36 protein-coding genes and 4 tRNA genes (1 of these 40 cut by a window edge) are annotated in these 46,845 nt (G+C 46.8%); 17 read left to right on the top strand and 23 right to left on the bottom strand.

Annotation, left to right across the window (positions count from 1 at the left end; all coding sequences use genetic code 11):
- Positions 1-140 precede the first annotated feature (140 nt).
- The 10 genes from R6242_RS05115 to R6242_RS05070 form a co-directional block, all read right to left on the bottom strand.
- Positions 141-635: an NUDIX hydrolase gene (locus R6242_RS05115; RefSeq protein ID WP_318424571.1), complete on the bottom strand. Its 495-nt coding sequence runs from the start codon at positions 633-635 to the stop codon at positions 141-143.
- Positions 636-1,130: 495 nt separating this feature from the next.
- Complete coding sequence (locus tag R6242_RS05110; RefSeq protein ID WP_318424569.1) at positions 1,131-1,571, bottom strand: GNAT family N-acetyltransferase; 441 nt, start codon at positions 1,569-1,571, stop codon at positions 1,131-1,133.
- A gap of 187 nt (positions 1,572-1,758) precedes the next feature.
- Positions 1,759-2,175: a cytidine deaminase gene (locus tag R6242_RS05105; protein ID WP_318424566.1), complete on the bottom strand. Its 417-nt coding sequence runs from the start codon at positions 2,173-2,175 to the stop codon at positions 1,759-1,761.
- Between the two features lie 67 nt (positions 2,176-2,242).
- Positions 2,243-2,488, bottom strand: coding sequence for a GlsB/YeaQ/YmgE family stress response membrane protein (locus tag R6242_RS05100; protein WP_293935538.1), 246 nt, complete (start codon positions 2,486-2,488; stop codon positions 2,243-2,245).
- 728 nt (positions 2,489-3,216) lie between these two features.
- Positions 3,217-4,599 carry a sensor histidine kinase gene (locus tag R6242_RS05095; RefSeq protein WP_318424559.1) on the bottom strand — a complete coding sequence of 461 codons (1,383 nt, stop codon included), beginning with the start codon at positions 4,597-4,599 and terminating at the stop codon, positions 3,217-3,219.
- Entirely contained in the window at positions 4,586-5,284 is a 699-nt protein-coding gene (locus R6242_RS05090; protein WP_130107717.1) for a response regulator transcription factor, read from the bottom strand. Before R6242_RS05090 ends, R6242_RS05095 begins: the two co-directional genes overlap by 14 nt.
- A gap of 67 nt (positions 5,285-5,351) precedes the next feature.
- A complete protein-coding gene (gene hemH / locus R6242_RS05085) occupies positions 5,352-6,452 on the bottom strand; it encodes a ferrochelatase (protein ID WP_318424553.1) in 1,101 nt (366 codons plus the stop codon).
- 407 nt (positions 6,453-6,859) lie between these two features.
- On the bottom strand, positions 6,860-8,776 hold the full coding sequence (locus R6242_RS05080) for a DUF3488 and transglutaminase-like domain-containing protein (protein ID WP_318424551.1): 1,917 nt from the start codon (positions 8,774-8,776) through the stop codon (positions 6,860-6,862).
- A complete protein-coding gene (locus R6242_RS05075; protein WP_318424548.1) occupies positions 8,773-9,729 on the bottom strand; it encodes a DUF58 domain-containing protein in 957 nt (318 codons plus the stop codon). The genes R6242_RS05080 and R6242_RS05075 overlap by 4 nt, the downstream gene beginning before the upstream one ends.
- 380 nt (positions 9,730-10,109) lie before the next feature.
- Positions 10,110-11,021, bottom strand: coding sequence for a MoxR family ATPase (locus tag R6242_RS05070; RefSeq protein ID WP_318424546.1), 912 nt, complete (start codon positions 11,019-11,021; stop codon positions 10,110-10,112).
- Positions 11,022-11,359: 338 nt separating this feature from the next.
- On the opposite strand from R6242_RS05070, the gene R6242_RS05065 reads away from it, so the two are divergent.
- Together R6242_RS05065 and R6242_RS05060 are read left to right on the top strand one after the other, a co-directional pair.
- A complete protein-coding gene (locus tag R6242_RS05065) occupies positions 11,360-12,292 on the top strand; it encodes a histone deacetylase family protein (protein ID WP_318424543.1) in 933 nt (310 codons plus the stop codon).
- A gap of 137 nt (positions 12,293-12,429) precedes the next feature.
- A complete protein-coding gene (locus R6242_RS05060) occupies positions 12,430-14,460 on the top strand; it encodes a hypothetical protein (RefSeq protein ID WP_318424541.1) in 2,031 nt (676 codons plus the stop codon).
- A gap of 158 nt (positions 14,461-14,618) precedes the next feature.
- Here the strand turns inward: R6242_RS05060 and R6242_RS05055 are convergent, their stop codons facing one another.
- On the bottom strand, positions 14,619-16,085 hold the full coding sequence (locus tag R6242_RS05055) for an inorganic phosphate transporter (protein WP_293934623.1): 1,467 nt from the start codon (positions 16,083-16,085) through the stop codon (positions 14,619-14,621).
- Positions 16,086-16,193: 108 nt separating this feature from the next.
- Positions 16,194-17,642 carry a protein adenylyltransferase SelO gene (locus R6242_RS05050; protein ID WP_318424537.1) on the bottom strand — a complete coding sequence of 483 codons (1,449 nt, stop codon included), beginning with the start codon at positions 17,640-17,642 and terminating at the stop codon, positions 16,194-16,196.
- Positions 17,643-17,715: 73 nt separating this feature from the next.
- On the opposite strand from R6242_RS05050, the gene ybaK reads away from it, so the two are divergent.
- Complete coding sequence (gene ybaK, locus R6242_RS05045; protein WP_318424535.1) at positions 17,716-18,204, top strand: Cys-tRNA(Pro) deacylase; 489 nt, start codon at positions 17,716-17,718, stop codon at positions 18,202-18,204.
- Positions 18,205-18,237: 33 nt separating this feature from the next.
- Here the strand turns inward: ybaK and R6242_RS05040 are convergent, their stop codons facing one another.
- The 7 genes from R6242_RS05040 to R6242_RS05010 form a co-directional block, all read right to left on the bottom strand.
- Positions 18,238-19,845, bottom strand: coding sequence for a methyl-accepting chemotaxis protein (locus R6242_RS05040; RefSeq protein ID WP_318424532.1), 1,608 nt, complete (start codon positions 19,843-19,845; stop codon positions 18,238-18,240).
- Between the two features lie 849 nt (positions 19,846-20,694).
- The gene (locus R6242_RS05035; RefSeq protein ID WP_318424529.1) at positions 20,695-21,825 is read right to left on the bottom strand and encodes a hypothetical protein; all 1,131 of its coding nucleotides are present in this window, start codon (positions 21,823-21,825) and stop codon (positions 20,695-20,697) included.
- Between the two features lie 78 nt (positions 21,826-21,903).
- Entirely contained in the window at positions 21,904-23,565 is a 1,662-nt protein-coding gene (locus R6242_RS05030) for a response regulator (RefSeq protein WP_318424526.1), read from the bottom strand.
- A 251-nt stretch (positions 23,566-23,816) separates the two neighbouring features.
- Positions 23,817-23,901, bottom strand: a tRNA-Leu gene (locus R6242_RS05025).
- Positions 23,902-23,954: 53 nt separating this feature from the next.
- Positions 23,955-24,039, bottom strand: a tRNA-Leu gene (locus R6242_RS05020).
- 334 nt (positions 24,040-24,373) lie between these two features.
- Positions 24,374-24,458: transfer RNA gene (locus tag R6242_RS05015), tRNA-Leu, on the bottom strand.
- Between the two features lie 84 nt (positions 24,459-24,542).
- A tRNA-Leu gene (locus R6242_RS05010) sits at positions 24,543-24,627 on the bottom strand.
- Positions 24,628-24,763: 136 nt separating this feature from the next.
- On the opposite strand from R6242_RS05010, the gene rnr reads away from it, so the two are divergent.
- Positions 24,764-27,508 carry a ribonuclease R gene (rnr, locus tag R6242_RS05005; RefSeq protein WP_318424524.1) on the top strand — a complete coding sequence of 915 codons (2,745 nt, stop codon included), beginning with the start codon at positions 24,764-24,766 and terminating at the stop codon, positions 27,506-27,508.
- 201 nt (positions 27,509-27,709) lie between these two features.
- Here rnr and R6242_RS05000 read toward each other — a convergent pair whose 3' ends face one another.
- Positions 27,710-28,051, bottom strand: a complete 342-nt coding sequence (locus R6242_RS05000; RefSeq protein ID WP_293934635.1) for a hypothetical protein — start codon at positions 28,049-28,051, stop codon at positions 27,710-27,712.
- Positions 28,052-28,173: 122 nt separating this feature from the next.
- Between R6242_RS05000 and R6242_RS04995 the strand changes: the two genes are divergently transcribed.
- From R6242_RS04995 to R6242_RS04985, 3 genes are all read left to right on the top strand, one after another.
- Positions 28,174-28,533 (top strand): hypothetical protein, encoded by a 360-nt coding sequence (locus R6242_RS04995; RefSeq protein ID WP_293934637.1) that lies wholly within the window; start codon positions 28,174-28,176, stop codon positions 28,531-28,533.
- A gap of 138 nt (positions 28,534-28,671) precedes the next feature.
- Entirely contained in the window at positions 28,672-29,379 is a 708-nt protein-coding gene (locus R6242_RS04990) for an SIMPL domain-containing protein (protein ID WP_318424520.1), read from the top strand.
- Positions 29,376-29,798: a protein YgfX gene (locus tag R6242_RS04985; RefSeq protein WP_318424518.1), complete on the top strand. Its 423-nt coding sequence runs from the start codon at positions 29,376-29,378 to the stop codon at positions 29,796-29,798. Before R6242_RS04990 ends, R6242_RS04985 begins: the two co-directional genes overlap by 4 nt.
- A 16-nt stretch (positions 29,799-29,814) precedes the next feature.
- Here R6242_RS04985 and R6242_RS04980 read toward each other — a convergent pair whose 3' ends face one another.
- Positions 29,815-30,924 (bottom strand): agmatine deiminase family protein, encoded by a 1,110-nt coding sequence (locus R6242_RS04980; RefSeq protein WP_318424515.1) that lies wholly within the window; start codon positions 30,922-30,924, stop codon positions 29,815-29,817.
- 366 nt (positions 30,925-31,290) lie between these two features.
- Here R6242_RS04980 and R6242_RS04975 point away from each other — a divergent pair, with 366 nt between their 5' ends.
- The 3 genes from R6242_RS04975 to R6242_RS04965 all read left to right on the top strand — a co-directional run bounded on the left by R6242_RS04975 (position 31,291) and on the right by R6242_RS04965 (position 35,615).
- Positions 31,291-33,336, top strand: coding sequence for a TonB-dependent receptor plug domain-containing protein (locus R6242_RS04975; protein WP_318424513.1), 2,046 nt, complete (start codon positions 31,291-31,293; stop codon positions 33,334-33,336).
- A gap of 16 nt (positions 33,337-33,352) precedes the next feature.
- Complete coding sequence (locus R6242_RS04970) at positions 33,353-34,597, top strand: HmuY family protein (protein ID WP_318424510.1); 1,245 nt, start codon at positions 33,353-33,355, stop codon at positions 34,595-34,597.
- A gap of 367 nt (positions 34,598-34,964) precedes the next feature.
- Complete coding sequence (locus R6242_RS04965; protein ID WP_293934648.1) at positions 34,965-35,615, top strand: response regulator transcription factor; 651 nt, start codon at positions 34,965-34,967, stop codon at positions 35,613-35,615.
- Between the two features lie 67 nt (positions 35,616-35,682).
- Here R6242_RS04965 and R6242_RS04960 read toward each other — a convergent pair whose 3' ends face one another.
- A complete protein-coding gene (locus R6242_RS04960) occupies positions 35,683-36,357 on the bottom strand; it encodes a hypothetical protein (protein WP_318424509.1) in 675 nt (224 codons plus the stop codon).
- Between the two features lie 260 nt (positions 36,358-36,617).
- Between R6242_RS04960 and R6242_RS04955 the strand changes: the two genes are divergently transcribed.
- The 7 genes from R6242_RS04955 (at position 36,618) to R6242_RS04925 (ending at position 46,577) form a co-directional block, all read left to right on the top strand.
- Entirely contained in the window at positions 36,618-37,250 is a 633-nt protein-coding gene (locus R6242_RS04955) for a common pilus major fimbrillin subunit EcpA (RefSeq protein WP_318424505.1), read from the top strand.
- A 207-nt stretch (positions 37,251-37,457) separates the two neighbouring features.
- Positions 37,458-38,087 (top strand): common pilus major fimbrillin subunit EcpA, encoded by a 630-nt coding sequence (locus R6242_RS04950; protein WP_318424503.1) that lies wholly within the window; start codon positions 37,458-37,460, stop codon positions 38,085-38,087.
- A gap of 61 nt (positions 38,088-38,148) precedes the next feature.
- A complete protein-coding gene (locus R6242_RS04945) occupies positions 38,149-38,826 on the top strand; it encodes a hypothetical protein (protein WP_318424500.1) in 678 nt (225 codons plus the stop codon).
- Between the two features lie 51 nt (positions 38,827-38,877).
- The gene (locus tag R6242_RS04940) at positions 38,878-41,523 is read left to right on the top strand and encodes a TcfC E-set like domain-containing protein (RefSeq protein ID WP_318424497.1); all 2,646 of its coding nucleotides are present in this window, start codon (positions 38,878-38,880) and stop codon (positions 41,521-41,523) included.
- 50 nt (positions 41,524-41,573) lie between these two features.
- On the top strand, positions 41,574-43,139 hold the full coding sequence (locus R6242_RS04935) for a hypothetical protein (RefSeq protein WP_318424496.1): 1,566 nt from the start codon (positions 41,574-41,576) through the stop codon (positions 43,137-43,139).
- A 330-nt stretch (positions 43,140-43,469) separates the two neighbouring features.
- Entirely contained in the window at positions 43,470-44,045 is a 576-nt protein-coding gene (locus tag R6242_RS04930; RefSeq protein ID WP_318424494.1) for a hypothetical protein, read from the top strand.
- A 192-nt stretch (positions 44,046-44,237) separates the two neighbouring features.
- Positions 44,238-46,577 (top strand): ATP-binding protein, encoded by a 2,340-nt coding sequence (locus R6242_RS04925; RefSeq protein ID WP_318424492.1) that lies wholly within the window; start codon positions 44,238-44,240, stop codon positions 46,575-46,577.
- A 34-nt stretch (positions 46,578-46,611) separates the two neighbouring features.
- On the opposite strand, the gene nadB is transcribed toward R6242_RS04925, so the two are convergent.
- Positions 46,612-46,845: the final stretch of an L-aspartate oxidase gene (gene nadB / locus R6242_RS04920; protein WP_318424489.1), read on the bottom strand. Its footprint extends 1,350 nt past the window's final position; the window shows 234 of its 1,584 coding nt (coding positions 1,351-1,584); its start codon lies off the right edge, out of view — the gene reads right to left on this strand; the stop codon is at positions 46,612-46,614.

Below are 46,845 nucleotides of genomic sequence, written 5' to 3'. Positions count from 1 at the left end.
TTGTTCGAGTACTAATTTAACGGCTTCTGCACGAAATGCAGCGGTATAACGACTTGCCATGACTTACCTCCAGAGATGATTTTATCTCAATTGAAGGTGTCCATATTTAGCAGCCTACATCATACAAAGGCGGTGCTCAATTACTTAACGCCTGTATTGACTGCTGGACTGGCCGTCTCTATGGCATTTTTGATACAGAACTCAACAGACCCCAGGCACGCAGCATTTTGCCCAAAGGTAAGCAGCGCTTTTGCCTTTTCATATATCAGCCACTGATACGCTTTGTGTTCTGAAGAGAGTCGTAAATTGACGTGTTCAGAAACATAGCAGTAAAAAACGCGCTCCTGAACCACCGTTGGCTCCAGTCCATATTGGGCTCGCCATTCCGGCTTAATGGGGTAGGTTTGCTTATAGCCGCTTGGCATAACTGCGCTAGCTACAATTCCAGTTTCTTCAAAAATCTCCCGAATAGCAGCTTGCTCATGAGATTCACCTGCTTCCAATGCACCTGATATACCCTGCCAGAAATCCGGCAGTGCAAGTTCTGGCCGAGCATTACGCTGAAGGAGTAAATACTTTCTACCATTCATATTGTTTGAAACGAGGAAAACTTGAATTGAAAACGGTAGTCTCATTGAGTTAGCCTGATACTAGTGAAAAGAGAATGGCTTGGGGTTGGGGAGTGTATAAGTTTAGTGTATTAAATATGCGGCAGGTATTTATTGATAATATTTGGATGTATTGCTGAAGTTAGTCAATGATTTAATTTGTATATTACAATTGCCGTGCCATACGGGAAATCTTAGTGGGTGATGTTACGCAGCAAAATATAAAAACGCAGTCCACGGAAAACATATAAAGCACGAACAGGTGACGCGTTGTCATCATCCAGTGCGTCATTCATAGGATAAGTAATTAAAATAAATTGCTTAGAACCAAGGCAAAGATGGCGTTAGTTAGCGGTGGTGCACTCAAAACCTCTAGATTTCCAATAAAAGCATTCGGGGGAGGCGTGTTCAGTGGAAAAGTGTGCGGTTTTATACACCCGCAGATGAATCAATATTTGCAATCAATGACGCGTGGTGCCTTTGATTGCTCCGTTTGCTGGGCATGACCTCTCGATGGAAAGGCTAGGCGGTGTGTGCTGCACCGCGCAGGCTCTTTTTCATAAAGTAGCGTGAGTATCCAGTTGGGTAATTTGGAAGCTCGGCAAAGCAGGTGTAGCCCATACGCTCGTAGAAGCCTTTGGCTTGAAACTCGTAAGTATCTAGCCATGCGCTAGTGCAACTTCTGGAAATGGCCTCTTCCTCTGCCATACCAAGGAGCTTAGAGCCGATGCCTTCTCCTCGGTGAGATGCGGGGACAAGCAGAAGTTGCGTAAATAGCCATTCGTAACCCGTATAGCCCCAAAGGCCGCCAACGATCTTGCCATCCTCGTCAGCTATTGTGATAACGAGTGGGCGGCCATTTCCAGGGCCAGCTTGGCTGGTGTTGTATTCAACCAGCGGGCCAAGAATGGCTTTGCGAACTTGCTCGTCCGCTACATCGGTAAGGGATAGTTTGTAGTTCATAGGATCTCGGTAAGGGTATATGTGGTTTTGAGGTCTCTAACGTTAAAAGTAAGGGGCTGAACTCTGGGATGGTGCAAAACAAGGCCCTGTGGCCAGTGCCGTTTGACTGGCGTGCTAGGCCTTTGTTGTTACGAGATTAACTAAGGCTGATGGGCTTAGCTTCAGGATGAGCAACGGTGTGAGTCGTTTATTCTCCAGCATCGGTGACAGCGTTGCGCCAGTAGTGCGGTTGCAACTCAGATAGCCTCTTGGGCTGCCATTCTCCTGGCTGTCCGGGGACGGCAACGGCCACCTCAACATCGGGGCCCCAAAGAGCAAGTCGCTCTTGGCAGATGCCACATGGCGCCAGAATAAGGAATGGCCTGCCAGCTTGGCTGCGAGAGACGCATACAGAGGCCACTACTCTGGCCCCAATCCGATTTGCCTCGCAATAGGCCCCTGTTTCGTGGCATAGGCTTGCCCCAGAGTTGGGCGTGTCAAAGCAAACGCTGGTAAACGTTTGGCCAGAATCGGTTCGAATCGCCGCTGCACCAGCGTAGCCCGTTGGGAACCGTGAGAGTGCCTGCTGTATTGCGAGCTCTACAAGTGACTGATCTAGTGCCATGTGGTGCCTATGGCGGGAGTAAAGCGGGCTGCCAAATGCAGCCCGCTTGAACGATTGCTTAGGCTGATTACGCTCGCTTTATAAGGCGCACTATAAACAGCAATACAACGGCTCCGATAGTGGCGACGATAATGCTGCTCATCAGACCGCCGCCAACCGAGATGCCTAGCGCGGGGAGCAGGGCACCGCCGACAAATGCGCCGATTACGCCAACGACAAGATCCCCTAAGAGGCCAAAGCCGCCGCCTTTTACCAATAGTCCAGCCAGCCAGCCAGCAATTACGCCGACAATAAGAAACCAAAGAAGATTCATTTTTTAATCCAAAGTTGGAGAACGGTGGGGGTGGGAATTAGGCCGCTAGAATACATTTTAAAAGCGGCCTAACGTAAAAGTAAGGGGTTTGCCACTGAAATGGTTCAAAAGCATAGTCCGATATAATTCAGGGAACTTAGAAACCCCCATCTGATCTCATAATACTGCGTTGCACATTAAAAAATCTCCTTACATATTCAAGCATATGCAGTGTCGATTTTTTAATACGCGCCTTGTCTTATTTAGTAGATAGGTTTTTCGAGATTCCCTATCGTGAAAGCGATAAGGACGACCCGTTGTCGCGGCACTTTAGCATTCGCATTGAGCAAGTTTATGCACTACTTTATCTAATTTCATCGCTTACGTCATCTAAAAGAAATGGCGACGGATGACATCGTGCTTTTCTTTATCCATCTTTCGGTTGCAAAGAGTGTGTAGGCTTTAGTGCTAAATAAGGCGTAGTTTGCTTTGCTGTTTCTTTTTTTAGCAGGTATTAAAGCTGGATTTTCCTTAGATAAGCGGGGTGGCAGAGGCTAAAGCGCCTAAGCGTTTGTCGGTGGGTTTTGATGCATCTTAGGAGGGGCAAGTTATGTATTTATCTGCATTGCTCGCGGGTTTCACCCGCCCTACCGTGGTGTGATGCTTAGGGGGGGGTAAGGATAGATAAATCAGAGAGGATCTGTGCTTTTGGTGCGTGTTCGCAGCCTAAAGCGGCGATGAGGTTAGGCCTAATGCCTAGGCAACATCACTCGCACGATCAGGCCGTGGGGGTCTGCATCGCGTAGCTCAATGCTGCCTTTATGGCGTTCGGTGATTTCTTTGACGATGGCCATGCCTAGGCCGCAGCCATTGCCGGTTTGTTCACGGCGGTAGAAGCGCTCGAACACGCGTTCTTTATCTGAATCTGGGATGCCTGCGCCATCGTCTTCTACTTCCACTACATAGTATTCGCCTTCAATGTTGAGGCGGGCGGTGATGTTGCAGCCGCGTGGTATGTATTTGATAGCGTTTTCGATCAGGTTGGTAAATAGCTCGCGCAGCAAGGCGGAGTTGCCGTTCATGGGGGCTTCGGATAAGTGGGTGTCACAGCCTAAATCCATGCCTGCAGCTAGGGCGCGGGGTACGCATTCTGCGGTAAGCTCACGGATGACTTTGGCTAAATCTAGCGCAACGCGTGGCATGCCTTTGGCGCTGTCTGGCTCTGATCTGGCCAGTGTCAGTAGCTGATTTACTAGGTGAATGCTGCGGTTGGCGCTGGTATGCACCATGGTGAGCCGGTTGCTTAGGCCTTCTGGCGTGGTTTCACGCATGGCCAGCTCGGTTTGCGATTTTAGCCCTGCCAAGGGGGTGCGTAATTGGTGGGCAGCATCGGCAATAAAGCGGCGTTGTCTGGCTACGCTTTCATTGGTGCTGCTGAGTAAATGGTTGAGCGCAGAGGTAAGCGCGCCGACTTCTTCTGGCTCGTCATCTAATAATAGTGGTGATGGATCTTGGCCAGAGTGTTCTTCTACGCGGCGTTGTAGGCGGGCCAGCGGGCGTAGCCCACGGTTGATTCCCCACCAAACCAATAGACTCATAATAAAAATCAGTATGGCCAGCGGTGCGGCGATGGCGATTAAAATCTCTCTAGAGAGTTTATTGCGTATTTGGGTGCTTTTGCCGAGCTGTACGTGTAGCCATTGCTGTTTATTAGCAATCTCCATGGGGAAATACAGCGAGACAATGCGCATTGCTTCGCTTTGGACATTGGTATCGTAAAAAACCGCTTTATTGTCGGGTTTTTTATGATTGAGCGAAGGGGGTAGTTGGCTATTACCAAGGATGACGCCGCCAGAGCTGAGCGTCACCATATAATAAAGGTGTTCGTCGGAATCGTCTTCAAGCAATAGCTGTGAAGCGCGAGGAAAATCAATAATCAGGCCGTTATCTTGCGGCTTGATTTGGCGGGCAATGGCGCGCGCGGTTTGGAGCAGACTATTGTCGATTACCGTATTGGTGTAGTACTTGGCTACGTTGTAGCTCAAGAACGCACCGGCAAGCCAAAGCACCCCCTGCGGTATAAGTAACCACAGGAGGAGCTGTCGCTTGATAGAGAACTTACCCCTCAACATCCTGCGCTTGAGGAGGTTGCTTCTCGAGTAAATAGCCAAGACCACGGATGGTACGGATCACAACGCCACAAGGATCTAGCTTCTTGCGTAAGCGGTGAACGTAAACTTCAATGGCGTTAAGGCCCACTTCAGCATTTTCGGAACCTAGCTCGCCAACGATCTGCTCTTTGGTCACCACACGATCAATATTAGACATCAATATTTCGAGTACGGTGAGTTCGCGGGCAGAAAGATCTAGCGGCGTGTCATTGCACCAAGCACGTTGACCAGCGCGATCTAAACGCAAGTTACCGAGCTGTTGCACGGATTGCGGTAAGATTTTGCTGCGGCGAAGCAGGGCACGCAAACGCGCTTCAAGTTCAGAGAACTCAAATGGCTTGGCAAGGTAATCATCGGCACCTGCATCTAAACCGGCTACGCGATCTTCCAAGCCATCCAGAGCCGTCAGGATCAGGATAGGTAGGGAAGGTTTGTGCTGACGAACGTTTTTTAAAACTTGCAAGCCATCCATATTTGGCAAGCCAACGTCCAACACCACAACTTCGTAGTCGTTGTGCAGTAAAATTTGTAAGGCAAGAGCGCCGTCATTAACGCAATCAACCTGAAACTCAGCCTGAGACAGGCTAGTTTTCAGAGCATCAGCGAGAATTAGGTCGTCTTCAGCGAGAAAGAGCTTTGTGCTCATGGTCTGAACCTCGTTTTGTAAGAATAAGCTTACCGTCAGTTTAACTGTAATTTCATCAATACCCAAGTTAATTTTGCACACCTAAAGCTTGGGCTCTGCTTAATGTGCATTGTTGTGTATTGTCTATAGCAGTGTTGTCAGTAAGTAGCCAGCCAGAAAGCTCTTTTTTTGTCAGCGCTGCTAAAGAATCTATCCAAAGAGGGGAATCATTCAGGCAGGGGATGTAGTGGTACTCCTTACCACCGGCCTGTAAATAGTCCTGTTTTCCTTCAATTGCGATTTCTTCAAGTGTTTCTAAGCAGTCAGCTACAAACCCAGGGCAGATTACATCTAGCCTACCGGTGTTGGCCTTGCCCAGCTTATGCAAGGTGGCGGTTACATAAGGTTGCAACCATTCTGCACGGCCAAATCTAGATTGAAACGCCACGGTATATTCTGATTCGGCAAGGTCGAGTTCTTCGGCTAATAAACGCCCCGTTTTGCGGCAATAGCAGTGGTACGGATCGCCCTTATCCAAGGTGTAGCGCGGCACGCCGTGAAAGCTGATGAGTAAATGGTTGCCTCGCCCCTTTGCTTGCCAATAGCTGCGTACTTGCTCGGCAAGGGCTTTGATATAGCCTGCGTCATCATGAAAACCACGCAGGGTACGGATAGCGGGCTGGTTGCGATATTGGGCCAGCACGCGGCCTACTTCATCAACTACGGTGGCGCTGGTGCTGGCTGAATATTGTGGATAGAGCGGCAAAATCAGTAATTTATCGCAGCCAGCGGCTTTCAGCTTAGCCATCTGCGCTGCAATCGAGGGCTGGCCATAGCGCATGGCATAGTCTACTAAAACCTCTTTGTGGCCTTGCTCGCCTAGCCAGCCTTTTAAAAGTTTACTCTGCCTTTGTGTCCAGACTTTTAAAGGGGAACCTTCGCTCATCCATACACTTGCATATTTGGCAGCGGTTTTTTTAGGCCTAAAAGGCAGGATAAAGGCGTTAAGAATCACCCACCACACCGCTCTTGGTATTTCTACCACGCGTGGGTCAGATAAAAACTGCCGTAAATAGGGACGAATCGCTGCTGGGGTGGGGGCTTCTGGTGTACCTAGGTTAACTAAAAGCACACCAATGTGGCTTTGCTGATCGTGGCGAAAGGATGGCTCGGGTAAGTAAGAGGACATAATTTAGGCTCGGTTTAGCTGCTGTGTGCTGGCCCACGCGGATATTTGTTGGCGTGGGGTGTGGTTTGTTGGGGGTTGGTCAGGTATGAAAGCCACTGCTTATATAGCAGTGTGTTTTTATCTGGCGGGTTTAATCCATGTGCGCTTAGTAAATATTGGGTCATATGCAGGATTGAGTTAAATTTTAAACCCTCGATCCCACAGGCATCCACAGCGGTTTACAGAGAAAATGGGGGTACCCCAATCCTATCAACTTAAGGGTACTGTTGATCGTTAAACCTTAAGCGATCAACTTAGATCTATCTATTGCAAGCGTTGAAATATCGTAGGGCGGGTCATACGGTATGGCTAGCTTGATCCACGTCACAATACCTGCCGCTTATCATAACAGCCCAGCTTGCAGTAGGTCATGAGTGAAAATGACGTACTGCTTGCTGCAACTTAAGTAGTGCCTCGGCATCCCCTCCGTATCTTGTGGCGATATATTGTTGGGCAATGTAATTTATGGCGTTATTGTACTCAGGCCATAGCAAGCTGGCACGTAGGCTAAATGTAAGAGGCCCTTCATTGGGGGCGCGAATACAGCCCCGCTTGGCTAATTTGCGGCAAAACTGCTGCCAGAGCTGGCTTGCTCCATCTTGCTTAGGCTTGGCGCTGCGGGTGGCAATTAAAAATAAAGTAATAAGTACCACGCTTATCGCTAACAGCATACGTAGGATAAATTCACTGGATAACACTTCATCAATGCCTAGTTTTTTAAATAGCTGCATTTGCTTGCGCATATCGTAGCCAATGACCCATTGATTCCAGTTGTTAACTAGGCTGTCCCAGTGCAGCCGTAAATCTTGCAGCCATGCAGGGGGCGCACCGCCCATAAAGGGCAAGGCATCTGCATTATTGAAACCATTCATTAAGCCTTCGTTGATCCGGGCGGGGGCTACCATCGCCGTAGGGTCTACGCGCTGCCAGCCATTGCCTGCTAGCCATACTTCGGTCCATGCGTGGGCATTGGCTTGGCGCACAATAAGATATTGGCCGTTTTGATTCCATTGGCCGCCCTGATAGCCACCCACTACGCGGCTGGGAACGCCAGCGGCGCGCATCAAAAAAGTAAATGCCCCTGCGTAATGCTCGCAAAAGCCTTGTTTATACTTAAATAAAAACGAATCGATGCTATTAGTGCCATTCATCAGCGGCGGGCTAACTGTGTAGCTGTAGCCACCATTGCGTATCCATTGCAGGCCACGATTGACGCGCTCTATGGGTGGAAGCGTACTCCAGCTGGCGGCAAGCTTTCTGGCCTCTGGATTGCCCGCCTTGGGGAGTTGTAATGCGGCAGGCAGCGTGTCATCGCTGGTGGTTTTCCATGCGCTATGGCTTTCAATGCGATAGCGTTGGCGTTCGGTAATGGGGCTGCTATTCACTGCTTGCATGCGGTTGCTGAGCATGGCGGTATCGGGTAGCGATTCAGGAATATCGAGTGCCAATAGCCAATTGCGATTGTGTGGCTCCATTGTCATGGTGTAGGCCAGTAGTGGGCCACGAGTTTCAATGCTAGGGCCTCCGGTTTGATCCATGCTGGGCTGCTGCCAGCCTTCACCATCAAAAAAATCAAACACGGGGCCACGCCAATAGCGTGCGGCAGGCTTGGGAATGGCGCCTTCAAATTCCACCCGAAACGCCACGCTTTGATCTTTGGCTAGCTGGCTAAAATTGCCGGGGCGCATTTCATCTGATAGGCCGGTGCGCGCGCTTAGTTGCTCATCCGGCATGCTCCATAGCGGGGTCAGCCGGGGAAAAAAGAAAAATAATAAAATGGCGATAGGTAGGGCTTCTAACAGCATCAGCAGCAGTTGCTTGCTGAGCGCCCACCATGCTTGTGTGCTTTGCCATTGCATAAGCTGCCCAGTAATGGCCAGCATGGCCAAAATAGCCCAAAGTAAAATCCATTGCGATTGGGCAATTAAAAATCCCGCACCTACTAAGAAATAAGCCAAGAGGCTGACAAGTTTAATATCGCGCTGGCTGCGGGTTTCAAACAGCTTAACGGTGGCAAGGCTGGCTAAGGCCGCCACACCGCCTTGGCGGCCGATCAGGCTTTGATATTCCAGCCAAATCAGAGCAAATAAGCCAAGGGCTAATAAAAAGCGCACAGCGGTAGAGGGCAGAGTATGGCCGCGATAGCTGATCCAAGCGCGCCACAGCAGCAAGCCACCCAATGCCAGTGTGAGCCAAGGGCTAAATTGCAAGCCATGCGGCAGTAGCACCAGTGCAAAAGTGGCGATCAAATATTGCAAGGGTCGGCGTTCAAGTGAGGTATTCATTCAAACAGCGCCAAGGCGTTTAAGCAGCTGATTTGATGCGCAGCGCCTTTTGCCGCATCAATCTGCATATGCGGTAGGGCCAAGCCATAGGGTACGCCCATTTGCTCGGCGGCTAATATCCATGCCACCAGTCTTGATAGCCTTGCCTCGCTATCTAATTCATTAAGCTGATCCCAATTAAACACTTGTGGCGATAGCCCTTCTGCATCAAAAAACTTAACGGGTAAGGTTTCGCTGTGTGCGGCTTGCTTCCATGCAATTCTGCGCAAGGAATCGCTTGGGGTGTAGGGGCGCAGCCCAGCAAAGTCTTCTTCACCCATGCCTATTTGCGCCGTATGCCCGCCACCTAATGAGGGGGCCCAAGGCGGTGGGTCAATCTCTGGATGAGGCCAAACTAAGCAGCGGGCGGTGCTATTGAGATAGCTCCAAGCATGGCAAAGGCCCATTGGATAATGGCTAGAAAGATGCAAGGTGGGCGCAAGCAGCCAGCCACGGCGCTGGCTAAGCAGGGGAATGCTGAGATGCGCATCGCGCTCAATGACACCACACTCTAAAGCTAGTGGTTTAATTTTTTGCTTAAAGTAAAAGTAAATAGCGCGCTTAGCTAGCCGATTAGGATTGTTAAGTTGTAAAGGAAAATAAGCTGTTTCACCTGCAAAAACAGCGGGAGCATCAAAAAGCTGCAAACGCAGTTTTAATAAATTTCTAAATGTGCGTAGCAAGATGGCGTGGCCTAGCCCCAATAAGGTAAAGGCAAATAAATAAGCCAAGCTAAGCTGGTAATTAATCGCCCCAATTAAAACCAGTAAGGCGGTAAAGGTAAACGCATAGCCAAAGCCACTGGGCAAAATATAGATGCGATCATACTTTAGCGTTTGGGCGCTATTTTGTGAGGGATGCCGCCGACTAAACCATTGCTCGCGGCGTTGAGACAACCATTTTAGTTTGGGCATAGATAAACTTCTAAAGGAAGCAAAGTGGTGTGGGAGATTGCCGGTTTGGTAAAAAAACTTCCCTGTGTAATGGCCTCACGGCCTACCGATTGATTTAAGTTAATGGCATAAAGGATCCTGACTATGCCTCTTGCTTAACCTCCTTACCAATATCGGGGGCCTCGAAAAACCTATCTACTAAATAAGACAAGGCGCGCATTAAAAAAAATCGACGCTGCATATGTTTGATATGTAAGGAGATTTTTTAATGCGCAACGCAGTATTATGAGATCAGGTGGGTTTTTTGAGGTTCCCTATCGTAGGGCGGGTGAAACCCGCGTTTTTTAGCATGGCTCGCGGGTTTCACCCGCCCTACTAAAATGATCTGCTTTGGCAAGTCCTTAGGGAATCGTCGTTTCATCCATCAAAGTTTTTACCATTTCTAGCGCGGCCTTGCCGCTGCCTGCCATCACTAATCTATGCTGGGTGACGGGCACAAATACGGCTTGGATATCCTCGGGTAAAACTAAATCTCGGCCATCTAGCCAAGCCCAAGCGCGGGCAGCTTGAATCAAGCCAAGCGCCGCACGCGGTGATAATCCACACATAAATCGCCCTGGTTGGCGCGATGCAGCAATCAGCGCTTGCACATAATCGAGCAGGGCGGGGGCGACATGCACATCGCGCACGGCGTTTTGGCTGCTTTGCAAATCATTGCTGCTGATGGTTTCAGGGAGTGTTTCAATCAAATGGCGGCGATCTGATCCGGCCAGCATGGCGCGCTCTGCCGTGGAATCGGGGTAGCCTAATTCAATACGCATTAAGAATCGGTCGAGCTGAGATTCGGGCAGTAGAAATGTACCTATTTGATGCGATGGGTTTTGGGTGGCAATCACAAAAAAAGGCTCGGGCAGGGGCCAAGTGGTGCCATCGGCGGTGACTTGCCGCTCTTCCATCGCCTCTAATAGTGCCGATTGGGTCTTGGGTGAGGCACGGTTGATTTCATCGGCTAGCAATAATTGGGTAAAAAGTGGCCCGTGGTGAAACTGAAAGCGTTGGTTTTCTCTATCGTAAATCGATACCCCGGTAAGATCGGCAGGGAGTAAATCGCTGGTGAATTGTACCCGCTGAAACTTAAGCCCTAGCGTGCGGGCTAGGGCGTGGGCGAGTGTGGTTTTGCCAACGCCAGGTAGATCTTCAATCAATAAATGCCCTTGGGCCAAAAGGCAAGATAGCGCTTGGCGAATTTGGATGGGCTTACCCAAAATGATTGCTTCAAGTTGCTTAAGCACCGCAGGTAAGCGAGGGGTCATGATGGGCTTTCCATAGGGTTGTTGGCTCGGCATGGCCGCTGATAAATCGTTTTAAGTGGCTTTGTGTCACTGGCCCTTAGAGGGCTAAATATTATTTTTATTTTAGTGCTCAGTGAATGTTTATGAAAGGCAAGCTGTCTACCTGCTTTCATTGCCACGCTGTTTGCCTGTGGCGTAAACTAATCGTCATGCTTGATGCCTGCTTTTTATGAGTAGACTGTCAGCTTAAATTTGCCTGCTACCTACTATATAGACAGCAAAACCATCCCTTGCTCAGTATGCGGAATCTGCGAGCAACCGGCTTAAATGGCCTGATTGGAGAAAAAATGGAGCTTCACATGAGTAGCGGCCCTAGCGCTTACATCACTCACCCCGCTTGTATCATGCATAGCATGGGCAAAGGCCACCCCGAGTGTGCAGAGCGCCTAGAGGCGATTAAAGATCGCTTAATGGCTGCTGGAATCTGGGATTTTCTATTGCATATTGAAGCGCCAGCAGCCACGCGTGAGCAATTGGCACGGGTGCATGGTTTAGATTACCTCGATAGGCTGGCCTTGATCTCGCCTACGCAGGGCTTTGTGCATGCTGATCCTGATACCGCTATGAACCCCTTTACCCTGCGCGCGGCCTATCATGCGGCTGGCGCGGGGATTGCGGCGGTAGATGCCGTGATGCAAGGCAAGGCGGCCAATGCTTTCTGTGGGGTGCGCCCACCTGGCCATCATGCTGAAAAAAATAATGCGATGGGTTTTTGCTTTTTTAATAATGTGGCTGTTGCGGCTAGGCACGCCACTGAGCAATATGGCTTAGAGCGCGTGGCGATTGTGGATTTTGATGTACACCACGGCAATGGCACTGAGGATATTTTGTGTGATGACGATAAGGTCATTATGGTGAGTTTTTTCCAACACCCTTTTTTCCCCTATTCGGGCGATGTGCCACGCGGTGGCAATATGCATAATTTTGCTATGCCACGTGGCACCACGGGCGTGCAGTTTCGTGACTTGGTGTTAGAAAAATGGCTGCCGATTTTGCATGATTTTGCACCGCAGCTGATCTTGATTTCAGCAGGGTTTGACGCGCATTTAGAAGACGAAATGTCAACCATGGGGCTGGTCGAGTCTGATTACGCGTGGGTGACTAAGCAACTGATGAAAGTGGCCGAGCAGCACGCAGCGGGGCGGGTGGTTTCCTTTTTGGAGGGTGGTTACGATCTTTCAGCTCTAGGGCGCAGCGTGGCCGCGCATATCAAAGAATTGGCGGATATTTAATGCCATTTCAGTTTGTTGTGAGAGCGTAGTAAGCACGCCTCTACTGTAGTTGTTTTTAACCCCGCACAAAACTGACAAGCTAGCTTGCGATTGCTTTGCTATAAATGCCACTAAGATGACAATGTATGGGTGGGGCGATGCGGGGCTTGCTGATATTGCTGCTATTGGGATTTTTGGCCGCTTGTGGTGGCGGTGCCAGTGAGTCAACGGGGACAACGGCTAGCTCGGTGGCGGTGGCCAGTGGTGCTGCGCAACTCTCTGTTTCATTACAAAACGCCAGTGGGCAGACGGTGACCACCGTTTATGCCAATTCAATCGCCACTTTGGCCGTGGCTCTGACCGATGCTAAGGGGGTTCCGCTGAGTAATCGGGTGGTTAAACTCAGCGTTGCTACGTCTTCTTTAAGCAAAATTAGTCCCGAAACCGTATTAACCGATGCCTCGGGTAAAGCGCAGTCGCAGCTGATTACAAATGACAATACGGGGGCGGATGCCATCAATGCCACGATAGACGTGGAAGGCAAAAGTTATACCGGTGCGTTTAATTACAGTGTAAGAGCACTTAATTTTAGTCTGAGCGCTCCAAGGCTTGATCTAAGCACTATCTCTGCGGGCGGCAGCGTGGGGGTGTCGGTTGATTTGATCAATAGCGAGACGGGTTTGGCCTTAGAAACGCCCGTTAGTGTTAGCTTTAGCTCCCCCTGCGCAGAGGCGGGCAAAGCGCTACTCGCATCCCCTGTGCTTTCTGTGCTTAGTAGTGTCAATGGGCTAAAAACAGCCACAGCCTCGGCCACCTACCAAGATAAATCATGCGCCAATGTCGATGACATCACCGTCACGGCGTCCTTGGGCGGGATTAGCCGCTCGGTGAAAGCCAGCTTAACGGTGCAAGCTGCAGCCGCAGGCAATATTGAGTTTATCAGTGCCGTGCCAGAAACAATCTCCTTGCCGGGTACTGGGGGTAACACCAGTTCAGTTTTACAATTTAAAGTGAAAGATTTACAAGGCAGCCCCATCGGTGGGCAGTGGGTTGATTTTTCTTTAAATACCAGCGTTGGGGGTATCTCGCTGGTGCAAAGCGCCGTGCAAAGCCAGCCTGCAACGGGCTTGGTGCAGGTGGTGGTGAATGCCGGATCGGTGAGTACGGTGGTGCGGGTAACGGCCAGCTTGCGCGGGGTATCGCCCATTATTAGCAGCCAATCCAATGCCCTGACGATTTCTACTGGCTTGCCGCATCAAAATGGCTTTAGCTTGGCCGCCGATATTCTAAACCCAGAATTCTTTAGCTACGATGGCAATAGCATTACGCTAACGGCGAGGGCCTCAGATCGCTTTGGTAACCCCGTGCCAGATGGCTCGGCGGTTAGCTTTATGACCGAGGGCGGTATTGGCACGATTACACCACGCTGCGCTATGGCCAGTGGCGCATGTAAAGTCACGCTGAGCAGCTCAGGAGATCGGCGAAAGCTGGTTGGGGCAGGGCGAATGACGGTGCTGGCGCATATGCTGGGGGAGGAAAGCTTTAATGATCTTAATGGCAATGGCGTTTTTGATCTGGGCGAGAGCTGGACAGATCAAGGCGAGGCTTTTTTAAATGCCAATGAAGTGCCGCATAGTAGCCCGCTTAGCTTGCTGGCCGCAGATGGCAGCACTTATGTTGAGCCCTTTATCGATTTTAATGGTGATGGCGTTTATAACGGCCCAGATCTGCAATACAACGGCGTATTACGCTCGGCCAGTATCCCCGCTAGCGTGGCCAAAACCATCCATGTATCGAGCAATATTGTGATTGTTTGGGCGGGGAGTAGCTTGGGGTCGAATGTGTTGAATTATCCAGTGGGCGCCAGTAAATTGTGCGTATCGAATAATCTACTGAGCCGGTTTACCTTTGATGCAAGAGACAGCAATGGCAATACTTTGCCCGCCCAAACGCAGATTGGTTTAGATATTGCACAAACGGTGTTGGTGGATGCCTTGGGTAATGCCATCAATAACCCCGCCGCGATATCGGGCACGAGTACCTTTACCGTGCCAAGTACGATTGGCGTGCAGCAGTTTGGGGCCGCCCTATCCGCCATCGCCTGCCCCATCCCCGCCGATGCGCAATTGGTGGTTAAAGTAAAACTACCCAGTGGCATAGAATCAACACAGAGCGTGCCTTTGAATTAGCTCAAACATATATTGCATATAGGCGAATATGCGGTAGGGGCGCTGCTTGCTGCGCCCTGCTTAGCTATGGCGCAGCAAGCAGCGCCCCTACATTTTTTGTTTTGCTGAACAAAAAAGCCATGTCATTGACATGGCTTTTTGCATAATGGCTTTGCTTCTTACTTTATTAAATGGCTTACGCCAATAAATAAGCCGCCCGCCAGTGCCATCGATACGGGCAGGGTTAATATCCAAGCCATTAAGATATTTTTGACGGTTTGGCTTTGTAGGCCACTGCGGTTTGCCAACATGGTCCCTGCTACTGCAGAAGATAATACATGCGTGGTAGAAACAGGCATGCCGGTTAGGCTGGCAATCCCAATGGCCGCCGCTGCGGTGACTTGCGCCGCAACACCTTGGCTATACGTCATGCCTTTATTGCCGATTTTTTCACCCACGGTGAGTACAATGCGTTTCCAGCCAATCATCGTGCCTAGGCCCAATGCGAGGGCTATTGCCACAATTACCCACGAAGGGGCGTATTCAGTGGTTGCCACTAGATCTTTACGCAGGCGATCAAGGTCTGCTTTTTCTGTAGAAGTAATACTAGGTAATTTGCTTACTTTTTTTGCTGTGTCATCAAGGCAGAGCAAGAGGCGGCGGGTGCGGATGCGCTCGGCCTCGGATAGCTGTTCATAATTGTGAACCCCCGCCAGTTTGCTGACTAGCTCGTTGCTTGCCGGCATGGTTTGCTGGGTGTCACACTTAAATTGTGGTGGTAATGGGGACTGCGCATTAGGGTCAATATAGGTATTTAGGCGGTAGCTGTTGCGGCTGTAAAACTGCTGTAAATGCAGCGCTGCATCATGGGTGCGCTCAATTTGATAGGTGGTGCTTTGCATATCCACTACAAATTTGCCAGGCACAATACCAATCAAAACCAGCATCAATAGGCCAATGCCTTTTTGCCCATCGTTGGAGCCGTGGGCAAAGCTAATTCCCATTGCAGAAGCAATGAGGGCGACGCGAGTCCAGAAAGGAGGGTGTTTCTTACCATCCAACGCTTTGCGTTCATCTGGGGTGTTGTGCATGCGTGAATCGGCACGGAATTTTTTTAGCAGTAGCAATAAACCACCCGCCACCAAAAGACCAACGGTGGGCGAAATCAGCAGTGATAGCATGATGTCGATGGCTTTTTGGGTGTTAATCCCTTCTAGCAAGGGCATGTCGCTCATCCAAGCGTGTGCCAAGCCAACGCCAAGAATAGATCCAATCAGCGTGTGCGAGCTAGAAGCAGGCAGGCCTAAATACCAAGTGCCTAGGTTCCAAATAATTGCAGCCGCTAATAGTGAAAACACCATCACTAGCCCTTGCCCAGATCCTACATTGAGCAGTAGCTCCACCGGTAATAGGTGGACGATGGCATACGCCACACCGAGGCCACCCAAAATGACGCCAAAGAAATTACAAATGCCTGATGCAATGACGGCAAGGTGAGGAGGCATGGCTTTGGTGTAAATAACCGTCGCCACGGCATTGGCCGTGTCGTGGAAGCCGTTAATAAATTCGTAACTAAGAACAAAGCCAAGGGCCAGAACCAAGCTAATGGCAACGCCATAGTCAAGGCCACTAAAAATATCGGGCATGATGGGGTGGAATGAGTGATGACGGGCCGATTATGCCCCAAAACGCCCCTACTCTGTTTTGATTTCAGGCGTGTTGCAGAAAATAAGTTCTGAAAATATTTACTCTGCTTACGACGAGCAAGAAACGCCAATCTGTGCTGCCCATGCGGGCGGCAGCGCTGCGTAGTGTTCAAATTCGGTTTGTTCGGCAAATGGCTGCATAAGGCAGTGCTGTAAGTGGTTGATTTCACTAAAGTCCCCCGCATCGCGGGCTTTTTGGATGGCTATTTCGGCCAGATAGTTGCGCAACACATACTTTGGGTTGGTTTGATTCATGGCGGCGATTCGCTCATCGGGCTTACGCGCTTCGCTGCTGAGGCGGAGTTGATAATCGGCAAGCCAAATATCATAGGCAGAGCGGTCTAAAAAGTGATTGCGCAGGCTGCTATCCATGTTTGCTAAGTTGCGCCAGAAGAAGGTCCAATCGGTGTGGGCGGCGTGCATGAGCTCAAAAAGCCGCGTGACTAAGCCCCAATCGCTTTCTTGCCAGGTTAATAAACCCAGTTTTTGCCGCAGTAAATCAGCAAAGTGGGTTTCAAAATGGCTTTGATATTGCTGCAAGGCATTAAGGGCGGCGGCTCTATCCATTAGGGGCAATAACGCTTGGGCTAAGCATTGTAAATTCCATAGCCCCATTTCTGGCTGATTTTGGTAGCTGTAGCGGCCCGTATCATCAGAGTGATTACAAATATGGCCCGCATCAAAGCCATCCATAAAACCAAAAGGGCCGTAATCAAGGGTAAGCCCTAGGATGCTCATGTTGTCGGAATTCATCACCCCATGGCAAAAGCCCACTGCCTGCCACTTGGCAATCATCACCGCCGTGCGTTCAATTACTTGCTCTAGTAGGCTTACGTAGGGATTGCTTGCTTGGCTGGCGCTGGGGTAGTGATGCTCAATCACCCAATCGGCCAGTGTTTGCAGTGAATCAAGATCGTTGCGGTAATGTTCAAAATGGCCAAAGCGCACAAAGCTGGGGGCCGCGCGTAAGACCACAGCGGCGGTTTCTAAGCTTTCTCGCCAAACGCCTTGGGCTGATCCGGCCATGCCTAGGGCGCGGGTGGTGGGAATGCCTAAGCCTTGCATGGCTTCTGAGCATAGATACTCACGGATCGATGATCTAAGCACCGCACGGCCATCGGCACGGCGGGAATAAGGCGTTGGCCCAGCGCCTTTGAGCTGCATTTCCCAAAAATCACCATTTGCAGTTTGGAACTCGCCAATTAAAATAGCGCGTCCATCGCCAAGCTGGCCCGCATTCACCCCAAACTGATGGCCTGAATACACGCTGGCAATGGGCTCGCTATTGGTGGGTAAGCGATTGCCGCAGAGGTAATCGGCTAAGTTTGGATGCTGGCTGGCATCCATAGCTAGCCCCATCTCGCTGGCGAGCGGCTGATTCCACGCAATTAAATAGGGCGCTGGCAGAGGGGTTGGCTGAATCCGCGAGTAAAAGTGGCTAGGTAGGCGGCCAAAGCGGGGGCTCAGTGATAGTTGGTCAAATGTAAGCGGTAGCATGGGAAATAAGCGCCTTAAGCCCGAGTAATTTAGTCGGGTATTGTAACGCTTTAGAAGAATAAAGAGGTAGTCAATGAGCGAAAAAATGCCGGTCACCCAAGCGATTCGTACCTTACGCTTGCACAAAGTGGCGTATACCGAGTGCCCTTATGCCTATGAAGAAAAAGGCGGCACGGCCGCATCGGCCAGAGAGTTAGGGGTGGATGAGCATGTGGTGATTAAAACGCTGATTATGGAAGACGATAAAAAGCAGCCGATGATTGTGCTGATGCACGGCGATTGCGAGGTTTCAACCAAGAATTTGGCGCGGCATTTAAAAGTAAAACATATTGTGCCCTGCCAGCCAGAGGTGGCGAATCGGCATTCGGGCTATATGGTGGGCGGTACATCACCCTTTGGCACGAAGCGGGTCATGCCGGTGTATATGCAAGATAGTATTGCAGAGTTAGGGCTGATTTATATCAACGGTGGTAAGCGTGGGTTTTTGATCAGCTTAGAGGCAAAAGAAGCCGTGCGTGTGTTAAAACCCGTCTTGCTGGATATGGCTAATCCGCATGAGTAGAGCCAGCAGGTGAGGGGGCCTCACCTGCGTGGTTTATAGGTTAAATTTGGCGACTACGGTTTTTAGATTAAGCGCTTCACGATCAAGATGAAGTGCCGTTTCGGCATTGGCCTGTACGGCATGATTGTTTTCTTCGCTGGCTTGCGCGATTCGCTCGATATTTTGGCTGATTAAGTTACAAACTTGGCGTTGTTCCTTGAGTGAATCCACAATGGCATGAATGGCGGCATGTACAGATTTGGCTGCGGTGTGGCTGCTTTGCACTGAGTCTGCGGCGGCACCTGCATGTTGCACACCTTGCTGCACCTCGCTGAGTGCTTGATTCATGATGGTAGCTGCGGTACTGGTGCTGGTTTGAATGGCGTTGATGGTTTCGTTGATCTCTAGTGTGGATTGGGTGGTGCGCTCGGCGAGTTTTCTGACTTCATCGGCTACTACGGCAAAGCCGCGTCCCATATCCCCTGCGCGGGCGGCTTCGATTGCGGCATTGAGCGCCAGCAAATTGGTTTGATCGGCAATATCTCGAATTACCCGCGCAATTTGCCCAACCGCATTTGAGCGATCCTGCAATTGCATAATATGCTGGGTGGCCGATTCAATGGTGCCGCTCATTTTGCTGAGCGCGGCTTGGGTGGATTGAATCACTTGGCTACTGGTTTGGGTGGCCGCCAGTGCTAGATCCGTTGAAGCGCTGACTTCTTCGGAGTTGTCGGTAATGATGGATACGCTAACGGTCATTTCTTCTACCGAAGAGGCCAGCGAGGCGGACGCCTGATTTTGTAAATCAATCGCCGAAGAGGTTTGGTTGCTGCCTTGGCTAAGTTCATTGGATGCATTTGCAATGGCGTTTGAGCTATGCGCAATGTTTTGTACCGCGCCGCGTAGGCTGTTTTGCATCTCGCTTAGGGTATCTAATAGCAGGCCCAATTCATCCTTGCCTGCATTTGGCTTGCTTTTGCTTAAATCGCCAGCGGCAATGATGCCGGCAAATTGCGTGGCACTGCGCACGGCATGGCTAATGTCCTTAATCAGCCATGCAGAGAACATCAGTAATGTCAGCGTAATCAAAAGGACGATGATGAGGTTATAGTTGCGGGTGGATGCATAGGCGAGAACAGAGGCCTCGTGGTCTTGCTTGGCTACATCAAGTTGTAATGTGGTGAGTTCAGAAATTTTATCGGAAACGGGCTCGATGGCGGGATACATTTCATGCACGACGAGCTGGTCAAGTGCCGCGCTATCTTTGTTTACCATTGCTTGTTTTAGCTTGCTGCTGACTTGATTGGCTAGCTTCATCCGCTGCTCGTTCTCTTTGGCAAGCGCGCTCTCCTTTGCATCCATTTGGCTTGCCATATAGTTGCCCCAGTCACGGGCAATCCCCGCTTCGGCTGCTTGGATAGAGGCAATGCCTTTGTCTGTGCTGAGACTGCCATTGCGTACCTTATGGCTGGTATCAACGATATTAACGGCATAGAGATCGGCAACACTTTTTAAATCACGCAAGGGAACAACACGGTCTAGATAGATGCTGTTCATGGTCTGGTTGGCTTGATAGATGCCATTTAGCCCGAGCAGGCTGATGATTAAAACCGCGATAATGCCTAGGGCACTCATGATAATTAAACGTAAACGTAATGACATGTTCATCCCCAGAGATATGGCTTAAATGCGCTTGGCATGTTTTTAATGAATCCATGGTGTTGCTGTTTCTATATTGCGTGGTATTAAAAATAATAAATTTTGCTAAGTGAGTTCTGATTAAATCGTCATTCCCGAGTGTGTTTGTTAGGTATCCAGCTGCGTCACTGGATCGCCGCTTGCGCGGGAATGACAAAACTAAACCTGATTATGTCTCTTGCTCAATTTCAATTATAAATATCGTAGGGCGGGTGCAACCCGCGTGTTTATTCAGCATGGCTCGCGGGTTTCACCCGCCCTACACATTCAAAAACCAAGCCCAACACTCAAGAACCCCATCTGCACGGAGTCCATTGAGCAAGAGACATAATCAGGAAACTAAATTGACCAGCGTTTCCCAAAGCTTTTTTAATCCGTATTTTTTGCTGCTATGTTAGTATTTAAAATTAAATTGTATTTTCTAGAAAGCTTATTTATAAGAAATTATTTATTCAGTACTTGCTTGTTGAATATAGTTTATTTTTGCTGGATGTCTAATTTGCGCTAGATTGCTATGCACCTTACTTAATGCCAATGGTATATGCCGGTGATGTGGCATTTGTAATTGCAACTCCCTTTTAGCTGGGCTGGTGCGAAGTTTTTCGATGATTTGTAAGGCGGGGAGTATGGGCATTAATTAATAAGGCAAAACAACTACCCAAGATCACTGCAATTAGTATCAATAGCCTTAAGGCGGATTGATTTCGTGCTTATCTTAGGCGGTCTTGGCGTGCAGACAAGGCGCAAAGCGGGTTTTAGGCCGGAGCTGTTGGCGTTTAATTTATAATTGCACTGGCCCTTAACAGGCCAGTATCAAGTGGGTAGTGGGTGTTCTAATTTTACCCATTCTTCAAAATGATCGTCTTCAAAACGATAAACCCCACGATCTTCTCTAGATAAATGCTGCTTTTCAAATAGCCTTGCCAAGGCATTATTTACGGTGTGGTTGGCAAGTTCCGCCAGCCCTAAATATTGGCCAAGTTTAATGCGGGTGCTTTTGCTACTTAAACTTTCTTGCCTTGCTGCGATTGATTGCAAAATGATTCGATCTACAGGTAATAGCTCATTCCATAGGCTATCAAAGCCTTGATCGGTATATGTTTTAGCCAGTGCATTTTCTATGGCACTTTGGCAGCCATGAAAAGGGCGTATAAGATATTCTTCTAAAAAACGTCTAAATAATTCTGGTGTTTGTTTCAGCTGATTAAATGCCTCAATACCTTGTTGGTCACTGAGATGATAATTGCTATCAAGAATATGATTACTTACCGCAATCATATGCTGCACAAATAGATTGTCTAATAGCGGAAATGGCTCAACTGGGGCCCAGTTATAAAATGGTTGATTCGATTTAGCAAACATATCCCTTAATGTGTGCTCGCTGCTGCCGGTAAAGATGACGTGAATTTTTTGTTTGCGCACATCTAAGCCCGCACGTAATGCGGCGGCTAGATCGCTATTATTGGCGCTGGCTAAAATTTGTGCCTCATCAATTAATAATAAAATAGTGTCTTGGCATTGATCGATTTGCTGCCACATATTGCTCATTAAATTAGCGGTGCTATTGTCAGCTTCAAAGCGCGTTTCAAAGCTCCCTTCGGCCATCGGTGTTTTGGCGTTTAGTTTGATTGTGCCAATTTTCTTACTGCTGATTTTTTTGATGCGTTCTAAAAAACCATCGCTATTTTGCAGGCTATTGATGACGCTGGAAGCCACGCCTTCGCTGGTATTGTCTCTGCATTCCCATAGATTAATATAAATCACCCGGTAGCCTTGCTTGGCTGCCGCAGGGCCGAGATCTTGCAGTAAGAATTCGGTCTTCCCCATGCGCCGCCGCGCAAACAGGGCGCGGCTATTGCTCAATTTAAGTGCGAAGCTTTTTAGGTAAAAATCAGCCAGCTCTGGGCGCTGAAAGTGCCAGTCAGGATTGCTTTTTGTGCGCATGTTTAGCAACATCTACAGTAATTAGATATGTCTAGATTGTATAGATATTGCTAAACAAGTCCATACTTTATAATGGGCTTATCGTGTGGCGGAATTGTTGTTTTCTTGAGGTGTGCTTGGTTTGCTGCTAAGTAAGTCGTCTAAATCGGCCTGCAGGCTCAGTAAAATACTGTCTTCTATATGCCCTTGCAAGCGGTAGATCAGATCACTCGCAGTTTTAAGTAATGATGTACGAGTGTCTTTGTCAGCAAGACCTGTTTTTAAATATTTAATGCTGGCATGTGCTGCGGAGAGTGTGAGCCTAGAGTTTCGGGTGCTTTGTGCTACTGGCACTAAGAGCGTGACGGCTTCTTCTAGCTTAGATTTAAGCATAAGCTGCACGCCGGTATTATTAATATCGGTGATTTCTTGTCCTGTTTGTTGGATAAATTGCCGCCAAATACCCCTTTTATTCGCGGTGCTTTCCAATATGCCTGAGATGTTTTTAGTGGTCACAAATCGTTTGGCGATAATAGCGAGCCAGCGATAGGGAGGATTGCTGTTATTGGGGGTTTCGTTTTCATTGCTAGGAGGGCAAATTAAATGGGCAGTCATAATAAAGCTGATGGCCAATTCCATATTAAAATCATCCCCGGTCATGCTGGTTTCTATTTTGCTGAGGTCTTCTGTTTTTCCGCTAAAAATAGCGCTAGCAAGGTGAGCTGAAATTCTATTTTCGGCCGTGTCATCTTTGCGCACGCGTTCTTGCACCATGCGTAGGTATTTTTCTGCGTCACCAAGATCGTCTTCAATTTTTGCGGCGATGGCGAGTTGCAAAATAGTATTCGCAGAAAGAGCGGATGAATTGCCACCACAATTGACGGCGCGGCTAAGTAATAGTTTGGCCTTGCCACTATCGCCCAGCATATTGGCTAGATTGCCGGCTTTTTGTAGACGGCTGATATTGTTTGGGGTAATGGCTAGGCATTTATCAAATACCACCATGGCTTCATCTAACCGCCCATCATTCATATACATATTAGCTAATTCTTCGTAGGCGTCCACGTATTGGCTGTTTTCAATGATGGAGGATTGTAATAGCTGATCTGCTTTGGTTTTATTGCCTTGTTTGTTATATACCTTGGCTAATCCTAGCTTTGCCCAGGGAATTAAACGGGTGGAAAGGATTTCTTCAAATAAAATACGGGCTTCATCAAGTTGATTACTTTCGATAAGTAGGGTGGAAAGAAGACGCAATAAATCAGATTTATAAGGGATATCGGGTTGGGCAAGTAATAGGCGTGCGGCTTCGATGGCGCCTAATGGATTGTCTTGCTCAATACAGGTGAAAATAGGCTGGAGCGCCTTTTTTTTCTTCCAAGCAACTTGAAGGCGAGTAATGAGTTGGTGGCCGGTAAAGGGCTTAATAAGGTAATCATCGGGGCCAACTTCTGCAACCGCTACTACTTTCTCGTAGGATGCTTCGGCCGTAATCATAAACCATACTGAGCTAAGCGGGAGCTCGCCACTTCTGCGTATTTCTTCTAGTAATTCTTGGCCATTCATTCCTTCGCCAAAATCATAATCGCATAAAATAACATCGTATTCTGCATTGCGCAGGCGGCGGCGTGTTTCGCCAACGCTGCTGGCGGTATCAACACGATTAATGCCAATTTGGGCGAGCGTCATGCGCAATGATTGACGAATTGTGGGTGCGTCATCAGCGATAAGCACTTTAGAATTGCTGATTAGGTCAGTCATGGGTATGCGCTATAATTGGATGACATATGTCGTAAATATTAACCAATTATGCGGTAGGCGGGTGTTATTTGCTGTAAATGCTGATTTTAAAGGGCTAACTGGTGTTTTGCTGGGAATATTGCAGTGGTGGGTATTGCAATAGGCGTAAAAAAACCCAGCTTAGGCTGGGCGCTTACTGCAAATTTATAAGGCATTTGCTGCCATGGATGTTGCTATTTAAATATTAAATTAGCTTCGTCTACGTTTGTATTTGGTGCCCAGAAGAGGACTCGAACCTCCACACCCTAAGGCACATGGACCTGAACCATGCGCGTCTACCAATTCCGCCATCTGGGCAGTACAAAAGCCGTAAATCTTTCGTTAAATCAATTACATGGTACATCTATATTTGGTGCCCAGAAGAGGACTCGAACCTCCACACCCTAAGGCACATGGACCTGAACCATGCGCGTCTACCAATTCCGCCATCTGGGCAATACTTAATCTTTGCTGTGTTTTAATTGCGTTTTAATGAACTTCGTTCATTTCCTGGGCTTCGCTTCGCTCAACCACAGGCTACGTTATTATATTTTTGCTGCTAGAAGAGGACTTTAACTTTCTCTTCCGTAATGCAGCTGAATCTTAAATTAAGCTTCGCCTACATTTACATTTGCTGCCCAAAAGAAGGCTCTAACTTTTTCTTCCGTAATGCAGCTAAATCTTAAATTAAGCTTCGCCTACATTTACATTTGCTGCCTAAAAGAGGACTTTAACTTTCTCTTCCGTAATGCAGCTAAATCTTAAATTAAGCTTCGTCTGCATTTATATTTGGTGCCCAAAAGAGGACTCGAACCTCCACACCCTAAGGCACATGGACCTGAACCATGCGCGTCTACCAATTCCGCCATCTGGGCATTGCTATTGTATTTTATAACTTAATCACCAGCTGTTTATCTGCAGCGCTGGTTTATTGTGTCTTAAGTGAATTTTATAAAACGTGGTGCCCAGGAGAGGACTCGAACCTCCACACCCTAAGGCACATGGACCTGAACCATGCGCGTCTACCAATTCCGCCACCTGGGCGCTCTATAAAGCGCTAGAATGTTGCTGCGCCTCACTTAAGAGGAGGCGATTATTGTTAAAAGCAGACACTATGTCAAGAAATATACTGAAGAAATCTTTAAGAATTTCCACTATTCCAAATCAGGAGACCCAGCAAATGAGCGGCCGTTCTAAAAAAATCAAAGGCATACGCGCGTCCGATCCATTTCTTGAGCGCGAGCGCGAGCGCTATGAATTTCCCCTCCCTTCCCGAGAATTTGTACTGCAAGTGCTAACCGAGCACGGCGCGCCGATTTTTGTGAATGAATTAATGAGCATGTTGGCCATTTTGCCTGAGGAAGAAACGCAGTTTCATCGCCGCATGGCCGCGATGGAGCGCGAAGGCCAGGTAATGATTAATCGTAAAGGCGCTTTATGCCTGCCTGATAAACTGGATTTATTGCAAGGTCGTGTACAAGGCCACGCCGATGGTTTTGGCTTTATGGTGCCAGATGATGGCAGCAGTGATCTTTATCTTGGCCCAAAAGAAATGGCCAAAGTTTTACATGGCGATCGCGTATTAATACGCCCAATGGGCTTGGATCGCCGTGGCCGCCGTGAAGGCAGTATTGTTGAAGTGCTGGTGCGCAGCACGACTAAATTAGTTGGTCGTTTACATAGCGATCACGGTGTATTTACGGTGACGGCTGAAGACAAACGCATCAGCCATGAAATTGTGCTGGAGCCTAATGGCAGCATGGGTGCGGAGTCTGGGCAGGTGGTGATGGTGGAGCTGGTTACACAGCCATCGCGTTATTCACCACCCGTGGGCCGTGTGGTACAGGTGCTGGGTAATTATGCCGATCCGGGGATGGAGATTGAAATTGCGCTGCGTAAACATAATCTGCCACACGAGTTTTCCGCTGAAGCGCTAGCTCAAGGGGAAGACACGCCGACTAAGGTGCGTAAAAAAGATTGGAAAAACGTACTCGGCACGGTTGAGCGTGAAGATCTGCGCGATTTGCCGCTGGTAACCATCGATGGCGAAACGGCTAAAGACTTTGATGATGCCGTTTATGCAGAGAAAAAAGGCAAGGGCTGGCGGCTGATCGTGGCGATTGCGGATGTGAGCCACTACGTATTACCAGGCGACGCGCTGGATGTGGGCGCGATTGAGCGCGGTAACTCGGTGTATTTCCCGCGCCGCGTGATTCCTATGCTGCCCGAGGCGCTGTCTAACGGCATTTGCTCGCTGATGCCTGAGGTAGAGCGGCTTTGTATGGTTTGCGATATGCAAGTCTCAGCCAAAGGCGCGATTAAGAAATACCGCTTTTATCCAGCAGTGATGCATTCTAAAGCGCGGCTAACCTATGCCAAGGTATGGGATATGGTGCAGCATCCTGATGGCGAGATCGCTCAGCAATATCAGCATGTGTTGCCGCAGATAGATACACTCTACGCCTTATTTAAGGCTTTTTCGGCAGCGCGGGCGGTGCGCGGTGCGATTGATTTTGAAACGATTGAAACTGAAATGCGTTTTGATGAGAACGGCAAAATTAAAGAAATTGTGCCGGTTATCCGCAACGACGCGCATAAGCTGATCGAAGAATGCATGTTGGCTGCCAATGTGTGTGCTGCAGATATTTTGATCACCAAAGAGCACGAATGCGTTTATCGTGTGCACGAAGGCCCAACGCCAGAAAAAATGGAAAACCTGCGCACTTATCTAAAAAGTGTGGGCTTAACTTTGGAAGGCGGTGATGAGCCAACGGCAGGTGATTACGCAGTATTGTTAGAGCAAATCAAGTTAAGAGATGACGCGCCGCTCTTGCAAACTATGTTGCTTAGATCGCTTTCGCAAGCGGTGTATAGCCCAGGCAATAAAGGCCACTTTGGTTTGTCTTACGAGGCTTACACTCACTTTACTTCGCCAATCCGTCGTTACCCAGATTTGCTGGTGCACCGCGCCATTAAAGCCATCTTGGCTGGGCAGAAATATACGCCAGCCATGAAGTGGGAAGCTTTAGGTACCCAGTGCTCAATGACCGAGCGCCGTGCGGATGACGCCAGCCGTGATGTACAGAACTGGCTGAAGTGCTATTACATGCAAGATAAAGTGGGCGAAGAGTTTGAAGGCGTTATTTCTGCCGTTACCGGTTTTGGCATCTTTGTGCTGCTAGATCAGGTGTTTGTAGAAGGGCTGGTGCATATTTCTGAGCTAGGCACGGATTACTTCCATTTTGATGAGGTGCGTAAAGAGCTGAAAGGCGAGCGCACAGGTCAGGTTTATCGCATAACAGGCCGCGTTAAAATCAAGGTGGCACGTGTTTCCTTAGAAACCAGCAAAATTGATTTTATGCTGGTAGAAGACAAACCGAAGTGGGGCGATCAGCCTGCAGAAGTGTCAACGGGGCGTCGTAATGCGCCGCCTAAGCCCGCCGCTTCGCGTGGGCGTAGTAAACCGCCACGTGCTCCTGAGCTGGCTATAAAAGAGGTGCAGGCTGCTGCCCCTACAACAAAACCAAAACCCACCAACAGCAGAAAACGCACTGCAATTGTTAAGCAAGTGAAGAGTGCCGCACCAACACCCGTGCTGGATGTGGTAAAAAAAGTGGCGGTACGTAAGGTAGCAAAAGCACCGCTGCCTGCTGGTACAAGCACTGCTGTGGAAACTGCTCCACTTGCCGCAGCCAAACCTGTGGCAACTAAGCCTGTAGCCAAATCAGCAGCAAAACCTGCAACAAAGCCTGTAACAAAACCAGCCATAAAACCTGATGCCCAAGCTGCTGCTAAGCCAGCAACTAAGCCTAGAGTTGCAAAGCCACGCGTGGCCAAGCCTGCTGCTGCGGTGGTGAAAGTGCTTACACCTGAGGGTATGGATGTGATGGTGAAAAAGCCGAGGACTAGAACTAAGCCGTCATAAATAGCACGAAGCGTCTCATTTAATGGGGCGCTTAGTGGGCTTATTCGTGGGTATTGTGGGCAATCCTATCGATTTAAGCTCTTGTAGGGTGGGCAAGGCAGCCACCTTGGCCCACCCTACAATTTGCTCTCCATTCTTTAGTAACAGAATGGGTGTTGCGGAGGATGGATCGTGCGCAAGCGTTGTTGCTACGTGAAAGAATCAAATAGCTTTGAGCGCTTTGATTAAGTTATCGCGCTGCACGTTACTGATCTCTTTTACTTGAATGAGATGGCGAAACATATTGATTTGACCAATAAGTGCCGAGCTATTTACATTCCCTGTAAAATCAATGTAATTTTTTTGTGTTGATTTTGTGTTTGGAATGTCAAGATAGATATGGCAAGACGTACCCGTTTTTACTTCTTTGTCGGCCAAAATAATCAAACTGTTTTCTGCTACTTCTACGGTTACACCATAGATTGGCGGTACGCTTGGATTGGTGACCATGGCGGCACGCCAGCTGGTTTTCTTACGTGTACGAGTATCAGTGGTTGGATTCATGATGCTTATCAAAGAGGGTGGGAAAAATGCCGTTGAAAACACAGCGTAGCACTCAGCGTGCTAATCTTGCGAATAATTGCCGCATAGCGGTAGAGACATATTAACAAACCTAGGAGTTCCGCATGTTTATCGTCGATCGCTCGGTTGCTATCATTAAGCCACGGCAACCTTTTCTCGATTGGCTCAATAAGTTACCTGGAAATGATATCCAGCTGACGTTGGATGAGGTCCGTTGTGATTGCACCTCCATCTTGATTCCTGAAGCAAATGAAACTGAAGATGGCATTGCGTTTATTGATGAAATCGCAGAAAAATTATTTGAAATGGAATTGTCATCTTGGGTTGCCGAAGAACAGCATTGGCCAGAAAAACGTAACCTTAAGACTTTCTGGGAATGGTTTGACGTTGAGGTTCATCTTGGCGTAATGGATGCTGTGGCAGAAGATATCCATAATACTCCAACAGATCATGGCTATCATTAAACTATTCGGGTTTTTTATTACAAGAAGTACTTGGGTTTAAGGATAAAAGGGCGAATTATGGCCCTTTTATTTTGCATTAATATTTAACGAACGACGTAATTTCTTTGCTTTTTTGTAAGCAACAACAGGGAGTCTCTGATGAAGAACCTACTTTCAGCATTCATTTTAACGTCACTGGCCACAACTGCCGCCGCGGCCGAAGCACCCATGTTTAATGTGGTTAATCTAGAAGCCAGCGCTACGCGTGAAGTGGCGAATGATTTAGCCAGTGCAGTGCTGTTTGTTGAGCTAAGCGATACTGATCCTGCCCGCTTAAGTGACAAAATTAATCAAACGCTCGCTGCCGCTGTTAAACAAGTGAAGCAAAAGTCAGAAGTGCAAAATCGTGGAACCAGCTTTGCAACTTACCCTTTGTACGGCAAAACCAATAAGCAAGAAGGCTGGCGTAGCCGTGGTGAATTACGCATTTCATCCAGTGATTTTGCTGTGCTATCTAAATTATTAGCCCAGTTGCAGCAGCCCGTTGCCGGTGGCTTGCCCGTACAGCTGGCTAATGTTGGCTATAGCGTATCCGATGGCGCACGTGCCAAGGCGGAGGAAGCTTTGATTGAAGAAGGCGTACAAGCCTTTAAACAAAGAGCCAATTTAATTCAAAAAGGCTTTTCAGCTAAAAGTTGGAAAATGATTAATGTGAACGTCAACAGCGCCGGTGGCTATCGCCCACAGCCAGTGATGATGATGAAAAGCAGCATGGTGGAGTCTGCTGATGCAGGCAATGCCCCGATTGAATCGGGTGAAAGCCGCTTAACCGTGAATGTATCTGGCAGTATTCAAGTCAGCGAATGAGCCCTGCGCCGCTTGTGCTTTTCCCCTCCCGCTGGGAAAAGCGCTGGCTTTATCTAAGCCATAGCGGTGCGGCGCTTGCCTGTTTATTTTCGCCTTGGCTTTGGGCCATCACGCTGGTGGTGGCCTTTTCTTTGTTCTGTAGCCTAAAGCGGCGGCGCCTGTTAGTGGTAAGTTTACAAGCCCTTACGGATGGCGCGCTTAGGCTGACGCTTGCAGATGGGCAGACGCTAGACGCGCAATTACTGCCTTCTAGCCGAGTATTGGGTGCACTGATGGTGTTGCATTTGCAATGTGATGCACAGCGCATCCATTTGCTGCTTTGGCCCGATAGCGCGGTGGCGGAAAATTTGCGTCAATGGCGTGTATGGCTGCGCTGGCAATGGCCCAAATTGCAAGCGCAGCAAGTTAAAAACGAGTGAATACCAAGCATTAGTGTTAGGCAATTTGCTGCTGCGTAGTGCAATGAATGCCACCCCCTCCTGCGGCAATGGCATCAATATTTAGCATCACGATTTCTCGTTCAGGGAACAGATCTTGCAGCGTATCTTTGGTATTGCGATCTGCCTTATTATCGCCGAACTCAGGAGCGATGATGGCGCCATTGCACGCATAAAAGTTGATATAGCCTGCGGCAAATTCTTTGTTTTCATACTGCTTACGCACGGATGATGGGCCTTCTAAAACCACCACTTTAAGTTTGCGCCCCATAGCGTCAGTGGCTTTACGCAGGATGTCTAAATGGCGCTGTGTCACGGCATGGTCATAGGAGGTGGGATCAGCATCAAAGCCCGCGACCACCACGCCAGGGCTGGTAAAGCGTGCGTAAAAATCAGTATGCCCATCGGTAATATCCTTGCCCTTGATGCCAGGCAACCAAATAATTTTCTTTAGACCGAGCAGGCGCTTTAGCTCGGTTTCACATTGGGCTTTGCTGAGTTTTGCGTTGCGGTTGGCGTTCAGCACGCAGCTTTCAGTGATGATGCCCGTGCCTTGGCCATCCACCTCAATGCCACCGCCTTCAAGCACAAGTTGGGTCTCTAGTCTTAGAGTTTTGGTGTGGGTACAGATAAAACGGGCCACTTGCCTATCTTGTGCGTGCGCTTGTTTATTGCCCCAGCCATTAAAATTAAAATCAACCGCTGCGGTTTTCCCTTGGCTGTTTTTAACAAATACCGCGCCGGTATCCCTCACCCATAAGTCATCAATAGGCTGAACAATAAGCTCAATTTTGGAGCCGCATAGGCGCTCAGCGCTATCGTAATCAGCCTCTCTAACCAGCATTTTTACCGGTTCAAAAGCCGCAATGGTGAGTGCGATGCGGGCTAAATTTTCTTGCGCCCCCGCTTGTAAGCGCTTGCCCCAGATCTCTTCGCTGGGGCCAAAGGCCATCCAAGTGGCGGCGTGTTGCTCGCCTTCGTCGGGCATTCGCCAAGCGTTATCATTGGGTGCGGCAAGCGCCATGCTGCCGATTGGGTGAGTGGTGGCAAGAATTAAGGCGCTTGAGCCGATTAAGCTCTGCTTTAAAAAGTGGCGACGTGAGTTCATCTATTGTTCCTTGGTCATTTGAGTGGACTAGGGTCTGTTGACGTTTTATTCACAATTGTGCTGAGCCGGAAAATGGCTAGGCACAAGGCATGTAAAGTGTAATTGACTGCGATTGTCGAGGAGCATAACGCAGTGAATGGCCATTTTCCGGCTCAGCCCCATCGCTGAGCGAGGAAAATCCCTTGCACGCAGAGGGTTTAGCCCATTTTTGGGGCGGAACGAAAGTTAAAAATAGCTCATGGTACTCGTGCCATGTCGCAATATTTGACCTTGCTTGTTCAAGCCAGTGCGGCGGCTGTTATGAAGAGAGAGTAGGCGCAGAGGATTATATTAAGTGAATGGCATTGACACTAAATACGAATGAAGATGATAATTGTTATCATTAATTATTCGAATGTAGCTGATTCCGTGACTGATCCTAAGCTTTCTACTTCCCGTACTCAAACGTCGCTTAAAAAAAGCTTACAACTCGGCTTCCCTCTGTTGATGATAGCGTCAACGGCGATGGCCGATGTCACGCTAGATGCCGTGGTGGTCACCGCCACGCGCACTGAAAGGCGAGTAGAAGATACGCCGGTTCGCACCGAAGTCATCAGTCGTGAGGAGATCGAAAAAACTCACGCTCGCACTCTAAAAGATGCGATTGAAAATATCCCCGGCCTGCAGCTTAGAGAAGTTCACGGTAAATCTGGCTACGAGCTGTCTTTACAGGGCCTAAGTAGCGATCAGGTGCTGGTGCTGATTGATGGCTTGCCGATTGCGGCTAGCACGGGTTCTACGGTGAATTTGAGCCAGTACCTATTATCCGAAGTGGATCATATCGAGGTGATTAAAGGCGCGGCATCGGCGCAATACGGTAGCTCGGCGATGGGCGGAGTGATTAACGTGATTACCCGCCGTGTGCAAGCGGGCTTTTCCGGTAGCGTAGCCGTGGATGTGGGTAGCTATGGTGGCCAAAATGATTCGGGCAAGGCTTGGGATGCGGGCACAAAACACGGGCAGTTCAGGCTAGAGGGCGGGAATGAGCAATGGCGCTTACGTGTCAGTGGCGACACCCTTGATGATGCTGGGTTTGCAGTAAAACCGCAGGATTGGTCTAGGCAGGGCGATGCTTCAAAGCGCCAGCAATTTGGTTCAAAACTCAGCTGGCTGCCGCAAGCCAATAGTGAAGTATGGTTCGAGGCCAGCCGTTATCTGGAAGACGATGTTCAGCGCTATCAGCAGTACGTGCCACCGAAACAGATCCCGCAAGAAAAAACCGAGACGATCAGCCGTGATCGCTTTGTGCTGGGCGCAAAAAGCCGCTTTGATAACGGAACGCGCGTGCAGCTGCAATTGCTGGATGAGCAATATCAAAGCTTGGGGCAGGAATACTCGCAGAATTTCCGCGTATCGCAGCGCGATTTTAATCAGCAGCTTAATCACTTAAGCGCTCAGGTCGATTTGCCTGCTTGGTATGGCCAGTTGTGGCAGTTGGGCGTGGATTGGCGAAAAGAGCGGGTAAGCCAGAGCGTAAATGGTGTTTCTGAGTTTTATGGCGATAAACGCGTTAGCAAAGAAAGCCGCGAGCTATTTGCCCAGAATGATATTTTTATCGGGGATAACTGGGAGGTGGTGCTGGGTTTGCGCTGGCAAGATGATTCTGATTTTGGTGCGCATGCCGCACCCAAAATTGCCTTGCGCGGCGATATTTGGGAAAGCGGTGATTGGAAAGCCGTGGTGCGCAGTAGCGTGGGCCAAGGCTATCGGGTGCCTAATTTAAAAGAAAGGCATTTCTTATTTGACCATAGTTCACTGGGCTATATGGTGCTGGGTAATCCAAATTTAAAACCAGAATCGTCAAATAGCTGGCAATTAGGCGCTAATATTGCTTTATCCAAACAGTTTTCATTAGATGTTAATGCGTACTTAAATCAGGTCAAAGATTTAATTCAGGTTGATGAAGTGAATGCTGTTCAAAATAATGGCATCGCTCAATATACCTATAAAAATATTGCCCGCACAGAAACCCGTGGCCTAGAAACAACGCTGGATTGGCGCATCTTTAAACCTTTTAATATTAATGCCTCCTATACCTGGAATCAGAGCAAAGATTTAAATGGTGGCGGTGAGCTAACGCGCCGGCCTGCGCATATGGCAAGGTTGGGTTTTGATTGGAAAATAGTAGAGGGTAGCGAATTCACTCTGCGTAGCCGCTATCAAAGTGAAGAATTAATCAGTAGTGAGCATTATTCGGCAGCTTGGACGACGGCGGATATTAAATTTAATCAGCAAATAAACAAAAATATCAAAGCCTATATCGGTATTGATAATGTAAGCAATGTGCAGCGTGATTTTAGCAATCAAAATGATTTTGGGCCAATTTCAGGGCGTTTTATTTATCTGGGCACAGCGTTTGCCTGGGGCAATTAATAAGGGAGTTAGAACAATGAAACCAATATTAACCGCAACTTTACTGGCCATGACCGTGGGTTTAAGTGCGTGTGGAGGTAGCGATAGTGGTGAGGCCGTAGTTGCACCGCCAGCTCCTACCCCCACACCTACACCTGTGCCAACAGCAGGCTTTAGCAAAACGGCGGTGTGGGAGGCGAGCGTAGATCCTAAACTGGGCGAGCTTTGTTACGATATTGATGCGCAAGCCGCTGCAGATTGTAAAGGTGATGCTTGGGATTTAAAGGTGAAGGATGATGGTCGCAGTACCGGATTTTTCACCAATAGCGGTACCAGTGGTGCAGCTAAGGGCGGCGCATTAGGCAGCCCGTTTGATAGTACTTGGGCAGATTTAAAGAAATGGCAAGATGGTATGAAAGACCCAGTGAGCGGTGCGCTGGATGTTAGCTCCTACTTAAAAGATTACGCAGATGGCGTATTTACCGGCACAAATGCCATTAAATCTGCAGCCTTTGAGTATGATTTAGCAGGGGATCATAAGCTTTCGCCAAATTTTAAAGTGTTTTTGATTTCTGATGATGCAAGCAAGGCTGATGCCAAGCAATATGCTTTACAGGTGGTAGGATATTACGGTGGTAATGGCGGCACAGCCTCTGGCTACCCAAGCATCCGCTGGGCAGATCGCGCCAGCAATAATGAGCGGACTGCTTCATTCGATGCATCTAAAGCTTGGGTTTATTTTGATTTAGCCAAAGGCGCAGAGTCCACTGAGGCAGGCACATGGCACGTGGCCTTTAACCGCTACAGCATGAAGCTAAATAGCGGTGCATCGGGAGCAGGTACGGTGGCTGCTTTATTGGCTAAAACGCCAGAAGGCTTTTATACCGCCGATGGCAAGCCGGTTACGGCCAAGTTTGCAGACACCAATAACTTAGCGCAAACCCGTGCACTGTTAACCGCCGCTGATTTACTACCTGCAAAAGCCAAGTGGTTAAGCGACAAAAATGCCTCGCCACTCAACCCTGCGATGAAGGGCAATTATCCTGAGCCTATGGATGCAGGTTGGTATAACTATTACAGCACGCTGGATAGCGCCAAGCTGGCAGGGCTGGCCGCTGCGCATATGCTAAAGGCCAATCCTACTGCAGCAACCATGATTCGCTCAGCAGAAGGAAACAGCTTTGCCCGTATGCATCTCACTGAGATTAAATACGCCGATCCAAGCAAAGCAAGTAGCGCAAAAACATGGAAATTTGAATTTGATATTCAGCCAAAGCTATAAAATTTAACGTCTTAAAGCACAAAACCCCGCTAAGTGATTGGCGGGGTTTTGTGCTTTTGCAGGTTATCAATCAACTCAGTAGCGCTTTAGCATTCCTAAATCATCGTGGTGGCAACTCCCCGCGGCTTGCGTTGCCCTGATACGGCCACATGGAATGCGCTGTAACTACTTTGGGGATATAGGAGTCTTCCCCGCTCTAATTAGGGGGCGTACTGAGAAGAGTTTGATGACGGAACATTTACTTTAATTTTTAAAATAAACATGTTACTTATAATAATATTTAAATGAACGTATTTTGTATGTATGCAGAATAGGATTATGTTTAAGTTTTTATTTTATTCCTCTAAATTCTATGGATTTGACATATATGCCGAATAAAATTAGTGTGGTCATCTTAGATGATCATCATGTAGTAAGAATAGGGCTAGAGGCTAATATACTGCAAAATAATGATTTTTCTTTGCTTGGCAGTTACGGAACAAGTGAGCAATTACTTACTGCACTGACGGAAAATTACCCTCATGTCATTCTTATGGATTTTAGTCTTGGAATAGGTGAGATGGATGGGCTTAATCTTATTCAGTTTATTAACGCACGCTACCCTCAGTGTAAAATATTGATTGTATCGGCGATTGAGTTAGCAGGCAGCATCGCTTTGATGCTACGGGCAGGAGCAAAAGGGGTTGTTAGTAAAACACAGCCACTAGAGCAGCTAAATCATGCAATAAGAACGGTTGCGCTTGGGCGTACTTACTTAACAGAGAAAGTTAAGAATGAACTCAATAGAGAGTTAAAATATATAGGCAGTGATAATGAAGTAATTGATCCGTATATAGCATTATCATCAAAAGAGCTGGAGGTTATTCGCTGCTGTTTAAGTGGAATGAAGATGACAGACATTGCGAATAAATTTTCTAAAAGCATTAAAACAGTTAGCGCACAAAAATTATCAGCGTTTAAAAAAATGGGTGTCACATCAGACAGAGAGTTATTTATGCTAAATTCAAAATTGAAATAAATTCAATGCATAAATAGTAAAAATTTTTATTTGAGCCGCTCATGATTTATGAGCGGCTTTTGTATGTTTAATCATTTTTCCATGAAGCAATCAGCCTCAGCTCTACTACGCCCGTATACACATCGCTTTCTGCTGAGTTAGTGTTTTTTACTGCGGTATTATCATTGGGCATATCAATAAAATAATCAACGGCAATTTTTTTAGTTTCAGTGCGGCTCACTGCTAAACGCGGTGGGATTGTGGTGGGGGTGCCTACTGCTGTCATTTTATCCCCCCCAACTATAAAAATAGGTTCGTTTCTATTGAGGACTGTGCCCGCTGATTTTGCAATCACAGATATTTGCCTCGTAGAGGCTGTATTAAGGAGCTGGGAGCTGACTAACTGGGCGGTGATTTTATACGCATCAGTTCCACCTGTTGTTTCTATGCTTAAGCTTTTTTCCTTGTTCTTAAATGACTTAATTTCAGGTTTCCATTCAAAATTTAATACCTTTTCCTGTGAAGATATATCTAGTTCTACAGAAGAATTTTTAATAGCTTGGCTATTCCAAAGGATGTTTGTTAGTAGCTGCTCCCCATGAATAGAATTTTCGTTTGCCATCGCCGCAGTGGCTGCTGCAGCCATAAAGCTTAATATTATATTTTTTGTGGTCTTCATTGGTAATAATACTCCGTAAAAAATAAATAATTTGCGGTCTGCACAAAAGCTGCTTGCTATCGCACTGGCTTTATTTTTTAGCATAGTTTATTTTTTTATTAATACAATAAATATAAATATGCATATTGATGATTTTGAAATTAATTAATTGATCGTCTTTTGATTTTTTTGTTTGTGAAATAAGTCACACCCATTTCTTGTGCTGAAATTTTTGAGAAGATTCTCATTTATTGCATATTGGTAAGTTAATACTATTCGTTCGCTGTTCAGCGATGAGCGATAGTCGTTGTATCTAAACGCAAAAAATCGTTGTCAATTTATTATCCCATATGGGTGAGGTTGTTATGAAGCATACTAAAAAACTAATTATCGGTGCCGTGCTTGCTGCGTTTGCCTCTACGGCTGTATTTGCAGCAGACTCAATGGCAACTGCCAAGGTTCAATGGAATAGTACGGCTGCAAAAAAAACTGACGTAGAACTGAACGTATTTGCAAGTACAGATGCGCTAACTTTCAAATGGAACCCATCTACTAAAGCTTTTACTACGCCTACTAGTGATTTAACTATTCAGGCTGCCGGTAGAGCAGGTTCTACTGCTTATAGCATTACCACACAGCTGGTAGATGTAACTCTGGTGCATGAGGGCGGCGCTGCAAAAGGTGTTTTGAATGTGTCAGCAGAGCTGGGTGCGCTTGATATTGGTAAAACCCCTGTGAATATCTTGAATGGAGATGCGGGTGGTGTGAAAACGTCTATTGCGGGCTTGAATAATATGGATCTGGCTAAGGCGGGTCCAAATGTTACACCTAAAGGGACATATCATGAGGCGACAGGTATTCCTGTGAAATTTAAGATTCTTACTGCCAGCAAAGGCAATAGTTCTATTGACCTAGATGCAGTAGAAGACGGTACCTATTCAGGAGTTGTTAGCATGAGTTTTGTGGCTAAGTGGGCTGATACCGCAGTTAGTGGATAAAGGAGCTGAGCTAGATAGTTTTACTGCAGGTAAAACTAAATAGTTTAAAAATGTCGCTTTTGAATTTTTATCCTTAATTACAAAGTGCTAAAAGTCAGTGTTTAATTGCGCTGATTTAATTTTTGCTGGGTGGGGTTTTTATAACCCACCCGCAATTGCGGCTGTTCAATGTCTTATTAATTAAATAATTTTTTATTGAGAATAGATATGAAAACCACTAAAAAAAAATTAATAGTTATTTTTTTGTTTTTTGCCTCTAATGCTGTGTTTGCTGCAGACACAACGGCTACCGCAACGGTGAGATGGAATGCAGAAGCCATTAAAAAAGCAGATGTAGAGTTAAATGTATTTGCGAGCACTGATGCTTTGGCTTTTAAATGGAATCCATCCCAAAAAGCATTTAGCTCACCAAGCAGTTCGCTAACGATACAAGCAGCAGGTAAACCTGGTTCAAGCGGCTATAAGATTACTGCTGCAATGTCGGATAAGAAATTAAATCATATTTCTGGTGGCTCGGTAGGTTCTTTAGAAGTTTCAGGCTTTTTGGGGGGCATTCAATTAGCGGCTGTACCCGTAGAAATTTTAAAAGGTGATGATAAAAAAGTGACGGCTGCCGCTGCGGGGCTAGAAGGAATGAATTTAGCTGTTGCCGGCCCAAACTTAACACCAACTGGAATTACTTATTTCGAGGCAAGTAATGTGAATATAAAGTTTGATATTTTAAAAGGCATGAATGGCAATGTGGCAGTGGCCGCCGGTAAAGATCTAGAGAAGGTGCCAGACGGTAGTTACTCTGGTGTGGTTTCAATTAGCTTTGTTGCAACTTGGTCTAAATAATTAATTTCAATGCAAAACAAGGCAAAAAATTTTCTTGTTTTGTTATTTAACCGAGGAAATTATGAATATTGCGCGTGGGTTTATTGCTTGCTTACTTAGTGGTTTGTATGTAAATGCTTCTGCAATTAATGTTGGTGTTTTGACGACGGAAATTCAGGATGATCAATTTTTTGTAGCAAAAGAAATAAAAAATCAAGAGAGCGTTGCTAAGTTTGTAACCACCAAAGTGATTGAAGTGGATAACCCTAAAAGCATGGCTCCACTCAGTACGCCTGCTCAAGTATTGGTGTCTCCCGCAACATTATTAGTGGGGCCAAATAAAAGCGCCAATGTAAAAGTGTATTACCAAGGGGAGGCCGATGACAAAGAACGTTATTACCAGTTGTTTTTTATTGAACAAAATATGAGTAAGGCCTCTCATTTAACAGAAAGTACCAGTATTGATGCGCAGCAAAAAATTAGTATCGGAACAGTATTGGTGGTGCGCCCGCGTAAAATTAATTTTAAATACGAAGTGAATGGTAAAGGCCTTTTAAAAAATACGGGTAATACCTTTATTCAAGCACTTGCTATTGGAAAGTGCTCTGAAGAGGGTAAAAAAAATGCCATATTAGCTTCTTGTTCCCGTGATGATTTTTTATTGCCTGGCGAGAGCGTTGATTTCTCAAAAAAAATGGATGTTTTTGAAGGTTATGGCCTCTGGCGTGGAATGAAATACAAATATATAGCTGCAGAGTAATTCAGGTATTGATCCGCTTTGTTTTATTGCATCAATGTATGTAGGTTTCTAATGAAAAAGAGTCTTGTTGTTAGCAAAGTCATTAAATTAAAACAGGGCTCTTTCCTGGAAAAAAGTATCAAGCGCACCTTGCTTGGAATGGCCTGTGGCTATTTTAATATGGGTGTGGCTTATGCAATTAGCCCAAGCGCGGTAGTAACGAGTGGCGAGATGGTAAATGAAGCGACACTCTCCTCCGTTGATGAAGACGCAGCGGCCGCAGTACCCCTTGTTAAATCCTCTGATGCAGCCGTGCCACTCCATGCCAAAGTAGCAGCAGGCAGTGGCAGCGCAGATGTTCGTGTTGATCAAAAAAGTTTTCCACCTGAATTTTTTGCGCTTTTGCAGCAAGGGGTAGATATCCCTTTTCTGCTACGCACGCCAACTGGGGTAGAGGAAGCTGGGCGGGCAAAAATTCGCTATGCAGGCAGCTTTTTAACCCTTGATTCACTTTCTTTGAATAAATCAAAACTGAGCTTGGATTATCTGGCTTTATTTAAAGCGCAATATGGCAAGCCACTGCGTGCCAGCTCTTGCGAGCACAGCCCTATGGTTGCAGCTATGGCATCTACTGCAGAAAATAACCCCGCTGAGCAGGCCTTAGCAGCCCCAGCGGCTGATGATTTAGGCATGTGTTTTGATGTAATGACTTTCGAATTAATAGCTTCTTTGCCTAAAGAAGCTTTTGATACCGCTGCTCGCTCTAGAGTTTTGACCCTGCCAGAGAGCACAGAGCAGCATTTAAGCTCGGTGCTTAACTACAATATGTCGATGATGAAAACAGATGGGCGAGATGCAGATGCTTATTTGCATGCGCAATCAACCACCTCATTTGGCTCCAGCTATTTGTATCTGGATGCTGATGCCCGTACGCAGCAAAATGGCAGCATTTACGAAGCCCGTTTAACCCGTGATTTTGAAGGTTTTAACGTGTCTGCAGGCTATTTAAGCCTATGGGCGATGAATAATTTAGGCAGCCTTTCTTTTACCCGTGGCGGTAAGTTTGTGGGGGTAACGGCCGGTAATAACGGCCAATCAGAAAAATCAGATGCCAGCTTGTCCCAAAAGCCCATCTTTGTGTTTATGCCTGCCAGCGGGCAGGTATCCATCTACCGTGATGGCAAGCTGCTGAATGTGCAGCAGCTTGCCATTGGTAATCAAGAAATAGATACCCGCCCGTTGCCGGTGGGTAGCTATACCGTACGGCTAGATGTGGTGGTTAATGGCCAAGTTGTTTCCAGTAAGCAAGAGTCCGTTTATAAAATGAGCAGTGGTGGCAAAGATAAGCAGATTCAAATGTTTGCAGGCCGTTACCAAGACAGCGGCGATGGCAGACTCACCCATCTGGTCGGTGTAAGCGGGCGCATGTCTACACCATGGGTTGATCTGGCTTCCTCACTCTACTCATATGGCTCTTTAACTGTGATTGAGCCTAGCTTTCAAAAAAGTTTTAGCTATGGCTCGATTAATGGCCAGTTAGGGCTGGCATCTGATCGCAGCTATTCCAGCAATATTTCTGCCAACCTAAATCTAGGCCCCGCTAGTTTTTGGACGATGCTAGAGCGATCAGGCTCTGGCCATGCTGTGGATAGCTATCGCACTGATCGACGCTATATCAGCGTGGGGGCAACGCTAGATTTACAAGGCCCGTTGACGCTGGAAAAAACCTCCAGCCTTACCAGTAATTTTAGTTACGATCAAATCAGCGGTAGCCATGATTCCCGCTTGGATTGGAGCCAAGGTCTCTATAGCAATAGATGGGTGGATTTGCGGCTTAATTTAGGTAAATCTTGGCAAAGCCGTGAGGATGGCAGTAGCAAGCAATCTTTGTATGCCACGGTCAATATGAACTTTAGTTTTGGCTCGGGCGGAGTAGATTACTCGCGCAGTATCGATTCAGAAAACATGGGCATACACGGAGCTTGGACGCCAACCACGGTCAATGGCCTAGATTATCTGGGGGCCGCGGTCTCGCGCAGCCGCAGCTTAGCCAGCAATGAAAGCAGCACCAATTTAGACCTGCGCGCCAATGGTGCCAACCGCATCTTTGCCTGGGATGCCACGGTAGGTAAAAACAGCAGTGCTGATAGTTTAAGTATGAGCGGTAATGTGAGCGGAAGTCTGGCAGGTAATGGCGATGGTATGGGCTGGGCCAGCCAGCGCTCAGACGCAGGGGTGATTGTAAAAATTGATGACGATGCCCGTGGTCAACTCGATTTATACCTGCATGGCCGCAGTAGCCCACTAGAAAGCACATCCTCATTTGTGGCGCTACCTGCTTTTGGCGCTGCGCCGATATCGGTACAAAGCAGTGCTAAATCACCAGAAAATTATGATATCCAAAATGGTGAAAAAGCGTTGGTGCTCTACCCTGGGAATGTGGCCACCCTTAAGCCAAGATTACGCCGCCAAGTCACCGTATTTGGCGTGCTCACCGAAAACGGCATCCCTAAAGTGGGCGTACGCCTGCATAACCATATTGGTAGCACTATCACCGCTGCAGATGGTGCCTTTGCTGTTGATGTGGATACCGATCACCCAAATGTAAGCTATAAAGTGGCCGCCAATAATACTTGTCAGATTGATTTTGATTTAAGTGCGGCCAAAGGAGCGATGTGGGTGAATGAGGTGAGTTGTGCTAAGCCGACTATTCGCTAATGGATTGTGGCTTCGCCGTAATTAAATATTATTTAAAATTGAGATTTTATATGATGAAAGTAGCCAAGTTATTTTGTCTTTTATTAATGATGGTTTGTTGCCCAGTGTTTGCTGCAATAGATTTAGCTAATCCCGGTTTAGTGCAGGGGGTAAGGCTTGTTGGTGATTTAAATACAACGGTAAGCGTGGGTGTTGTTGAGTTTGGAAAAGACAATCTTATTATCACAAACGGTGATTTTAAGTCTGGAGGTGTGTTTGGTAGCTGGAATGCTACACAACAAAAAGGAGCAATCGTTGTTTCCTACCCTTTTGCAGGTTCAAGCACATGGAATTATGCGATGAGCGTAGGTTTTTATTATGAAAGTTCAGGCGCTGTCATTTCCTTAATACCTGCTGGAAGCACTAAATATAATGTGGTTTCTAATTATCCATTTGCTTGGACTGTCCCTAATAGCTATCCTTCTTCTCTTCTGTATAACAGAGTGGTTTTTCACGCTGCTAACTACCCAAACTATAAAAATAGCCAGGATGCATCAAATAATCCACGTGGCTTGCAAATACAAATAAATAAAGATGAATTTTTAAAAAACCTAAAGGGCAATAATATATCAAGGATTACATCTGTTGATCTTTATAACACCAAGGCGGTAGTTAGTATTAGTAATTTGGAACAAAACGCTAGAGACCAAGGGCAAAATAGGTCTTCTTTACGTTTGTCTTTTATGGGTACATTCTATTTTAGAAACATAGAAAATGAAACGATAAGCATTAGCTCTCAAAAAAAGATATTGAGTTTTCCTGCTATTTGTGAGGGGTCTATATCCCCGGCCGGTGTGTTGTGCCCAATAAATATCGACAATGGAGTGCTATGGAAAGATATGACTATAGAATCAAAAACGCCTGGTGTTGATTTTATTAAGGAGCTAGGAGCAGGGCATGTTGCTAAGCTTGTGGGTAATGAAATATCCAATAAAGCTAAGATTTTTATCTCTTCTGATTATCTTGCTAAGGCCTTGGGGCCCACCGATGCAAGTAAAGTATTAGACGCGGCTGAAATTTCTATGTATGCAACAAAAACACCTGAATTTAAATCTAATGGGTTTTATTTTAATAGCCTTACCCTTAAGCGAGTGGACTATGCGATTGCTATTACGGAGCGTAATCTAGGCTCTGCAATAAACGGTTTCTATCAGGGCGTTGTTGGTAAAGATTCTGAAATAAAAATTCCTTATGAAATTAAACAATCTGGCCCATCTAAAGCCACCAAAATAACATTAAAAGTATCTGGCCCTCATGTTGATATAGCTGGACGTTCTTATTGCAAGTTTTCTACTGCTGCAAAGCAAGATATTGCTATTTCGCTGGCGCTAGCCTTTAGCGAAAAGGGGGGCGCTAAGCCCCAGAAAATAGCATCTGATTGTCGTGGCACAGCAATTAATATTCTAAATATGCCTTGGTCTGAGGTATTGGGCGGTAGTCAGTATGAATCATCCTTATGGCTAGATTTATTGTTTGATTTATCTTCAAGTCATGTTTCATACGATGTAAATGGCAACTTTTGGAATGGCTCTGCTAAGGCTACAGGCGATGTAACGGTGGAAGCCACTTGGAAATAGACTATTAAGTACTCATTAAAGTTATTTGTTTTGTTTTTTCTGATTATGCCTCTTGCTCAATCGGCTCTGTGTAGATGGATTTATTGAGTGTTTTCCTTGGTTTTAGAGTTTGTAGGGCGGGTAAAAGCCGCGAGCAATGCTGAATAAAAACGCGAGTTTCATTCGCCCTACAATATTTATAATAAGATTGAGCAAGCGGCATAGTTAGATTGTTTTTTATATTGGAAATATTTATTCTGAGGTGATAAATAGGTGCGCATAATAAAATACTTCGTATGCTTATTGTTGCTAGTGCCATGTGCACCTGCGTGGAGTTTGTCGGTAGGGGAGATGACCTACTTTATGGGGACGAAAAGTACTTTTTTGGCAAAAAGCGTTAGCAATGACTCTAGTCAAGCGCGGTTTTATCAGGTGACGGTAGAAGAAACCGATCCGCCTTATGCTGGGGCACGGTTAAAAAAAGTGGAGAAGGGGGCGCTGATGTATGGCCCTAAGCAGCTGCTACTGCGCCCAAATGAAAGCAAATGGTTAAAGCTTTATTACCAAGGCCCCGCTGATAATCAGCCACGCTTTTACCGTGTGACGTTTCATGAGCGTCCAGGTTATGTAAAAGCTTATCAAGGGGCTGGGTTTTCTGGCTCGGCTAGCCTTAGTACCATTTTAGTGGTGCAGCCTCGGCAAGCGCAGCAGGCGTATGTGATTGAAAATAATGTATTAAAAAATACTGGCAATACCGCTTACTTGGCTTATGTGGAAGGGGTTTGCACGGATACAAGCAAGACAGAGCCCTGTATTGCAGAGCGTTATTTGGCGCCTGGCGGTGAAATGCGGGTGGGTAGTGTGTCGTTATCTGGCGCTAAGTTGTTTTTAAGTAATGAGCTGACTGTTGAACAAATGCTGCAATAATTGCTGGAAATCAGCAGCGTAGATCAGTATATCTAGCGCGCTTTAAGTGTGTGATTGTGCTACGTTGATCTGCTAGATGTGCGGCAGGGTTTAGCTTAAATATTTAATAAGCTTAAGAGGTGCGGCAATCTCCCTTATGGGGATGTTGTCTTTTGAGTGAAAATTATGCATAGATTGACTGCATTAATCCTAATGCTAAGTTTAAATTTATACTGCCGCCAAGCAATTGGAGGGATCTATTCAGCTGAAGAATACCAATGGATGAAGCAACACCCTACTGTTTATTATACCGCAGCAGCATCTATGTATCCAATGGACTATATTGAGGGCGGGGTACATAAAGGATATGCAAAAGAATATATTGAAGAATTAGAAAAAATGACGGGTTTGTCTTTTGTATTTATACCCACTAATACGATTGCAGAGGCCAGAAAAAGAGTGAGTAGTGGTGACTTAGATATGCATGCTGCTACCATTACTCAAAATACATTAAATAAAAAAGATATGTTATTTACTCAGCCATATTATACAGGATTTACATACATTATAACTAAGGCAATGGAAACGGCTACTTTGGATGTTAAAGGGCTTGTTGGAAAAAAAGTTGCGGTAATTAAAGATAGTGTTTATATAAACATGCAAAAGGAGTTGTTGTCAGGAGTCAATTTAGTAGCATTTAACTCAATTGATGATGGATTGGCTGCTGTTGCGCGTGGCGAAGTGTATGCCATGATAGGAATAAATTCAATCATCTTGCCTGTTTTACAGCGAAAGTATGCGGGGGTGTTGAGTATAGGCGGCTCAATTGCATCATTTCCTGTTAGCTATGCCTTTGGTGTTAAAAAATCACAAAAAATACTATGCTCTATTATTAATAAATCACTCAATAATATGACCGCATATGCTACAAATAAAATGTATCTTCGATGGATGGATGAAACAAATTATGGTGCGCCATCTTTGTTTTCTGTGTTGTATTACTACCGATATAGTGTGTTGATTTTTTTGTTGGTGTTTATAGTGATAATCCAGTTTGCACATACGGCCAGAGTAGCAAGAAAGAAAGCCGAATATAGTGAACAGATTAAGACAACTTTTTTGGCGGTAATAAGCCATGAAATTCGTAACCCTATGAATGCAATTTTATCTTCGGTAGAGCTATTGCTTCGCACGCCGCTTACTCCCAAGCAAAAAGAATTAATGAGTATCGCTAATGCATCAGGCTCTGCTTTGCTTGAGCTACTGGATAATGTACTGGATATTTCAAGAATAGGCTCAAATAGAGTAGAGCTAGAATTGCGCCCTATCGCTTTAACTTCGCTATTTACATCTATTGCAGATATCCATCGTATTTCTGCCGAAAAAAAACATTTAAAATTTATACTTTGTCTGCTTGAATTGGATAATAAATTTGCAATGCTCGATTCATACCGCTTGCAGCAAATACTTTCTAATTTGCTTTCTAATGCAATTAAATTTACCAGCGAAGGAGAAATTGTTTTCGCTGCAGAATTAAATAAACTAGAAGATGGAAACATAATTTTATGCATTAAAATAATAGACACTGGAATTGGTATTTCTCAAGAGCGGCAGTTAAATTTATTTACCCCTTTTGTGCAAGCAGATAACTCTACCACACGTAACTTTGGCGGATCAGGCTTAGGTCTGGCAATTTGTAAGCGGCTAATTAAGCTAATGGGTGGGGATATTCAGCTAAAAAGCCAGCAGGGCAGAGGTACAGAAGTATTACTTTCATTGCCTATTGAATTAGTTACTCATTCTATTTTATCTGTAGATGGTGAGAATGCAGATATTTTTGTTGCTCCTAAATTGGGGCTGGCTACGGTGTTAGTGGTTGATGACCACCCATTGAACCAAGTAAGCATAGGCAATCAGCTTAAAGAGCTGGGTTATCCTGTTTCGATTGCGCAAAGTGGGCCAATTGCCCTTGCCCTTCTTAATGGCGATGAAAGAGAAAAAATTGGCATGATTCTACTTGATTGTTTTATGCCAAAAATGGATGGCTATGAGGTGGCAAGGCGTATTCGAGCCCATGAAGAGCTGCATTGTTTAGCTCCCCTGCCTATTATTGCTATCTCAGCCGCGATTGATGATCAGCACCGTGAACAATGTATAAAAGCGGGAATGAATGGAGTTTTATCTAAGCCATTGCGTATTATTGAGCTGGAGAAATTATTGCGCCTTTGGCTGGGGGATAAAGTTTTACCTTTGAATGAATCTGTTTCTTCCATCCCTCAAGATTTATCAAAATTATTTATTGATGCCGCATTGCTTGATTGGGATGGTTTAACGATTGCTCTGCAGTATTCAGATTATATACAAGCAAGGGAGCATGCTCATCGAATCTATGGATCGGCGCTGGTGGTAGGAGCGGATGCAATTGCTGATGTGGCTGTGAACCTAGAGCGGTGCTTTGTGAACGCTAATAAGCCAGTAGCAGATTTACAATATTTAGTCGCAAAACTACGCAGTGAGCTTGACGCCTTTAAAGCACAAAACCCCGCAAAGTAATCACGGGGTTTTATTTTTGCAGAGCAGAAGTCTTTTAATCTGGGCTCAGAATGGTGCTCTTTGCCTCGTTTAGCATGCCTGGATAATCGCGGCTGTAATGCAGGCCGCGGCTTTCTTTTCTATCCATGGCGCAGCGCACGATCAGCTCGGCCGATTGCACTAGATTGCGCAGCTCGATTAAATCGTTAGAAACGCGGAAGTTGCTGTAGTAATCGTCTATCTCATGCTGCAGTAGCTCAATGCGATGCAGGGCGCGCTCTAGGCGCTT

This window comes from Iodobacter sp. CM08, from assembly GCF_033446605.1.
In the GTDB taxonomy this organism is placed as follows: domain Bacteria; phylum Pseudomonadota; class Gammaproteobacteria; order Burkholderiales; family Chitinibacteraceae; genus Iodobacter.
The sequence above is the reverse complement of the archived record's forward strand: the minus strand, read 5'-3'. Positions and strand labels throughout refer to the sequence as shown.

Coding starts and splice junctions, on each gene's coding strand:
- ybaK (WP_318424535.1), top strand. CDS start 17,716: ATGAGCGAAAAAATGCCGGTCACCCAAGCGATTCGTACCTTACGCTTG.
- R6242_RS05090 (WP_130107717.1), bottom strand. CDS start 5,284: ATGAGCACAAAGCTCTTTCTCGCTGAAGACGACCTAATTCTCGCTGAT.
- R6242_RS04935 (WP_318424496.1), top strand. CDS start 41,574: ATGATGAAAGTAGCCAAGTTATTTTGTCTTTTATTAATGATGGTTTGT.
- R6242_RS04960 (WP_318424509.1), bottom strand. CDS start 36,357: ATGCTAAAAAATAAAGCCAGTGCGATAGCAAGCAGCTTTTGTGCAGAC.
- R6242_RS04925 (WP_318424492.1), top strand. CDS start 44,238: ATGCTAAGTTTAAATTTATACTGCCGCCAAGCAATTGGAGGGATCTAT.
- R6242_RS05030 (WP_318424526.1), bottom strand. CDS start 23,565: ATGACTGACCTAATCAGCAATTCTAAAGTGCTTATCGCTGATGACGCA.
- R6242_RS05060 (WP_318424541.1), top strand. CDS start 12,430: ATGCGGGGCTTGCTGATATTGCTGCTATTGGGATTTTTGGCCGCTTGT.
- R6242_RS05070 (WP_318424546.1), bottom strand. CDS start 11,021: ATGACCCCTCGCTTACCTGCGGTGCTTAAGCAACTTGAAGCAATCATT.
- R6242_RS05050 (WP_318424537.1), bottom strand. CDS start 17,642: ATGCTACCGCTTACATTTGACCAACTATCACTGAGCCCCCGCTTTGGC.
- R6242_RS05100 (WP_293935538.1), bottom strand. CDS start 2,488: ATGAATCTTCTTTGGTTTCTTATTGTCGGCGTAATTGCTGGCTGGCTG.
- R6242_RS04975 (WP_318424513.1), top strand. CDS start 31,291: ATGATAATTGTTATCATTAATTATTCGAATGTAGCTGATTCCGTGACT.
- R6242_RS05000 (WP_293934635.1), bottom strand. CDS start 28,051: ATGAATCCAACCACTGATACTCGTACACGTAAGAAAACCAGCTGGCGT.
- R6242_RS05075 (WP_318424548.1), bottom strand. CDS start 9,729: ATGCCCAAACTAAAATGGTTGTCTCAACGCCGCGAGCAATGGTTTAGT.
- R6242_RS04945 (WP_318424500.1), top strand. CDS start 38,149: ATGAATATTGCGCGTGGGTTTATTGCTTGCTTACTTAGTGGTTTGTAT.
- R6242_RS04990 (WP_318424520.1), top strand. CDS start 28,672: ATGAAGAACCTACTTTCAGCATTCATTTTAACGTCACTGGCCACAACT.
- R6242_RS04930 (WP_318424494.1), top strand. CDS start 43,470: ATGACCTACTTTATGGGGACGAAAAGTACTTTTTTGGCAAAAAGCGTT.
- R6242_RS04940 (WP_318424497.1), top strand. CDS start 38,878: ATGAAAAAGAGTCTTGTTGTTAGCAAAGTCATTAAATTAAAACAGGGC.
- R6242_RS04995 (WP_293934637.1), top strand. CDS start 28,174: ATGTTTATCGTCGATCGCTCGGTTGCTATCATTAAGCCACGGCAACCT.
- R6242_RS04955 (WP_318424505.1), top strand. CDS start 36,618: ATGAAGCATACTAAAAAACTAATTATCGGTGCCGTGCTTGCTGCGTTT.
- R6242_RS05080 (WP_318424551.1), bottom strand. CDS start 8,776: ATGAATACCTCACTTGAACGCCGACCCTTGCAATATTTGATCGCCACT.
- R6242_RS04965 (WP_293934648.1), top strand. CDS start 34,965: ATGCCGAATAAAATTAGTGTGGTCATCTTAGATGATCATCATGTAGTA.
- hemH (WP_318424553.1), bottom strand. CDS start 6,452: ATGTCCTCTTACTTACCCGAGCCATCCTTTCGCCACGATCAGCAAAGC.
- rnr (WP_318424524.1), top strand. CDS start 24,764: ATGAGCGGCCGTTCTAAAAAAATCAAAGGCATACGCGCGTCCGATCCA.
- R6242_RS04970 (WP_318424510.1), top strand. CDS start 33,353: ATGAAACCAATATTAACCGCAACTTTACTGGCCATGACCGTGGGTTTA.
- R6242_RS05055 (WP_293934623.1), bottom strand. CDS start 16,085: ATGCCCGATATTTTTAGTGGCCTTGACTATGGCGTTGCCATTAGCTTG.
- R6242_RS04985 (WP_318424518.1), top strand. CDS start 29,376: ATGAGCCCTGCGCCGCTTGTGCTTTTCCCCTCCCGCTGGGAAAAGCGC.
- R6242_RS04950 (WP_318424503.1), top strand. CDS start 37,458: ATGAAAACCACTAAAAAAAAATTAATAGTTATTTTTTTGTTTTTTGCC.
- R6242_RS05035 (WP_318424529.1), bottom strand. CDS start 21,825: ATGCGCACAAAAAGCAATCCTGACTGGCACTTTCAGCGCCCAGAGCTG.
- R6242_RS05115 (WP_318424571.1), bottom strand. CDS start 635: ATGAGACTACCGTTTTCAATTCAAGTTTTCCTCGTTTCAAACAATATG.
- R6242_RS05110 (WP_318424569.1), bottom strand. CDS start 1,571: ATGAACTACAAACTATCCCTTACCGATGTAGCGGACGAGCAAGTTCGC.
- R6242_RS05095 (WP_318424559.1), bottom strand. CDS start 4,599: ATGTTGAGGGGTAAGTTCTCTATCAAGCGACAGCTCCTCCTGTGGTTA.
- R6242_RS05105 (WP_318424566.1), bottom strand. CDS start 2,175: ATGGCACTAGATCAGTCACTTGTAGAGCTCGCAATACAGCAGGCACTC.
- R6242_RS05065 (WP_318424543.1), top strand. CDS start 11,360: ATGAGTAGCGGCCCTAGCGCTTACATCACTCACCCCGCTTGTATCATG.
- R6242_RS04980 (WP_318424515.1), bottom strand. CDS start 30,924: ATGAACTCACGTCGCCACTTTTTAAAGCAGAGCTTAATCGGCTCAAGC.
- R6242_RS05040 (WP_318424532.1), bottom strand. CDS start 19,845: ATGTCATTACGTTTACGTTTAATTATCATGAGTGCCCTAGGCATTATC.